The 57,671-nt window shown below is 28.8% G+C and carries 45 protein-coding genes (2 of these 45 cut by a window edge); 21 read left to right on the forward strand and 24 right to left on the reverse strand.

Going from position 1 to position 57,671, the window contains the following annotated elements:
• The 3 genes from ftsZ to BUA86_RS03010 form a co-directional block, all read left to right on the forward strand.
• A protein-coding gene (ftsZ, locus tag BUA86_RS03000; protein WP_083580283.1) for a cell division protein FtsZ crosses the window boundary here: on the forward strand, positions 1-882 show its final stretch. It extends 990 nt beyond the left edge of the window; the window shows 882 of its 1,872 coding nt (coding positions 991-1,872); its start codon lies off the left edge, out of view; the stop codon is at positions 880-882.
• A gap of 99 nt (positions 883-981) precedes the next feature.
• Positions 982-1,434 carry a GatB/YqeY domain-containing protein gene (locus BUA86_RS03005; protein ID WP_072929717.1) on the forward strand — a complete coding sequence of 151 codons (453 nt, stop codon included), beginning with the start codon at positions 982-984 and terminating at the stop codon, positions 1,432-1,434.
• Between the two features lie 321 nt (positions 1,435-1,755).
• Positions 1,756-2,289, forward strand: a complete 534-nt coding sequence (locus tag BUA86_RS03010; protein ID WP_072929719.1) for a septal ring lytic transglycosylase RlpA family protein — start codon at positions 1,756-1,758, stop codon at positions 2,287-2,289.
• A 58-nt stretch (positions 2,290-2,347) separates the two neighbouring features.
• On the opposite strand, the gene BUA86_RS03015 is transcribed toward BUA86_RS03010, so the two are convergent.
• The 3 genes from BUA86_RS03015 to BUA86_RS03025 form a co-directional block, all read right to left on the reverse strand.
• Entirely contained in the window at positions 2,348-3,397 is a 1,050-nt protein-coding gene (locus BUA86_RS03015) for a hypothetical protein (RefSeq protein ID WP_072929720.1), read from the reverse strand.
• Between the two features lie 175 nt (positions 3,398-3,572).
• Positions 3,573-4,700: a hypothetical protein gene (locus tag BUA86_RS03020; protein ID WP_072929722.1), complete on the reverse strand. Its 1,128-nt coding sequence runs from the start codon at positions 4,698-4,700 to the stop codon at positions 3,573-3,575.
• Positions 4,701-5,112: 412 nt separating this feature from the next.
• Positions 5,113-6,153: an asparaginase gene (locus BUA86_RS03025; protein ID WP_072929724.1), complete on the reverse strand. Its 1,041-nt coding sequence runs from the start codon at positions 6,151-6,153 to the stop codon at positions 5,113-5,115.
• A gap of 114 nt (positions 6,154-6,267) precedes the next feature.
• Here BUA86_RS03025 and BUA86_RS03030 point away from each other — a divergent pair, with 114 nt between their 5' ends.
• The 4 genes from BUA86_RS03030 to BUA86_RS03045 all read left to right on the forward strand — a co-directional run bounded on the left by BUA86_RS03030 (position 6,268) and on the right by BUA86_RS03045 (position 10,700).
• Positions 6,268-7,098: a hypothetical protein gene (locus tag BUA86_RS03030; protein WP_072929726.1), complete on the forward strand. Its 831-nt coding sequence runs from the start codon at positions 6,268-6,270 to the stop codon at positions 7,096-7,098.
• 148 nt (positions 7,099-7,246) lie between these two features.
• A complete protein-coding gene (locus tag BUA86_RS03035; RefSeq protein WP_072929728.1) occupies positions 7,247-8,089 on the forward strand; it encodes an OmpA/MotB family protein in 843 nt (280 codons plus the stop codon).
• 88 nt (positions 8,090-8,177) lie between these two features.
• Positions 8,178-9,476, forward strand: a complete 1,299-nt coding sequence (locus BUA86_RS03040; protein WP_072929730.1) for a cation:proton antiporter — start codon at positions 8,178-8,180, stop codon at positions 9,474-9,476.
• A gap of 171 nt (positions 9,477-9,647) precedes the next feature.
• Positions 9,648-10,700, forward strand: coding sequence for a T9SS type A sorting domain-containing protein (locus BUA86_RS03045; protein WP_072929732.1), 1,053 nt, complete (start codon positions 9,648-9,650; stop codon positions 10,698-10,700).
• 109 nt (positions 10,701-10,809) lie between these two features.
• Here BUA86_RS03045 and BUA86_RS03050 read toward each other — a convergent pair whose 3' ends face one another.
• Genes BUA86_RS03050 through dnaN form a run of 3 tightly spaced genes read right to left on the reverse strand, consistent with a single transcriptional unit; the run spans position 10,810 to position 14,836 of the window.
• Positions 10,810-11,241: an META domain-containing protein gene (locus BUA86_RS03050; protein WP_072929734.1), complete on the reverse strand. Its 432-nt coding sequence runs from the start codon at positions 11,239-11,241 to the stop codon at positions 10,810-10,812.
• Positions 11,242-11,254: 13 nt separating this feature from the next.
• A complete protein-coding gene (pheT, locus tag BUA86_RS03055; protein ID WP_072929736.1) occupies positions 11,255-13,681 on the reverse strand; it encodes a phenylalanine--tRNA ligase subunit beta in 2,427 nt (808 codons plus the stop codon).
• Positions 13,682-13,717: 36 nt separating this feature from the next.
• Entirely contained in the window at positions 13,718-14,836 is a 1,119-nt protein-coding gene (gene dnaN, locus BUA86_RS03060) for a DNA polymerase III subunit beta (protein WP_072929738.1), read from the reverse strand.
• 261 nt (positions 14,837-15,097) lie between these two features.
• Between dnaN and BUA86_RS03065 the strand changes: the two genes are divergently transcribed.
• The 4 genes from BUA86_RS03065 (at position 15,098) to BUA86_RS03080 (ending at position 19,767) form a co-directional block, all read left to right on the forward strand.
• Positions 15,098-15,376 (forward strand): GNAT family N-acetyltransferase, encoded by a 279-nt coding sequence (locus BUA86_RS03065; RefSeq protein ID WP_072929740.1) that lies wholly within the window; start codon positions 15,098-15,100, stop codon positions 15,374-15,376.
• Between the two features lie 6 nt (positions 15,377-15,382).
• Positions 15,383-16,009 (forward strand): carbonic anhydrase, encoded by a 627-nt coding sequence (locus BUA86_RS03070; RefSeq protein WP_072929742.1) that lies wholly within the window; start codon positions 15,383-15,385, stop codon positions 16,007-16,009.
• Between the two features lie 192 nt (positions 16,010-16,201).
• Entirely contained in the window at positions 16,202-19,012 is a 2,811-nt protein-coding gene (locus BUA86_RS03075) for a hypothetical protein (RefSeq protein ID WP_072929744.1), read from the forward strand.
• Positions 19,013-19,017: 5 nt separating this feature from the next.
• On the forward strand, positions 19,018-19,767 hold the full coding sequence (locus BUA86_RS03080) for an SDR family NAD(P)-dependent oxidoreductase (protein WP_072929746.1): 750 nt from the start codon (positions 19,018-19,020) through the stop codon (positions 19,765-19,767).
• Positions 19,768-19,832: 65 nt separating this feature from the next.
• On the opposite strand, the gene BUA86_RS03085 is transcribed toward BUA86_RS03080, so the two are convergent.
• Genes BUA86_RS03085 through BUA86_RS03100 form a run of 4 tightly spaced genes read right to left on the reverse strand, consistent with a single transcriptional unit; the run spans position 19,833 to position 26,450 of the window.
• Positions 19,833-23,150, reverse strand: coding sequence for a S8 family peptidase (locus BUA86_RS03085; protein ID WP_072929748.1), 3,318 nt, complete (start codon positions 23,148-23,150; stop codon positions 19,833-19,835).
• Positions 23,151-23,174: 24 nt separating this feature from the next.
• Entirely contained in the window at positions 23,175-23,546 is a 372-nt protein-coding gene (locus tag BUA86_RS03090) for a hypothetical protein (RefSeq protein ID WP_072929750.1), read from the reverse strand.
• A 25-nt stretch (positions 23,547-23,571) separates the two neighbouring features.
• The gene (locus BUA86_RS03095; protein WP_072929751.1) at positions 23,572-24,024 is read right to left on the reverse strand and encodes a GNAT family N-acetyltransferase; all 453 of its coding nucleotides are present in this window, start codon (positions 24,022-24,024) and stop codon (positions 23,572-23,574) included.
• A 50-nt stretch (positions 24,025-24,074) separates the two neighbouring features.
• The gene (locus BUA86_RS03100) at positions 24,075-26,450 is read right to left on the reverse strand and encodes an outer membrane beta-barrel family protein (RefSeq protein ID WP_072929753.1); all 2,376 of its coding nucleotides are present in this window, start codon (positions 26,448-26,450) and stop codon (positions 24,075-24,077) included.
• A 111-nt stretch (positions 26,451-26,561) separates the two neighbouring features.
• Here BUA86_RS03100 and BUA86_RS03105 point away from each other — a divergent pair, with 111 nt between their 5' ends.
• The 4 genes from BUA86_RS03105 to BUA86_RS03120 all read left to right on the forward strand — a co-directional run bounded on the left by BUA86_RS03105 (position 26,562) and on the right by BUA86_RS03120 (position 30,634).
• Positions 26,562-27,884, forward strand: coding sequence for a sensor histidine kinase (locus BUA86_RS03105; protein WP_072929755.1), 1,323 nt, complete (start codon positions 26,562-26,564; stop codon positions 27,882-27,884).
• Entirely contained in the window at positions 27,874-28,566 is a 693-nt protein-coding gene (locus tag BUA86_RS03110) for a response regulator transcription factor (protein ID WP_072929756.1), read from the forward strand. Before BUA86_RS03105 ends, BUA86_RS03110 begins: the two co-directional genes overlap by 11 nt.
• Positions 28,567-28,675: 109 nt before the next feature.
• Positions 28,676-29,683: an aldo/keto reductase gene (locus tag BUA86_RS03115; RefSeq protein WP_072929838.1), complete on the forward strand. Its 1,008-nt coding sequence runs from the start codon at positions 28,676-28,678 to the stop codon at positions 29,681-29,683.
• A gap of 54 nt (positions 29,684-29,737) precedes the next feature.
• Entirely contained in the window at positions 29,738-30,634 is an 897-nt protein-coding gene (locus tag BUA86_RS03120) for a helix-turn-helix domain-containing protein (RefSeq protein ID WP_072929759.1), read from the forward strand.
• 119 nt (positions 30,635-30,753) lie between these two features.
• On the opposite strand, the gene BUA86_RS03125 is transcribed toward BUA86_RS03120, so the two are convergent.
• From BUA86_RS03125 to BUA86_RS03155, 7 genes are all read right to left on the reverse strand, one after another.
• On the reverse strand, positions 30,754-31,326 hold the full coding sequence (locus BUA86_RS03125; RefSeq protein ID WP_072929760.1) for a putative periplasmic lipoprotein: 573 nt from the start codon (positions 31,324-31,326) through the stop codon (positions 30,754-30,756).
• A gap of 133 nt (positions 31,327-31,459) precedes the next feature.
• Positions 31,460-31,936: a hypothetical protein gene (locus tag BUA86_RS03130; protein WP_143147223.1), complete on the reverse strand. Its 477-nt coding sequence runs from the start codon at positions 31,934-31,936 to the stop codon at positions 31,460-31,462.
• Between the two features lie 193 nt (positions 31,937-32,129).
• Positions 32,130-32,615: a hypothetical protein gene (locus BUA86_RS03135; protein ID WP_143147224.1), complete on the reverse strand. Its 486-nt coding sequence runs from the start codon at positions 32,613-32,615 to the stop codon at positions 32,130-32,132.
• Positions 32,612-36,151, reverse strand: a complete 3,540-nt coding sequence (locus BUA86_RS03140) for a DUF6443 domain-containing protein (protein WP_083580279.1) — start codon at positions 36,149-36,151, stop codon at positions 32,612-32,614. The genes BUA86_RS03135 and BUA86_RS03140 overlap by 4 nt, the downstream gene beginning before the upstream one ends.
• An 11-nt stretch (positions 36,152-36,162) precedes the next feature.
• Positions 36,163-39,426 carry a hypothetical protein gene (locus BUA86_RS03145; protein ID WP_072929768.1) on the reverse strand — a complete coding sequence of 1,088 codons (3,264 nt, stop codon included), beginning with the start codon at positions 39,424-39,426 and terminating at the stop codon, positions 36,163-36,165.
• A gap of 2 nt (positions 39,427-39,428) precedes the next feature.
• Positions 39,429-40,934, reverse strand: a complete 1,506-nt coding sequence (locus BUA86_RS03150) for a T9SS type A sorting domain-containing protein (RefSeq protein ID WP_072929770.1) — start codon at positions 40,932-40,934, stop codon at positions 39,429-39,431.
• Between the two features lie 164 nt (positions 40,935-41,098).
• Entirely contained in the window at positions 41,099-41,680 is a 582-nt protein-coding gene (locus BUA86_RS03155) for a DUF937 domain-containing protein (protein ID WP_072929771.1), read from the reverse strand.
• 105 nt (positions 41,681-41,785) lie between these two features.
• Between BUA86_RS03155 and BUA86_RS03160 the strand changes: the two genes are divergently transcribed.
• Both BUA86_RS03160 and uvrA read left to right on the forward strand, forming a co-directional pair.
• Positions 41,786-42,811, forward strand: a complete 1,026-nt coding sequence (locus BUA86_RS03160) for a GyrI-like domain-containing protein (protein WP_072929773.1) — start codon at positions 41,786-41,788, stop codon at positions 42,809-42,811.
• Between the two features lie 90 nt (positions 42,812-42,901).
• Positions 42,902-45,724 carry an excinuclease ABC subunit UvrA gene (uvrA, locus tag BUA86_RS03165; RefSeq protein ID WP_072929775.1) on the forward strand — a complete coding sequence of 941 codons (2,823 nt, stop codon included), beginning with the start codon at positions 42,902-42,904 and terminating at the stop codon, positions 45,722-45,724.
• Here uvrA and BUA86_RS03170 read toward each other — a convergent pair.
• Positions 45,721-46,572, reverse strand: coding sequence for an AraC family transcriptional regulator (locus BUA86_RS03170; protein WP_072929777.1), 852 nt, complete (start codon positions 46,570-46,572; stop codon positions 45,721-45,723). The two genes, uvrA and BUA86_RS03170, sit on opposite strands and share 4 nt — an antisense overlap.
• Before the next feature lie 119 nt (positions 46,573-46,691).
• On the opposite strand from BUA86_RS03170, the gene BUA86_RS03175 reads away from it, so the two are divergent.
• From BUA86_RS03175 to BUA86_RS03185, 3 genes are read left to right on the forward strand one after another with little or no spacing between them, the layout of a single operon-like run.
• Positions 46,692-47,921, forward strand: coding sequence for an MFS transporter (locus tag BUA86_RS03175; RefSeq protein WP_072929779.1), 1,230 nt, complete (start codon positions 46,692-46,694; stop codon positions 47,919-47,921).
• Positions 47,921-49,414 (forward strand): trehalase family glycosidase, encoded by a 1,494-nt coding sequence (locus BUA86_RS03180; RefSeq protein ID WP_072929781.1) that lies wholly within the window; start codon positions 47,921-47,923, stop codon positions 49,412-49,414. Before BUA86_RS03175 ends, BUA86_RS03180 begins: the two co-directional genes overlap by 1 nt.
• 27 nt (positions 49,415-49,441) lie before the next feature.
• On the forward strand, positions 49,442-51,931 hold the full coding sequence (locus BUA86_RS03185; RefSeq protein ID WP_072929783.1) for a TonB-dependent receptor: 2,490 nt from the start codon (positions 49,442-49,444) through the stop codon (positions 51,929-51,931).
• A 58-nt stretch (positions 51,932-51,989) separates the two neighbouring features.
• Here BUA86_RS03185 and BUA86_RS03190 read toward each other — a convergent pair whose 3' ends face one another.
• The 5 genes from BUA86_RS03190 to BUA86_RS03210 form a co-directional block, all read right to left on the reverse strand.
• Entirely contained in the window at positions 51,990-52,337 is a 348-nt protein-coding gene (locus tag BUA86_RS03190; protein WP_072929784.1) for a hypothetical protein, read from the reverse strand.
• Positions 52,338-52,514: 177 nt separating this feature from the next.
• Complete coding sequence (locus BUA86_RS03195; RefSeq protein ID WP_072929786.1) at positions 52,515-53,369, reverse strand: sugar phosphate isomerase/epimerase family protein; 855 nt, start codon at positions 53,367-53,369, stop codon at positions 52,515-52,517.
• Between the two features lie 20 nt (positions 53,370-53,389).
• Positions 53,390-54,613, reverse strand: a complete 1,224-nt coding sequence (locus tag BUA86_RS03200; protein WP_072929788.1) for a sugar MFS transporter — start codon at positions 54,611-54,613, stop codon at positions 53,390-53,392.
• Positions 54,603-55,559: a carbohydrate kinase family protein gene (locus tag BUA86_RS03205; protein WP_072929790.1), complete on the reverse strand. Its 957-nt coding sequence runs from the start codon at positions 55,557-55,559 to the stop codon at positions 54,603-54,605. Before BUA86_RS03205 ends, BUA86_RS03200 begins: the two co-directional genes overlap by 11 nt.
• Before the next feature lie 43 nt (positions 55,560-55,602).
• The gene (locus tag BUA86_RS03210) at positions 55,603-56,607 is read right to left on the reverse strand and encodes a LacI family DNA-binding transcriptional regulator (protein WP_072929792.1); all 1,005 of its coding nucleotides are present in this window, start codon (positions 56,605-56,607) and stop codon (positions 55,603-55,605) included.
• 366 nt (positions 56,608-56,973) lie between these two features.
• Between BUA86_RS03210 and BUA86_RS03215 the strand changes: the two genes are divergently transcribed.
• Entirely contained in the window at positions 56,974-57,438 is a 465-nt protein-coding gene (locus BUA86_RS03215; RefSeq protein WP_072929793.1) for a Dps family protein, read from the forward strand.
• A 109-nt stretch (positions 57,439-57,547) separates the two neighbouring features.
• On the opposite strand, the gene BUA86_RS03220 is transcribed toward BUA86_RS03215, so the two are convergent.
• A protein-coding gene (locus BUA86_RS03220) for a YegP family protein (protein ID WP_072929795.1) crosses the window boundary here: on the reverse strand, positions 57,548-57,671 show its 3' portion. 203 nt of this gene lie beyond the right edge of the window; the window shows 124 of its 327 coding nt (coding positions 204-327); the start codon falls outside the window, past its right edge; the stop codon is at positions 57,548-57,550.

Consider the following 57,671-nt stretch of genomic DNA (forward strand, 5'->3'; position numbering starts at 1 on the left):
AGAGAAGAGCAAAAAATAGTTCATACATTAGAAGAAGATCAACCAATAAACAAAACATTGTCTATTGAGCAACCATTTGTAAATAGAGTAAAACCAATGACATTAGATTTTGGTCGTTCTAATACAAATACATCTAATAATGTTACACCAGAAGTTCCTCAACAACAAAATCAAAAACCTGAGGAGCCAAGAAACTCATATAACCAAGCGGATATTAATCAAAGTTTTAATCAGCAATCTTACAACAGTACGCCAGATCAAACTTTTGAAGAGAATAATACTCCAAAACGTTATGTTTTAGATGAATTAGATGATGAACCAGTTCAAGAAAGACGTTCTTATGATGATTTTGAGCCTCGATTAAAATCGGATTTCAATCAATCATTCCAAGAACCATCAAACAATGCTTCATCAAATAATAATCAAGGATTTAATTCATATTCAAATCCGGTAACATCAGAATCATCAAATTATCCTCAAAATAATTATAATGCTTATCAAGCACCGAAAAATGAAGGATATAACAATGTAGAGCCAGTTCAAACAAATCAAGTTGTTTCGAATGCTGTTGAACCAACAATTTCTCAAACAGAAGTTGCAGTTGACCCATTTAGTCAACCAATTCAACAATCTAATGATGCTGAATTAAATAGTGTTATAGAAGAAAGAAGAAATCGTTTAAAACAATTTAATTTTAAATTTAATAATACGATGACAAATTCTCAAGTTGATGAATACGAAGCTATCCCTGCTTACAAGCGTCAAGGATTAAACTTATCAGATAGAAATGATAATCAATCTTCGGATTTTTCGGTTGGAACAAATCGTAATAACGAAACACAAATTCGTCCAAATAATTTCCTACATGACAATGTAGATTAATAAAGGTCACTCGTAAAAAATATTCTTATTATAGAAAAGGTTCATTGCTTTTGCGATGAGCCTTTTTTTGTCTTAAATTTGTTATCTAAAATATAGAACATGAATTTAGAAACTCAAATAATGGGGCAATTAAAAGAAGCTATGAAAGCTAAAAATACAATTGCCTTAGAAGCTTTAAGAGCTGTTAAGTCTGAATTATTATTAGCAAAAACTTCTGGGGCTAATGGTGAATTATCAGAAGATCAAGAAATTGCGTTATTACAAAAGTTAGTAAAACAACGTAAAGAAGCTGCTGAGCAATTTACTGCAAATGCACGTCCAGAATTAGCAGAAAAAGAATTAGCACAAGCAGAGGTAATTCAACAATTCTTACCAGCTCAATTATCAGATGAGGAATTAACAACTGCAATTCAAGAAATAGTAGCAGAAGTTGGTGCAACATCACCTAAAGACATGGGAAAAGTTATGGGAGCTGCCTCTTCTAAGTTAGCTGGAAAAGCTGAAGGGAAAGCAATTTCTGCAAAAGTTAAAGATATTTTAGCTGGATTATAATCTGTTATATTCTATCTAATTTTAAAAAAAGGTAAAGTTTTATAAACTTTACCTTTTTTATTTTGAATAATCGTAATATTTATGTAATTTGATAAGAATGTTAAGTTGTTGATTATCAATAATAAACATTAAAAAAATATCTTTTTGTTAAAAAAATTAATAAATCAATGTTATTTTAACATTATTTTAACAAACTCTTGAAGAGTACTAAAACTGCTAAGTAGAGAAGATTATTTAATTGTAAATTACTCTATTAGAATAATTCTAAATAAGAAGTGATTATCTACCCTAAATTTGCAAAGTAATCAGAAAATCTAAAGGATGACGAAAAACATTATAGCTTTGATAGCGATGTTAATGATTTTTCCAATAGCAAATGCTGATGGTAAAATTTTTAAAGACTCTGGTAGTAGCGCCACAAACACTATGCCAGATTCAGCAAAAAGGTTTAGTAAAGATTTTGATAATGATACAATCTTAAAGAAAGATACATTATCAATTGAAGATGAAAAGTTAGTTGGAGAACTTATCGAGAATAGTGCTCGAAAAATCTCAACTGGAGTTGTCTCTTGGTATGGAGACAAATTCCACGGACGCAAGACAGCTAGTGGTGAAAAGTATGATAAACATGAACTAACAGCTGCCCATAAGTCTTTACCATTTGGTACTAAAGTAAAAGTTACGAATATCAGAAATGGTAAATCTGTGGTTGTAGAAATCAACGACAGAGGTCCATATGCTAAATCTAGAGTTTTAGACTTAAGTCAAGCAGCATTCAGCGAAATTGGACACACCAATACAGGTGTGATGCAAGTTGAATATGAAATTATCAAAAGCGAAGACGAAAAGAACTAAGATGTTCAGAAAAAACAAAAAAAGGCTGTTCCTATTGAGCAGCCTTTTTTAGATTTTATTAATTATTTAAACGAACTGGTTTTCTTATTAAGACCGTAATTCTGTTAACTTTATTTATACTAACTAAACCTTCCTCTGCCTTAGTATTTCTTGCAAAGTTTGGATAATTCGTAATGGGGATATTGTGAAATAAACTCCAGTTAACAGGAATTGCGAAGTTTGTTTGTACATTGCCTGTAAATGTTACAGGAACAGAATAATTGATTAAAGAGCTATTTTTAGTAGTTATAACAAGAATATCTCTTCTACTTCTTGGTGGAACAATTATCTTGTTTTCCATTTCAAATCTTTCTGTAGATTCTTTTGTATCAGTTAGTGATAACGAACCGCCTAATGTAAAATCTAAGTTAACACCACCTTTTATTCCTTCTATTGCTGGAATACTAAGGTTAATATTACCTCCTACTTTAACTGATGCAGTAACAGTAACAGTTTTAGATGTTTTACGTGTTTTTGATATAGTATAATTAAACTGATCAATTTTTTGGGCATTGTCAGGGTTTGTAAACCTAAAAACATTAGAATATTCACTAGGTAATAGGACACCATTCTCAAGAATTTTAATTACAGGCTTTCCTATCTTTATATTAACATTAGCCATTTGAGTAAAATTTAATTGATGACCTATACCAGTAGCAAAAGATTGATTAAATCTTACTCCAACTGGAGCCATACCATTAATAGTAAGATCATTCATTAATTTTAAACGACCACTAAAAGTACTTGTATCGTATCCTATATCTTTTAAATGTTCTCTTGTTAATGGAGTTGATTGTGCATTAATAGGTCTTTTTTCGTTTAAATTGTCTATTGAATCATCAAAATCAGAAAGATCATTATCTTGAAGAATTTCCCAACCATTTTCTAATAATTTTTCTATAGTTACAGGTCCTTCTATTTTTGTGTCTTCTATATATTCTACCTTCTTAGAACTCATATCATCATCAGCACATGAATTGGCTATTAATAGAGAAGATGCAAAAATGATTTTACTTAGGTTTTTTCTAATGTTTACTTTTGGTAAACTAAAATGTGTAAAGTTTTTCATAATAATAGGTTTTTGGGTTAATTATATTTGTTCTTTAACCAAGATAAAACCATTAGTTTTTGCATTCGGTAAATAAGTATTTATAGTCAGATGATAATGTTAAATTTTTAACTTAATAAAAAAATCTGCCTCATAATTGAGACAGATTAATATGTTTTAAATTTATTTAAGATGTTTATAATTTGCTTGAAGGAGACAACCAAACTCTAGTATTTACAGTATTAAATATTTCTATACTACCACTTTCTTCTTTTATATTAGCCACTTTATTCATAAATTCTGGAACTCTATCAATATTTGTTCGCCAAAAGTAGTGACCGTTTGCTGGTGAGGGAAAGTTTGTTTGAGTAGCACCTCTAAAGTAAACAGGGATTTTGTAAGTAGCTGTTATTTTTTCTTTTACTAAAAAAACTTTAATATTAACTTTACTTTGACTAGGCACTTCGAATGTGTGGCTACCTCCTACTGTTAATTCATTATACGTTTCACCTCCATCTTCGGTTTGACCACCTACAGTTACATCAACATTAAATGTTTTAGATGCAAAAAGAGGAATTCCAACTTTAAATTTACTTGCAACTTTAACTGATCCTGAAACAACTTTTTTCCATATTGATTTATGACCTTGTTTGTAATCATATCTTGAAGTATGTGTAGAATTTCTTCGTCCTGCATTTTCTATAGTTTCATCAAGGATAAGATCAGTATTATTTGTTTGTACTGATCTTTGATTATATACTATTGGTTCTCCTGTTAATATAGTGACATTAGCCCTAGCAGTTGTATTTCTGTCGTCACATTTTCCTATACAAAGATTATTATTAAATCTAACTCCATCCGGTCTAGTGCCGTTTATAGCAAAAATATTTTTAATTTCCGTTCTACCATACATGTATTGTGGTTTAAAACCAATATCTTTTAAATGGTCTATTGTTAAATCAACTGGTCTTTGTTGATTTCTTGCAATTTGTTGGCTTTTAGAGTTATTTTCAACTGTAGATAAGTCTATATCATTGTTTACGAAAGTCCATCCCTTTTTTAGTAATTCTTTTTCTTCGTCAGAAAAATTTTCACTAATCATTGGTTTAGTAGGAGTTTCTCTTTCTTCAGAGTGATTTTCAACTTTCGTACTATTATCATCATTTGCACATGAAACAGATAAGAGTAGAATAGATGTTAAAGCAACTTTACTTAATGTTTTTTTAGATAATAATAAATTAATAGAGGTAGATGTACCTTCATTATTTTTTAGTTTTTTGTGGATAGTTACATTTTGTAACATCAAGTTTTTAAATTTTCTCATAGTAGTAGAATTTTTATAAATATTTTTTTTGTTAATTATTTGTAGCTAATCTAAATAATAAATTTTAAAAACTAAAAGATTTAACTAGTTAATATTTAGTTAGTTATTTATTTTATTTGCTTTTAAGTAATGTTAATTATGCTATAATTTTAATTTTTAAAAAAACGGTAAAAGGGTTTATAAAAAATAAAGTAAATTATGATTATAACAAGGATTGAAGCTAAAATCCTTCTTTTAAAAAAATATAAAAATGTTAATATGCAATAAAGGAAGAATGTAATAAAAACGAGTCAGAAAAAACTTTTGAAAAACTTTGAGAAAAAAATAAGAATATGGGATAAAAAGGTAAAAAAATAACAATGAACCCTTTTATGTAAAAGTCCATTGTTATATAAATTTTTATGTGAATTTATTAATTAGAATAAAAATGGTGTCTTAATTCACCTTTTAAATTAGATTCGTATTGTTTTCTAAATTCGTCTCTATTTAAATTTTGCCCTAATAAATAAATCGCTTTTGTTATCGCAGCTTCCATTGTTAAATCAAAACTAGAGATAGCACCCATTTCCAATAATGCATCACTTGTCGCATATCTTCCTATTTCCACCATTCCACCAGCACATTGTGTATTGATAATTAGATGTATTCCTTTTTCAACTTTTTCTTTTAATAAATCTATAAACCACTGATCTGTAAAAATATTTCCTGTCCCAAATGCTTCAATAATAAATGCTTTCATTGTAGGAGCATTTAAAACGCTTTCAATAAATGAACGATTCATTCCAGGGAAAATTTTTAAAACTCCAACGTCAGCATTCAGATTTTTATTGATAGATAAAGTTTTAGAAGATTGTTTCTTTAGTAATAAATCTTCTTTTACTTCTAAATGAACACCCGATACACCTATTTTTGGATAATTTGGAGATTCGAAAGCATCAAAGTTTTCAGCATTAATTTTTGTAGCTCTATTAGCTCTAAATAATTTATACTCAAAGTAGATGCATACTTCGTTAATAATAGGACGATTATCTTTTTGTAAGGAAGCTAATTGTATAGAAGTGATAAGATTTTCTTTTGCATCTGTGCGTAAATCACCAATTGGTAATTGAGATCCTGTGAAAATAATAGGCTTGTCCAAATTATCAATCATAAAACTTAATGCCGAGGCAGTGTAAGCCATCGTATCTGTTCCATGTAAAACAACAAAACCATTATAATCGTTGTAATTTTTTTCGATTGTTTCTGCAATATTAATCCAATATTCAGGTTTCATGTCAGAAGAATCTATTGGTGTTTCAAAACTATAATAATCAAAAGAACAATCTAATAAATTTAATTCAGGAATTTGTTTTAGAAGATTATCAAAATTAAATGGTTTAAGAGATTGATCTCCATAATCCTTTGCCATTCCAATTGTTCCTCCTGTATAAATTAATAAGATTTTTGTTTGCATTGTTTTGATTAAATTTAGGATAAAAATAACCAATAAAAAAAATCTGTACAAGACCTTTTATAAACTCTTAGATTTTATTACATTGTTGTGGATTTAATAAGTGAATGTAGAGCGATGAAAAATATATTATTAGCCACTATAGTTTTATCTTCTTTTGTGAATGCACAAGTAGAGGAAGGTTTGTTTGAAGTAGAGTATGAGTTGAATGGTCAAGATCTTAAATCATTTGCATTTACTACAGAAAACTGTCAACCAGCTACAATTTATAAGTCTTGGGAGAATTGGGTATCTAATAAAGAAGGCTCTTCTAGTTTTCTAAAAAAGCACGAAGCAAGTAATATTCAATTTAAAAATTCGCAAGATGTTTATAAATCCATAATTAGCGTAGTTGAAGAAGAGAATGGAAAAACAACAATTATCAACACGTTGACAGATCAAAATGGAATGACATTTAATCAGAATTCACTAGAATTTGATAAAATTTATGCTAGTCTACATGATTTGTCTATACAAACAAAACAAGCTTGCGTTAGAAACGAATTAAAATTAGCAAACGAAGGTTTAATTCGTTTAACAAAAGATAATGCAGATGCACAAATGAAAAAGGGTGCATCTATAAAGTCTTATCTTAAAGATAGTAATTCGTTATTAAAATTAGAAAGTCAAAAACAAGAACTAACAGCTAAATTAGAATTAGTTACTAATCAATTAGAACGAACTGCTGATGATAAAACTGTAGATAAATTAATGAAGAAGAAATTGAAGATAGAGAATAGTTTAAATTCAATAGAAAGTAAAGTAAGCAATTTAAATACTAAGATCCAATCAGCAGAAGAAAATGATAAAATTTTGGATACTAAGATTTCTCAATTATCGTTACAAATTCAGCAACAAAGAAAGAATAATGATAGCCTAAAAAAGAAGTATAATTCTATTGTAGAATAGTTATAATAACTTCTTTATTTAATAATAAGAATAGTTATTTATCTCGCTAACTTTTAGTTTCTTGGTTTTGTAGCACGGTTTTTGAATATTTTTAGGTTCAATATAAAATAATAACATATATTCGTATAACTGAAATAAAAAAATAATTATGAAAGTTTCAATTTTACCAGTAGCGGTAATCGCTGCTTCGACATTATTTAGCTGTGTTAGTCAAAAGAAATATGATGAATTACAGACTAAATTTAATTCTACGTATTCTGAGAATCAAGGATGTCAAACAGAATTAGCTGTAACTAAAGCTAAGTTAGCAAATTTTGAAAACAACCAAGGTCAGTTCGAAAATACAGTTCAAAGCGAGAGAAATCAAATTAAAGCTTTACAAGAACAATTGAAAAACTGTATCAACGGTGGTTCTAAAAATGTTTCTGAGTTAGTAAAAGAAATCAACGAGTCTAATAAGTATATTAAACATTTGGTTAATGCAAAAAGCAAATCAGATAGTTTAAATATGGTTTTAACAAACAACTTAACTCGTTCTTTATCTAGTAGCGAAGCACAAGATGTAGATGTAAAAGTATTGAAAGGAGTAGTATACATTTCTTTAGCTGATAACATGTTATACAAATCTGGTAGCTACGAAATTTCACCAGCAGCAGGAGAAACGTTAAGTAAGATTGCAAAAATTATTAATGATTATAAAGATTACGATGTATTAATTGAAGGTAACACAGATAATGTGCCAATTTCTAAACCAAACATCCGTAATAACTGGGATTTATCTGCTTTAAGAGCTTCTTCAGTTGTACAATCTTTACAAAATCAATACGGAGTTAATCCTAAGCGTATGACAGCAGGTGGACGTGGAGAATACAATCCATTAACTACAAATGGTACTGCAGATGGAAAATCAGCAAACCGTCGTACACAAATTATTATCTTACCTAAATTAGATCAATTTATGGATTTAATTGGGCAAGCACCAAAAAACTAATTTAATAAAACATCAGTTTTATATAGAAAGGAGTACTGCTAAGTGCTCCTTTTTTCGTACCTTTTCGGGAAATTTTTAATCAACATAAATGGAACTATATTATTCTTTTTCTGCCTTAATTGTACTTGCGGCAATATTTTCATATGCAAACCTGCGGTTTTTAAAACTTCCTGGAACAATCGGAATCATGATTATTGCGATGCTTGTATCGGTAATTATCCGTGTAGTAGGTAGCGTTTTTTTTCCTAGCGTTAGTAGCGAGTTTTTACAACTTTTTAATAGTTTAGATTTTAATGAAATATTAATGGGTGCGATGTTAAATTTTCTGCTTTTTGCAGGAGCATTACATGTAAACATTTCCGATCTTAAAAATCTTCGTTGGACAATTGGTACTTATGCAACAATTTCTGTTGTTATATCTGCCTTTATAATTGCATCTATTTTACATTATATTGCGCCTTTCTTTGGTATTCAAATACCATATATTTATTGTTTACTGTTTGGTACATTAATATCCCCAACAGATCCTATCGTCGTTTTAGGAATCTTAAAACAAGCAAAAGTTCCGAAATTAATAGAAACTAAAATTACAGGTGAATCATTGTTTAATGATGGTGTTGCCGTTGTAATGTTTGCTGTTGTTTTACAAGTTGCTACCAATACCAATTTTGAAGTTTCTTGGCAATCTATTTCTTTATTATTTTTAGAAGAAGCTGGAGGTGGAGTTTTATTAGGATTAGTATTAGGTTTCTCTGCTTCTAAAGCATTAAAGAAAATAGACGATTATAAAGTATCTGCATTAATTACTTTATCTATTGTAATGGGAGGATTCTTAATAGCAAAAGAACTACATGTTTCTAGTCCTTTAGCAATGGTTATAGCAGGTTTAATAATAGGTAACTATGGACAAAAAGTTGCGATGTCTGAAACAACAAAAGATTATTTAAATAAATTTTGGGAGTTGATAGATGAGATTATGAACGCTGTTTTATTCTTATTTATTGGATTTGAATTGTTACTTATAGACGATATTTTTAGACAAATTTTATTAGGAGTTGTTACTATTTTTGTAGTTCTGCTTGCTCGTTGTTTATCGATTGTAATACCAGCCAGAACAATTTTACGTAGAAGTACATTCTCTAGAGGATCTCTTATTATGTTAGTTTGGGGAGGTATTAGAGGTGGAGTTTCAATTGCTCTAGTTTTATCTATGCCGAACTCGGAATGGAAAGAATTACTATTAGAAATTACTTATATCGTCGTTTTATTTTCTATTGTTGTACAAGGTTTAACAGTAGGTAAAGTTGCTAAACGTGTTCTAAAAGATGAAGCTGAAGAAGCAAAAGCCGAAGAAGTTGAAGAATACATGACTTCAACTAAATTATAAACAGAATTTAAAATTCTAAGATATAGAGCAGTTATCATTTTTGGTAACTGCTTTTTTTATTTAGAAAACGTATAGATGAATGAGATATCCAATTGTTAAAGTTTTATATTTTTTTAAATATATTATATTTAATTAGTCTAAATAAATATATTTGCAAAATAAAATTAACACATGTATAAAAAAACTTTACTTCTTGTCGCTTTATTTAGCGTAGTAATACTTAATGCTCAAGAAAAGCAAACAGCTGGAAATACAGTAGGAGATACTGGTCTAGTAACGTTTACATACCAAGGAAATAATGTAACATATAAAACTGTTAGAGCAGCCGATGGAAATGAATGGTTGCAACAAAACTTAGGAAGCTCTCAAGTAGCAACTAGTATTGGAGATGAGCTATCATTTGGAGATTATTTTCAATATGGACGTTGGGATGATGGACATCAATTAAAAGATTCTGAAACTACAGATGTTTACCCAACTCCTAATAACCCTTTGGGATTAGGTAATGGTAGTCCATTATTTTATGTTGGAGGAGGAACTCCTTGGTCTGCAAATTATGAAGGTTGGTTTGCTAATCCTATGCAAAATGATGATTGGTCTGCAAAGAGTCTTTCAGAAGTAACGGAGCACAATGGAATGGATCCTTGTAAAGCAATTGGTAATGATTGGGAAATGCCATCGGAAATGGATTGGGATAATGTTATGCAAAAGGAATTAATATTTCCTAAGCCAGATAATGTTACAAGAGGAATAGATAGAGGATTTAAAAGTAATCTAAAAATAGCTGGAGCAGGATCTAGAAAAGATTTAGGTTGGAGTTTTGTTGGAGCTAGAGCATACATTTGGACAAAAACGGCGAGTAAGAATCCTAATTTTTACCGTTATGTTTATTTAGGTGCCGCAACATCTAGTACAACTGGATTTGGAGGAGATGCTAAGAGCTTTGGTTATTCTGTAAGATGTGTTAATAAGACTGCTACATTAAATACAAACGATTTAATAAAAGATACTCAAAAGGTAGAAGCCGCACTTAACCAAAATGAACTAAAGATTGTTTCTTCTGTAAAGATTAAGCAAGTAAAAGTCTTTAATTTGAATGGTCAAATAGTTTTGACGTCGAATCAAAACCTAATTAATATTTCTCATTTAAAACCAGCAGTATACTTAGTGTCTGTTGAAACTGTAAATGGAAAAGAAACTAATATGAAAATTATGAAAAAATAAATTTCATATCGGAGATTTTATTTTTGTTTTAGCCGTTGCATTATGTAACGGCTCTTTTTATATAAAAAAAGCTCCAAAATTTGGAGCTTTTAAAGATTATTTTTGAAGACTATGTAGTCTTTAATTTCATTAATAAAATGTTTCCTTTATAAAGATATAACTCTTTACCTGCAATTTCATAGCGGTTAACATTCTTAAGAACTGATAAAAAATCTTGCTCAGCTTTTAAATTTGGACAAGCCATTTTTGTTTCAGAAAAATTTCCAAAAGTAATAGTTCCGTTTGTTTTCGCGATTGTTGCATTAAAATTATTACAACCAGAAAATCCACTAACTTTTGAGGCACTTTCATCTATAACCATAGATATATTTTTATCATATAATCCCTTTACAGTATTATTATCGCCAACCAAAAACCATTCTTGATTAGAAATAGATACTTCTGGTTTAGCTTTAAGTTTAGCTGTATTAGTATTTGTAGAACATGATGTTGCTACAAAAGTTGCTAAAAGTGTTGCGCAAAAAATAGTTGAAATCTTCATAATTAAAAATATTTTATCTTAATTCGGCACTAAATTTATCTTGATACAATTTAATTAATTTATTCATTAATTGATCAATTTCTTGATCACTTAATGTTTTATTTTCATCTTGTATAACAAAACTCAACGCGTATGATTTTTTACCCACTGGTAATTTATCTCCTTCGTAAACATCAAATAAATTTACACCTTTCAACAAATTAGATTTTACTTCTTTTGTTGCTTTGTATAAATCCTCATATTTTACAGTAGAATCTAGTAATAAAGCTAAATCACGGCGTGAACCTGGGAATTTAGAAATCTCTTTATATTTAAGATCGTTCTTATTTGCTAATTTAACGATAGTATCCCAATCTAATTGCGCAAAGAATGTATCTTGATTTACACCTAATGCCTTAGCTAACTTTTTAGAGATGATTCCTAGTTTTCCTAAAGATTTATTTCCAGAAATAAATTCTATTCCATCTAAGAAGTTATCATCTTTTGCAGCTAATTCATCTGTTACATGAATATTTAATCTAACAAAAATTTGTTTTACTAAACCTTTCAAATCACTAAAAGATGCTTTACGAATGTTTCCTGTCCAAGATTCGTTATTAAAGTTTCCTGAAAGAACAATTCCTAAACATTTTTTCTCTTCGTATACTTCGTTGAATTTACGGTAAATTTTACCAAATTCAAATAGTTTAACATCAGTGTTTCTTCTGTTTACGTTGAATGCAACATTTTCCAATAAACCATTTAACAATGTACGACGCATAACTGCTAAATCAGCAGAAAGTGGGTTTAACATTGCAACGCTTTCTCCTTCTGGATAAAAGAATATTTCTTGGTATTCTCTCTTAGTTAAAGAGTTGTTCATTGCTTCATTAAAACCAAAAGAAGTTAATTGACGAGCAATAAAATCTTCAATTTTATCTGGACTAACTTTTTGATTTGGAATATATGAGAAAGAGAATTTAGAAGGGATTTCGATATTATCGTATCCATAAATTCTTAAAATATCTTCTATTAAATCAACGTCACGTTGTACATCAACTCTATATGCCGGAACTTCTAAATCTAAAACACCATCATTTTCAGATAATATTTTAATTTCTAAGTTTTCTAAAATAGCTTTTATTTTATCTTCAGCGATTTCTACTCCTAATAATTCAATAACCTTTTTTAAACGTAATTTTACATTAAAATTCTGAATAGGATTAGGATAAACATCTTCGATATTTGAAGCAATTTCAGCACCAGCAATTTCTACTAACATTAAAACAGCTTTTTTCAAAGCATCTACTGTAGTATTAGGATCTATTCCTCTTTCAAAACGGAAAGAAGCATCTGTATTTAATGCATGCGTTTTTGCACCTTTACGAATTGTTACAGGTTCAAAATAAGCAGCTTCTAAGAAAATGTTTGTCGTAGCATCTGAAACACCAGAATACTGACCTCCGAAAACTCCTGCGATACACATCGGTTTATTTTCGTCACAAATCATTAACTCGTGCCCTTTCAACTCTCTTTCAACACCATCTAATGTTGTAAATTTTGTTCCTTCTGCTAATTTCTGAACGATAACTTTATTTCCTTCAATTTTATCAGCATCAAAAGCATGTAAAGGTTGTCCTAAATCGTGTAAAATATAATTTGTAATATCTACCACATTATTAATAGGAGATAAACCAATTACTTTTAAACGATTTTTTAACCAATCTGGAGATTCTTTAACTTTAATATTTTTTAAATAAACCCCAGCATATCTTGGTGCAGCTTCTGTATCTTTTACTTCTATAGAGATAGGATTTTTTCCGAAATCTGAAGTTGGATAATTTGAAACATCGTAATTTTTGAATGTAGCATCAATATTACGTGTTTTTAAGGCTGCATATAAATCTCTAGCAACACCAAAATGAGACATTGCATCTGCACGGTTTGGCGTTAAACCAATTTCTATTTCGTGATCTATTTCGTCGTTTCCGAAAAGTTGAGAAGTAGGAGTTCCTGGTTTTAAATCATCAGATAAAACTAAAATTCCAGAATGGTCAGTTCCAATTCCTAATTCAACTTCCGAGCAAATCATTCCGAAAGATTCCTCTCCACGAATTTTTGCTTTTTTTATTTTAAATTCTCCTTCTGTAGAAGGTAATATTGTACCAACAGTAGCAACAGGAACATTTTGTCCTTCTGCTACATTAGGAGCGCCACAAACAATTTGTGTTTCTTTTCCGTCTCCTAAATCTATTTTAGTAACTTTTAATTTATCAGCATTTGGATGTGGAACAGCTGATAATACTTTACCAACTACAACTGTGTCTAAATACTTTTTAGCTCCACCTATTTGTTCTACACCTTCAACTTCTAATCCTGTACTTGTTAAAGTTGCAGAAATTTCTTCAAGAGAAATATTTGTATCAATATAGGTTTTTAGCCAGTTATATGAAATTTTCATTTTATTTTATAATAAATAGATGTATTCTGTTATTAATTATGCATTTAGCATAACAGGCATTACTAACATTAAGATTTCTTCACCTTCTTCTAAACCGTCAACTGGTTTTATAATTCCAGCACGATTTGGTTCAGACATTTCTAATGTTATTTCTTCTGATTGTAAGTTGTTTAACATTTCAATTAAAAAACGAGAATTGAAACCGATTTGTAAATCTGTTCCATTGTAATCACAAGGAAGTCTTTCTTCTGCCTTATTTGCAAAATCGATATCTTCTGCTGAAATTGTTAATGAATTTCCAACTAATTTCAATCGAGCTTGATTAGTTGTTTTGTTAGAGAAAATAGCGACACGTTTTAATGAAGTTAAAAATAAATTTCTATTAATAGTTAAAACATTCGGATTTTCTTTAGGGATTACAGCCTCATAATTAGGATATTTTCCATCAATTAAACGACATGTTAAAACGATATTTTGAAAAGAAAAACGTGTATTTGTATTGTTATATTCAATTGTTACATCGTCATTATTTCCACCTAAAATATTCTTAAGTAAGTTAAGAGGTTTTTTAGGCATAATATATTCCGCCGTCTGTAGATCTTCTAATCCGTTGCGTGTATATTTTACTAAACGATGTGCATCTGTTGCAACAAATCTAAAAACATCTGCATTTGCTTGGAAGAATACTCCAGTCATTATTGGACGTAATTCGTCATTTCCTGTTGCAAAAATTGTTTTTACAATAGCTTCAGATAATACATTTGCACCAATTGTTGTAGAGCTAGCATCTTCAATATCTGGTGTTTGTGGATATTCGTTGGCATCTTCAAATGCTAATTGATAATTTCCTTGTTCCGAGACAATTTCCAATGTATTTCCTTCTTTTTGTATAAAAGTAAGTGGTTGTGCTGGAAAAGTTTTTAAGGTATCTGTTAAGATTTTAGATGGAATTGCAATTTTTCCATTATCGTTAGATTCAACTTCTAAAGTTGTTGAAATTGTAGTTTCTAAATCAGAACCTGTAATTGTTAATTGATTTCCATCCAATTCGAATAAAAAATTATCAAGAATTGGTAATGTGTTGTTAGAGTTAATTACTCCACCTATTAAGTTAACATTTTTTAATAACGTGTTGCTCGATACAATAAATTTCATATGAAGAATATTTCCTTAAAATATCTAACAAATGTATAAAATAATCAAGTAAAAACGCAGAAAGTTATACATTAAATATATTATGCTATGTTTTGTTATTGAAAATCAACTACAAACGATTTTTGCCTCTATTAGGTAATTTAATTATATTTTTATTTTATAAAGAATTTTACCTGACTTAAATTTGTATTGAATTAACAGTTTGTTGTAGACAAAATTTTGGTCAGATATTTGTCGTACTATATTTCTAAAATAACATTTATGAAAATTGAACTGAAATTAAACGGTAAGAATGGTGTTTTTGAACTGCTTAATGATGATGATAATGCTGTTGGAGAATTAACTTTTATGTTAAAAGAAGAACAAATGATTATTAATCATACTGGGGTTAATCCAGAATTAAGAGGGCAGGGCTTAGCAGAGAAATTAGTTTTAGAAGCTGTAAATTATGCCAGAAAAGAAAATTTAAAAATTATCCCATTTTGTAGTTATGTAAGTGTTTATATCGGTAAACATCCAGAGGTACAAGATGTAATATAGAAAATTATGAATTTAGAAAAAGTTTTTGAACACAATCAGGAGTGGATTAATATGCGTTTAAATCAAAACGAAGCATATTTTGATAATTTATCATCTGGTCAAACTCCAGAAGTATTGTACATTGGTTGTTCGGATAGTCGCGTTACAGCAGAAGAGTTATTAGGAGCAGAACCAGGAGAAGTATTTGTACACAGAAATATTGCAAATATGGTTGTTGGAATTGACCTTAATACAACATCAGTTTTAAATTATGCTGTAGATCATTTAAAAGTAAAGCATATTATTGTTTGTGGACATTATAATTGTGGTGGTATTAAAGCTGCAATGGTTCCGAAAGACTTAGGAATTATGAATCCTTGGTTAAGAAATATACGAGACGTTTACCGCTTACATTCTGATGAGTTAAATGCTATTGAAAATGAAGGAATGCGTTACAATCGTTTAGTAGAACTTAATGTGCAAGAACAATGTGTAAACGTTGTTAAAAATCCTTTTGTACAACGTGCAATGGAAAATGGATTGGAGGTTCATGGTTGGGTTTTCGATTTATTTACAGGAAAATTAATTGACCTAAAATTAGATTTCGATTCTATTTTAGAAAACATAAAAGAAATTTACGATATAAATGAATAGTTATTAGATTTTTAATAACCTCAAAATTTATATGTATTTATAATTTATATCACAATAAACATCAGTTTGTTGTGATATTTTTTTAAATTGTATTTATAAAAAAAAGTGTAAAAAATTGTATTGTTATAATTCAATAATTAACATTTTTTAAGGCACAATATTTGTCTTTTTAATTACATTATAATAACATCGATGATTAAGAACAAATTGGTAAAAAGAGCAAGTATTATATTGCTTAGTATTATTGGAATACTTTTTATTTTAAGTTTTTATATAACTTATTTTTTAAATAGTCGTTTACCTAAAATAATTGCGGAAAAAAATGACACAGCTTACAATTTAAGTTATGAAAATTTAAACTTCTCTATTTTCAATTCCTCTTTATCATTAAAAAATGTAGAAGTTTCTCCAAAAGATTCAACTTCAATTAATGATTCTATAAAGTTTACAGGAAAAGTAAATGAAATTAATATTGTTGGAATAAATTTTATAAAGCTAATTGTTCAAAAAGAAGTTTCAGCTTATTCAATTAATATTAATGATCCTCTTGTAAATTATTATCTTAAAGATACAAAAGACTCTATAAAAGAAAAGAAACGTGAGATTAAAGTAGGAGATCGTTTTAATGTATCCAATTTAAATATCAATAATGGAGAATTTAATTTGTATTCTCCTGCTGGTAAAAGGCATTTAGCCAATGTTTCTAATTTCGATATCAATTTTAAAGGAGTTCGCTTTAATGAAAGAACAGTCAATAAAAAAATCCCATTTGGTTATGCTGATTTTGAGATAAAGCTAGATTCTATGTTCTTTGTAATTAAGGATAAACAAATTTTAAGAGCTAAAAAGGTAAAACTAAACATGGATACTTTCGAGTTAGAAAAATTTACAATGAAACCTTTAAAGATTAACGGAAAACTATATGTTCCGAATGATTCCGAAGCAGATTTATTAGACATAGAGTCGCCTTATTTATCTCTAACAAAAATGGATTGGGGATTTACAAATGAAGATAAATTGTTTTTTGAAACAGATTTAATTCAGTTTAAAAAACCACGAATTACAATTATTACTGCAAAACCAGCCAATAAAACAGAAACAAAAAAAATACAGTTAAAAACTGATGATGCAGATTTAATAAACATTAAAAAGTTTAAGATAGATAATGGAAAAATTAAAGCATTATTCTCTAATGCGAGAACGGTAAAATATGCTGTTAATAATGTAGACTTATCTATAGAAGGAATTCGTATGAACGAGTTAACACGAACAAATGAAATTCCGATCGATTATAAAACTTTCCGATTAAAATTAGATTCGATGTACTACAGATTGAATGAGATGCATATTTTAACGGCTTCTGATTTCGATTTAACTGAAAAGAAAGTTGTATTGAAAAACTTTAAAATGAAACCTTTTATTTCAAAAAATCAATTTAATAATCGATACACAAAATCGAACACTTTACTAGATGTTGAAGCACCACTTTTAACTTTAAATAATAACAGTTGGGGGAAAAGAAATGGTGAATTTTATTTTCATACGAACTCTATTAAGCTAGATAAAGTTGATGTAAAAATTATCGATCAGAAGAATAAACAGTCAGTCATAGAAAAAGAAATTAAGAATAAATTTTTAATCAATTTCAATTTAGTAGTTGATACGATTCAAATAAAAAATTCTCACTTATTAGCAGATAAGAAATTTGATTTTAAAAATGTAGATTTAACAGTTTTAGGTTTAGTAAATGTTTATGGTAAGAAATTATATGCAAAAGATATGATTCTTAAAAATCCAGAATTTACAATACATGGAAATGCTGAATCGGAAAATAAACCAGTTAAAAAAGAAAAGAAAGGTTTTAATGATTTTATAGAAGTAAATAATATTCGATTAGTAAACGGGCAGTTGGCTATTATTCCATTTCAGGCAAACAAACCAAATTTGTATGTGAAAAATATTGACTTTAATCTTCAAAAATTAAAGATAAATCCTAATACATTAAATGAAAATGTTCCATTTCATTACGAATCTATTTACTTAAAATCATCTGGTTTAGATTATGATTTAGGAAAAGTATATCAATTAAATACATCGGATTTTTATTATAAAAATGGAAAATTTGTATTGAATAAATTAAAGTTCATTCCAAAAATTTCTCGAAAAGAATATACAGCATCATTAAAAAAACAAGCCGATTTATTTCATGTAACAGTTAATCAAATTGCTGTAGATGATATTAAATGGGGATTCTTACCGAATAAAAAACCATTCTTTAAATCTAACCTTGTAAAATTAAATGAAGCAGATGCCGTAATTTATAGAAGCCTTGTTCCACCGAATGATTTAAGTAAAAAGACATTGTTTTCAGAGAAATTAAGGAATCTAAAATTTGGTTTAGAAGTAAAACGTTTAATGCTTGTTAATTCTAAATTAGCTTATGCCGAAGAAACAGAAAAAAGTGTAGGCGCAGGAACTTTGTCGTTTACCAAAGTAAATACTACTGTTTACAATGTTAATTCGGGCTATCAGAAAAAAACATTACCTGATGTTGTTGTAGATTGGAATTCAGAATTTATGACAGGAGATTTAAAAACAAAATGGACTTTTAATCCGATGAATACTTCTGAGAAATTTAATATAAAAGGTTCCATAGAAAATCTTACAGCTAAGAATCTTGATCCTTTCTTAAAGCCCTATTTAAAGGTTTCTGCTGAAGGTGATTTAAATAAAATACTATTTAATTTTAATGGAAATGATATTGATGCTAGTGGAGATTTCGGAATTTATTACAATAACTTAAAAGTTAATGTTTTAAGAGAAGACGGAACCAAAAGAAAATTTTTATCTGCAATAGGAAATGCAGCGGTTAAAAAAGATTCTAGGGGAGATGTAAAAAATGAGAAAGTAGAAAATGTCGTACGAAAACAAGACAAATCATTTTTTAATTTCTTTTTAGCTTGTATCTTAGATGGGCTTAAAAAAGCATTACTAATTATTTAAAAGAAATGAAAAGAACAGTTTTTATCACTGGAGCTACATCTGGAATTGGAATGGCTACAGCAAAAAGTTTGGCCTCAAATTATCGTTTAATTTTATGTGGAAGACGTCAAGAACGTTTAGATGAACTTCAGCAAGAATTAAGTCAATTAACGGAAGTTAAAACGATTCAGTTTGATGTGAGGGATAAGCAAGCTGTTTTTAATGCAATTGATAATCTTGAGGAAGATTGGAAAACAATAGATATTTTGATTAATAATGCTGGAAATGCACATGGATTAGCGCCTTTTGATGTTGCAGATTTAGAAGATCTTGAATCGATGATTGATATTAATGTTAAAGGATTAATTTATGTTTCGAAAGCAATTATTCCATTGTTAAAAAAATCGACTAATGCACATATTGTAAATATTTCTTCTATTGCAGGAAAAGAAGTTTATGCAAATGGTACAACATATTGTGCTTCTAAAGCAGCAGTTGAATCTTTGAGTAAAGGTATGCGTTTTGATTTATTACCTTATGGAATAAAAGTTTCTAATGTTGCTCCAGGAGCAGTTGAAACAGAATTTTCTTTAGTACGTTTCAAAGGAGATGAAAGTCTTGCAGGAAATGTATATAATGGATTTCAGCCATTAGTAGCAGAAGATATTGCAAATGCTATACAATATTTATTAGATCAGCCGGAACATGTACAGATTGCAGATGTTACAGTTTTCCCGAAAGCACAAGCAAGCGGAACGACTATTTTTAGACAGTAAATCTAATTTTATTACATAAAAAAACTGAGCAATTGCTCAGTTTTTTTATGTGTATTAATCAAAAATTAATTTTTGATTATTTTCTTAGTAACTGTACCATTAGTTGTTTTTATTTCTACAATATAAACACCTTTTGCTAAATTACTTACATTGATCTTATCACTAGATTGTTTCACTTCTGTTTTAATTACAGATCTACCAGCTACATCAAAAATATTGATTTGAGCATTTTTAACATTCGATGGTAAATTAACTGATAATTCATTTACAACAGGGTTAGGATAAACAGCTAATTGAGAAAGTGTATTATCTAAATTAGATAAAGTAGTGTTTGTAGATAATAAGTATCCTCCAAATCCTACAGCATCTACTGTAACTTCCCAATATTTATATGTATCATTCCATACCACTTTATCAGCTGTAAGTTTAGTATTAACAGGAGAAGTTCCATAAGAAGCTGGGTTTCCAGTATTATCATTACTTGTTCCTGCAAAATAATGTACAACTACATTTGCTTTGTTTGCTTCGTCTGTTGAAGAAGTAGGTAATTTTACTGTAGCATTTGCGTTGTATGTATCAAAATCTGCTTGTGAGTAAAATAAAGTTACTTTTCCAGTAGAAATGTTATTATTGTTTGTTGCATTAACTTCTATTCTTCTTTGTACAAAGTTTACTAAATCTGAATCTATCCAAACTTTAGCAGTTGTATTTCCAGAAATAGGAGCTGCACCATTTGCTTCTACTCTTGTAATTAATTCGCATCCATTTACAAAATGATTATAACCTAAATCTACAACTTGTGTAGCAGTTTTAGAACTTGTAGCTAATTGTTTTACAGCTGGTAAGTCTTCATATACAGCTGCACGGATTTTAGCATTGTATTGAGGAAGATTATTAAATGAAGCACCATCATTAGTAGAAAAATACGTTTTTCCTGTTGCATTTATTGAATCAGAACCTAAAATTGTATTTTGACCTACAGCTTTAACTACTACAAAGAATTCTTGTCCAGTAATAAGGTGTATATTTTGATCTGCAAAACTTAAGTTATTCCAACCAGCTTGTTCTAATGTTTTGATGTTGTTAATTGTTTTTGTCGCAATTAAATCACTAGGAGTACCTGTTGCATTTACTTTTCTTATTTCAACAATCAATGGAATAGTAGTAGCTGTATTAGTATTATAGTTTCCTAAGAAATATGTTACATTTCCTAATTTACCAGTAGCATTTGCAGTAAGTTTTACAGCAACATTTGCTGAAGTACCATAATTAAGAGCATTAGTTCCGTTTGCAGTTCCCCAAATATATGATAAATTATCACTTGCTGCAGTATAGTTAAAACTAATAGGACAAGAAGTATTATTATTTGATTTGTTTACTTCTGCGCTAACGGCCTTATAAATGTTTAATTTTCCATAACCAAACTCATTTGTGTAAGCATTAGTTGTGAAATTATCTTTATTCACATTCTCTATTAAACGTTGTTTTACTTCTTTAGCAGTTAATTGTTTATTAGCTTGTAAAAGAAGTGCTACACTACCAGCAACAGCAGGAGAAGACATACTTGTTCCTGTCATTTGCGAATAGTACTTACCATCAATAATATATGGATCCGTAACATCTTTTGTTTTAGCAGAAATAACGAAAGTACCACCAGCAGCAATATCTGGTTTTCTTGCCTCATCTGCTCTTGGTCCTTTAGAACTAGAAGAGTTTAATGTTTCCATTCTTGTAGTACCAGCACTATAAGTACCATTAGCACTAGGAACACTACTATTTACAGCAAAGGCTACATTTCCAACATAGTTGGCAACTGTAATCGCTTCATCTGCCGTACCAGGAGATCCTATAGTATAATTATTATCTCCTTCTGGGAAAGTTGTATTAGCTACAGTAGTATTAATAGAGTATAACCATCCATCAAATGTCAGAGATCTATCCGAAGTGTTTTCAATAGCTAATTCATATAAACCTTGTGAGTTTGAAGTATTATTCACTCTTGCTGCGATCAATTCTATCACATTTTTATCTGAATCAGAATAATTATAGGTTGTTAATCTAGTAATATTATCACCAGAACTATTCTTAACATAATTAATACTTCCAGATATAGTATCATATTTTTGAATGAATGTATTTCCGTCTGGTCCTTTTATTGAAGCAGTTATATCTTCTAAGTCTTTGTTGTTTTCTTTTGAAAATGCAGCAAATCCAAATACAGGAAGAGCTGTTGTAACACTGTTTGCACCTACTTGAATTTTAAATATTTTTTTCTCACTTGGAGCTAATGCAATCCTTTGATGTATATTTCCTATTCCCTCATTTCCTGCAGAAATTACAGCAATACGTCCTGGACCAGAGTTTGCAAAATCGTTAACTTTTATTTCATGTTCAGTTTTTCCATCATGTGCACTACCATGTCCACCGATACTCATATTAACAACGATAGGTTTACCTTGTTCATCTGCTATTTTTTTAAAATAGTCTAATGCAGCTATTGTATTTGTAGCAGGGAAGCCTCCGTTTCCTCCTTTTACAATAACTAAAGTAGCTTCGGGAGCCATACCTTTGTGTGGCGCTCCATCTAAAGCAGAACCATTACCAGCAGCAGTTCCAGCAACGTGTGTACCATGTCCATTAATATCTTTCTCTCTGATATAATTTGCAGGTGTACCATCTATCTCATCATTGATATGAGTTTGTGTGTATTCTACTCCGAAATTAGCTGTGGGATCAGTATATATATTAGGAGAATTCTCACTAGCATTAGGTGTTAATGTTTGATCCCAAATACTAAAAATACGAGATAGTTTTGTTACAGGATCAATAAAATCTGGATGTGTAAAGTCAATACCAGTATCATAAACTCCAACTAAAATATCTTTTCCTGTATAATTTGTACCATTTAAAACTCCACTTTGTAATAGTGCAGCTCCAGATTCAATTACATTCGATTGATTGTTTAAATAATCAATTCGAGGAAGTTTAACTCTAGAAGCATTTTTATTACTACGTAAAAGATTAAGATCATTTTCAGAAAGTAAAGCAGTAACAAAATCTTTAGATTCAGATTGTATTATAAAACCATCTTTTTTTAATTGATCAGCATTTTTAGTGTAAATAATTGCTTGATAATATTCTTTTACAGTTCCATCTGGTGAAATTAAAGATGTAATAGGCAATACTTCGTCATTTATTAAAGTATTACTAGTTTTTTGAGATAGATTATTTTTTCTCTCTTTAATAAGGTTTTCAAATCTTGGATCTATTTTATATTGTGCAGATGCATATCCACCAGCTAATAATAAGAGAGAACCTAAAAGAGGTAACGATCTTGATTTTATTACTTTAAAATCAGTAAGTTTTTGTAAATTTTTAATCATATTGTGTGTGTATAAAATTAGTTGTTAGTTTAATTTGTCATCATGTAAGTAATCCATTTTTGGTAGAGAGATTGATTTAACAGATTTTAATTGGTATATTTTTTCTAAATCTTCTTTTTTAATAAGCGCAGTTACAAATCGTGTAGATTTAGATTGTACAGCAATTCCTTTTTCTTCTAATTCGGAAGGATTATCTGTATAAATAATAACAGAATATACATTCATATAACCTTTGTCTGTTTTTACAACAATAGGTTTTGAATTCTCTAAATCTTTTACTGTAATTCTATGTTGAAACATTTTCTGTTCAGATTTGTCTTCGTTCTTAATAGCTTGATTAGAATGACAAGAGGTATTTAAAACAACAATGGAAAGAATAAGTATAAGTTTTTTCATAATCTAAATAAGTTTTATTGAAAAATTAAACAATGTGTTTCTCGAAACAAACGCTACTTTCCACATGTTCATATTGACCATAGTTTCTAATTTTTTTGTAATTAGATTTCTCATAAAGAGCAATAGCTTCTGGTTGTTTTAAACCTGTTTCTAAAATACATTTGTCATAACCTAATTCCGATGCCCAAGTTTCTAATTCTTTTAGAACCCTAGTTGCGCCTCCTTTTCCCCTGTAACTTTCTTTTACGTACATTCTCTTTACTTCCATTATATTATCTGCATAATGTTTTATTGCTCCACAACCAATAGGTTGGTCATTAAAATAAGCAACAACAACATGTTGAATTAAATCGATTTTATTATACTGAGCAAAGAAATCATGTTCTTCTCCATCTCTTATTTTTAAATCTAAATCTAATTCCTTTACCAAGCTAGTAAAATGGATATTTGTAGAATCTGTACGTTTTAAAGTTATCATTATGTCATATTATTGTAAACTAATTATCTCAAATCTAATAAAAAAAACGTTTAAATTCTATTTTGTTCAGTTGTTTTTTTAATTTCTTTTACATCTTTTAATTTTTGATTCCCAAAATTGTATTTTAAGTTAATTAGAAAGTATTGTGTGTCGCGATAATCCTTGAAGTATTGATTTTGATTTGCATAGCGTGTAGAGATCGTATTACGGTCAGTTCTAAAAATATCATTAAAGGTTAATCCTATTTCAAATTTCTTGTTATTGAATTTTTTATTAATAATCGTGTAGAGATTTTGTGAAGAGCTAATATTAAAAGAACCTTGTATCGCTTTAGAATTATATCTGTATCCAACAAAAACATTAAATGTTTTGGCTTTATCAATGTCGAGTTGAGTATTAAGATTTAAATGATAAAAGAAAACATCATTTTTATAAAGCTGATTTTCCATTTCATCAGTTTTCCCAAAATAATAATTCTGGTTGTATTCTCCCATTGCAAATACATTCACTTTCCACCATGATTTTAAACTGATACTTTTAGATAAATTAGCTCCTAATGCTTCTCCATTTTTAATGTTAGTAAAATTATAAACTACAATATTATCAGCATTATTTTGATAAGAGATTTCCATTGCAGGATCTTTTTCGTAACGATAATAAGCTTCAAAATTCCAATCGTTAACAGTATAGGACAAACTTAAATTGTGAATAATTGTCGATTTTAAATTTGCATCTCCTTGGAAGTATGCATATAAATTATAATATGATTTAGATGGATTAAGAAAGCTATAATCAGGTCTATCAATTCGTTTTCCATAATTAAAACCTAACTGTTTCTTATCATTAAAAGAATAAGTAAGATAAGCAGTAGGAAATATATCCGTTCTTATTCTCTTGTTATTACTCAACGGATTATTAGATGAGGTATCAATCCATGTAGATTCTGTTCTTAAACCTGCTTTTGCTTCCCATTTATTCCATTTATAATTTCCAGAAACATAAAAAGCAAGAATTTGTTCTTTGTAATTAAAAAGATTACTTTTTTCAGGTTGATAAACAATATCATTATCTATTCTTTCATAAAATTGTAATGAATTATCATTTAATACATGACTATATTTTGTTCCAGTTTCTAATCCATAATTATCAGCATTAAATGAATAATCAATTTGAGTTGAATATAATTTTACATCTTGTATATTATTCGTTCTAAACTCATTTTCATTAGAAGGTTGATCTTTAAAATTTAGTTGCGTTAAAACACCTTGATTTTCTTTGTAATGACTTAAACTAAAATTGTTGGTCCATGTAAAATTGTGTTTACCAATCTTCTTATCATAAATTAAATAAGAATTAAAACGATTTGTGTATTCGTGGCGATTGTTTTGTGTAAGATAATTAGATTCAATTGTATTAGTATCGATGTTATAAATACTTGTAGGAACCTTATAATTTCCGATAGAGGCAGGATTGTTAGACCCATTAAGACCAAATTGAATATTCTGTAAACTATCTATAGAATATTGTGAAGCAAAATTGTAAATATGTTGTTCCTTAGCTACAGTTCTACGGATCATATCACTTTCCCATTTTGTTCTTTGTTGTTCATAGGTTACAACATCTAAATTTTTTCGGATGTATTTTCCATTTACAAAATAGTAGCTTCCTGTTAATTGCCACTTATTTTTATTATAGGTTTGCGATGTACCTAACATTCCTTTAGAATAAATAGATTGATGATAGCGTGCATACAACATTCCTTTGTATCCTGTAAGTGTATTATTCTTCATTTTTATATTAATAATAGCACTTCCAGAAGCTTCATATTTTGCAGGAGGATTTGTAATTACTTCTACAGCAGAAACGGCAGAGCCCTCTGTGTTTTCTAATAATTGTTTTAACTGATCTTGTGTCATTAATGTTCGTTTATCATTAATTGTAACTAAAATCTGTGTATTACCACGAACACTTAATTGGTCATCTTTTGCTAAAACATTCGGCGTGTTTTTTACGATATCCCATGCACTGAGATTCTGAAGAGGAGTATTTTCAACATTAAATTCTAGTCGATCAATCTTTCTTTTTAACATCGGTTTTTGACCAGAAATAGATACTTCTTTTAAATCTATGGTTTCATCTTTTAATAAACTAATTTCTATACTATTCTTATTTTGTTCAAAAAGTTGTTCAAATGGTATAAAACCATATTCTTTGATGTATACTGTATATGTATCTGCTTGATTAAGATCAAATATGAAATTTCCATTTTCATCAGATTCTAAATTAAAATTTTCTTTCTTACTTGTTTCAATTTCAATAGAAATAGATGAAAGAGGTTGCTGCTCATTATTTACAATTTTTCCTGTAATTGTTTGTGATAAAACAAAATTTGGAAGAAGAAATAGAAAATAAATAAAATTTTTCATGGGTTATATATTTTCAACAAATCTCATTTATATCTGTATCAGAATCGGTTAATGAACGGTTAACGATGAGTTAATGTGCTGTTTGTGTAGAAAAACATAGTATTTTTGAGTATGAAACTTCCAAAAAAATATTATTCATCTTTGTTTGCAATTGTTCTACTAATCTTAGTTGCATTGCAAGCCTATTATATCTATAATTCGTATAGATTAATTGAAAGAGATTTAATTCTCTCATCTAGAGAAATAGCGACAAAAGTTATGAATGATATGGATGAGAAAAATGATATTAACAACGATAAACTACTTGCTTATTTTAAGCGATTAAATCACGAGAAGGATAAACAAATTAGCGAATTACAAGTTATTCAAAACAAAGCAAATTTTACAAATTCACAATATAGAGAAATTGTAGATTCTTTAATTAATTTCTATAATGCTCAACATAGTTTTGAGATAGCCATTCGCTCCGAAGTTTATTCTGTTTATGATGAAATTAATAAGAAAGAATTAATCATTCCAAATCAATCGTTTATATTTTATGAATCTAAGCGAAAGATTATTCATCCTATGAATATTAACGAAAGTGTGTGGTCTACAGATGATTTGAATACTGAGAAAGATGATAAACTTGGAACAGAAAAATCAGAAAGACATAAATATAAGATAAAAGCTAAAATTGATTTCGAACTATTGAATCTTAAATTTTTAATCATTAAAAAAATTATACCACTTATTTTAATAAGTTTATTAATAATTGGTCTAATTGTCTATTTATACTGGAAAAGTTTAAAAAATCTTACAAAACAAGAAGATAAAAATAATCAGTTGCATTTAACCATAGATTCTATTGCACATGAATTAAATACACCAATTACAACATTAAAATTTGCATCTCAGAATATTCAAGATTTGGAGACGAAACAAGTTATTAAAAGACAGATTAATCGATTAGAAAATACGATAGAAACAATTCTAATAAAAGATAATAAGAACGATGTTTTGTTGGACAAATTATCCATGATAAAAGTAATTGATGATTTAAAAAATCAATATGCAACAATTACTATTTTATCAACAATTAATTTCGAATATAACCACTTACTGAGTCAGTATGATTTTGAGCAAATCGTAAAAAATATGATCGAAAATTCTGTGAAATATGGTGCTACGAATTGTAATTTAAATTTTGATTTTAATCGAAAAATAAAATTAACTTTTACAGATGATGGAATTGGGATTCCAGTAAAAGATATTCCACATGTATTTGATAAATATTATCGTGTAGATAGAACAATTAATCAACACATTAATGGACTTGGAGTTGGATTGTATATTATAAAAACTATTGTAGATAGTTACAACGGCAAAATAACATTGCAGAATAACGCAGAAAAAGGAGTTGAATTTAAAATTGTGTTGCCAAATGAAAACTAAACTTATTTTAGTAGAAGATGATTTAGACTTGGGAATGGTTTTAAAACAATATCTCGAATTTTCTGATTTTGAAGTTATTTGGTTTAATCATCCGCAAGAGTTTCTATCAAATTTGGATCATTTAAAAACGGCTGAATTAGTAATATTAGATGTTATGATGCCAGAGATAGATGGCTTTACTTTGGCTAAACAATTAAAAGAATTAACGCCTATTCCTTATTTATTTCTTACAGCAAAAGGTCAAAGTTTTGATAGAATATTAGGACTCAAAATAGGAGCTGATGATTATATTACAAAACCTTGCGATCCAGAAGAATTGTTGTTGAGAATAAAAAATATATTAAAGAGAAATCAATCTTTTTCAGATATAATAATTCAAATCGGAAATTATAGTTTTAATAGAAATCAATTAACTCTTCAATATAAAGATGAGGTTTTTCAATTAACAGAAAAAGAGACAGAACTGTTGTATTATTTTATTCAACATAATCATCAATTGGTTTCTAGGAAAGAAATATTAGAAACTATTTGGGGTGAAAATGATTATTTTATGGGACGTAGTTTAGATGTTTTTATGACACGTTTGCGAAAATATTTTATTCACGATCAACAAATAAAATTTGAATCTGTTCGTGGAGTAGGATACAAGGTTGTATTACCTTTAGAAGAGAAAAAAATATAATTTCTATAATATAAAAATGCCTATCTGTAATTTGCATACGATAATCCCCATTTTGCATACATTAGGATTTTAGCTTTAGATGAAATTTGTACTAATAAAATTTAATAGTATGAAATTGAATAAAGTAAAATTAGGAAATCAAGGATTAGTAATTCCAAATATTGGTTTGGGATGTATGGGAATGACAGGTTTTGGAGATGCAGACATGTATGGAAAATCTGACGAGAAAGAAGCAATAGCAACTATTCATCGTTCTTTGGAGTTGGGAGGTAATTTTCTAGACACCGCAGATTTATATGGTCCTTTTAAAAATGAACAACTTATAGCAAAAGCTATTGACGGAAATCGTGATAAATACATTATTGCAACGAAATTTGGTTGGGAGATTGATGATAACAAACAAGTAACGTGGAGAATTAATGGGAGTAAAGATTATGTAAAAAAATCTGTAGAACGTTCCCTTAAGAATCTAAAAACAGATTACATCGATCTTTACTATATGCACCGTCTTGATAAGAATATTCCAATAGAAGAAACAGTTGGAGCGATGAGTGATTTGGTAAAAGAAGGAAAAATAGGTTACATAGGTTTATCAGAAGTATCATCTGAAACGGTAAAAAGAGCAAATAAAGTTCATCCTATTTCGGCAGTTCAAAGTGAATATTCATTATTTGAAAGAACGGTGGAAGAAAGAGGTGTTATTCAAACTTTAAATGAATTGGAAATAGGTTTTGTAGCCTACTCGCCTTTGGGAAGAGGTTTTCTGTCTGGAAATATCAAAACGATTGACGATATACCAGAAAATGATTTTAGAAGAGGAATACCACGTTTTCAAGAAGCTCATTTTTACAAAAATATTGAATTAGTAAAAGCTATTGAAACTATGGCAAAAGAAAAAGAAATTACACCTTCTCAATTGGCTTTAGCTTGGATTATTAGCAAAGGAATTATTCCTATTCCAGGAACAAAACGTAGAAAATATTTAGAACAAAATATTGAAGCAAGTACGATTATATTGACTGATTCTGATATTCAGAAATTGGAAAATATTGTACCTTTAGGAACAGATACTGGCGCAACATATGACGAATTTGGTATGGGACTTTTGGATTACTAAACTGTCTATTTTTAAAGAATCTCAACATAATAATGTTTTAACACCATAAGTAGTATGAACATAATAAAATCTATTTCACAATTTCATAAACTATTATCGCTTCCAGAACCAAAGCATCCTTGGGTTAGTGTTATTAACCTTTCTGAAAGTGTTTTTATAGAAGACGATGTATGGAAAGGTTTTGTAAGTCAGTATTATTGTGTTGCACTGAAAAGAGAAGCGACAGGTAAAATAAAATACGGACAACAATATTATGATTATGATAAAGGAGTACTGAGTTTTACAGCTCCAAATCAGATTCAGTATCTAGATTTAGAAACTATTGATTGTGAGAATAAAGGTTATCTTTTAATTTTTCATGAAGATTTTTTATTAAAACATCGTTTAGCTACTAAAATCTCAAGTTTCGGATTTTTCTCTTATGCAGTAAATGAAGCTTTACATTTATCGGAAGATGAAGAAAATAATTTATTAGAAATTTTCAATAAAATTGATAGAGAATGTGAACATATAGATCAATATACACAAGAAATTATTCTGTCTCAAATTGAATTATTATTAAATTATTCAAAACGTTTTTATGAAAGACAATTCATTACAAGGAAAAGTGGTAATCATCAAATCTTAACAAAATTTGAAGCCTTTTTAAACAGTTATTTTGATGAAGATTTTTCAGATAAAGGATTATTAACTGTTCATCAAATTGCTGAAGCCATGAATCTTTCTCCAAATTATTTGAGTGACTTTTTGCGTATTCATACAGGACAAAATACACAGCAACATATTCACGAAAAACTTATTAATAAAGCGAAAGAAGAGCTTTCAACAACTCAATTTTCGGTAAGTGAAATTGCTTACAAATTAGGGTTTGAACATTCACAGTCTTTTAGTACACTCTTTAAAAAGAAAACGAGTTTATCTCCTTTAGAGTTTAGACAGTCATTTAATTAGGTGTTCATTTAATAAAATGTAGCTACATTATAAAATATCAAAAGCCAGTATTTAGCTGGCTTTTGTTGTTTTAAAAATTAATCTTTTTTGTAGTCACGAGGATAATCTTCGTAAATTAACTATTTACATATTTTAAGATTTTCTCTAGCTTTTTTTGAACTAATTCCTTTTCCTAAAGTTTCAATATATATTTTTTTACCAACTTTATTAGTAAGCTGTTTTTCAAGAATTTTTATTCTCTTTTTTTCAATATTCCCATTAAAATGAACAAACTCAAAATTATTAATCTTTAAAATGTTCTTATCTGTAAAGTATGCTGTATCAATATTTATTAAAAGAAAGTAAGAATTTTCAGTATACATATATTTTTTATTATCTAAACTACTTGTGTAAGAGTAAATTATCTTATTATGCATATTTGTTGAAACTGAGACCTTTGTAGTGTCTTTTAAAATAATTGAAGTATTCAATTTATTATTGTTTCTTTTATTAAGAAAACTCCAATTTCCTTTTTGTCCCATTTTATTGCATCCATACACATCTTTTAGGATAAATGTAGAATCTTTAAAAAACATAATTTCAATATCGTGTTCTTTACTTTCGTTTATATATACATATCTCTTATTTGTAAAATTAGAACTACATGAAACTAATAATAAGATACTTAAAAATAGAAAAGTATAATATTTCATAAAACAATTTTGCACTATTTAGTTAATTATTGATTTCTTTTTCTATTTGTTTTTTACCAATTTATAATTCTTTTGGCTCCGCTAGAATTTGACTGAGTGAAATAATTGTTTTTATAAAAAATGTATTTAATCGTTAATCTTTTATTTTCATCTTCAAATGATTTAAAAATATAGCATTCACATGTTTATCTAAAAAAGAATATTTATTCTTAAATTTTTCAAAACCTATTTTATCATACTCCTTAATTAAAGTATTATCAATTGAAAAAGAATTAATCATTGCAATTGTATGAAATTTTTCTTCATCAATTATTAGTTCTTTATCTATTATTTTCTGAATAAAATTTTTTAATGGATAGTTTTTATATTCATCTTTATCATGTAAGTAGAATAAACTATAAATTGGAGTTTGAATTACTGAATCATTTTTTGAATAAACATATATATCAGCAGATTCTATACCTAATGCTACATATACATCTCCATTTGTTTTAGTTTTTTCATACAACTCATAAGCCGAGATTATCTGGTCTATTAAATTATTTTTTGACTTAGTTAAAGAACATGAAAAAATAAAGGGTATTATAAAAATAACTAACAAATTCTTCATATTATGTTTTTCTTTTTTTGCACATTAATGTATCCTGTTGCTGTAGTTGTTATAATCTCTCTTATGACAAAATTTTCATTTAATTAAATGTAGCAACTTTATAAAATAACAAAAGGCAAACCAACGTTTGCCTTTTGTGGTATTGTGAACATTGGGTTGAAATAATACGGTTATAACATTCTCCGTTATACTACTAATGTGGATAAAAACATCCAGTATTAGGACTTAATTCAATAATTTCATACAATACATTATCAATATCTACATATTTTTCGTAATCTCCTTTGTACTCGTAATTAGTATTGTTTTTTATCTCTGTAAATTTTGAACAATCTGTTTTATCAGTAATAGTATTTGTTCTATAGTAACTATTAAATGCCTCAGGAATATCATTTATACATATCTTTTTCAACGTAATAGTGTATATAGTATTTTCTTTTAAATGACAATTATAGAAAATACCTCGATTTATAATTTGTGCATTACTTTGTTTAAAAGGAACTTTGACATTCATTCTCAAAGTGTCTTCACTCTTTATAAATACGAGTTCATTATTTACAAAACTTTTGTTTTTAGTTTCCTTGTATTGATGATCAACATAACGTAATGTCATTTTTTCTTGTGCTTTACAGTTGAAGAACAAAAAGAACATTATTCCATATAATATTAATAGTCTCATGGTAATTTTTTTACAGATTTTAATTCTCCAGTTGGGCTTGATGTAATTTCTGTAGAAGGTATGTTAACCCCTCCGATATTTACTGTGGTTTGTTTTGTTGTAGATGTAGCTCCTTGTTGTAATTCAAACTTATTAGTAGAATTATAATCATATATAACAGTTTGGAAACCATTTGAAGCAGCTCCTGTCGCAAAATCAGTTCTTGTAGTAATCGAGCTATCTCCAACCAATTCACCATAGATTTTACCTTCTACACCTAAACTTGCTGCATGAGCAGGAGTAAAACCTCCAGATTCCTGAATTTCATTTATAAAATGCCCTATTGCCGCTCCTTGTAAAGCTGTACTTGCATCACCTAATTTTTTCAAATCAGTAACATCTATCTTCATTTCATTATAACTATCTATAAATACTCCCTTATCATCTCCTTTCCCTCCAGTTAATCCAATATTATATGTTGTTGAAGAATTTATTCCATTATCTATTACCTTAGCTAATTCTGCGGATTTAGTTCCTGTAAAGTTCGCATCAGCTCCATTATTTTGTAATTTACCAGAAGAATTTATAGAATAATTGTTACCAGTTGAAGCTTTAAGCATTCCAAGATATGCATCTTGCTCTTTTTTAGTTCCGCTTAAAATAATATCACTTGGCGCCATCCCATCAGGATCTATGAAACGAATAGGATTATTAAACGCATAGTTGTAAGGTGAATGACGTCTCATTTTCTCTGCCATTGGATCAATATTAAACCAACGTCCTAAAGCAGGATCATAATTACGAGCACCGTAATCGTAAAGATTAATGTCTAAATCTGTTTGCAACTCTTTTCCGTTGTATTTATAGTTATAAGTTTTTCTACCATTCGAAGGATTATCTTGTATTCCTATAGATGCTATTGTTACAGGTTCTTCTGGGAAAGGAGTAAATCCTCCTCCTGGAGGATCAACAGGTAGAGTATCGTCCATATCATAATCAATAGGTCTACGATATCCATAACCTGTATGTTTTAATCCGAACGGATAATAATTATTATCTTCCAAAATAGTTAAATTTCCAGTAAGACCTCCTTCATAAGTTAAACGTACATTTCCTAAATGATCTGTATAATTGTAAACATAGTTAAACTTTGATCCGTTTTTAACATTTACATAACCTTCTGCTGTTGGAAAAAATTGAAGAACTCTTTTTTGATTTCCTAATTCAAATAATTCCTCTTCGTACTGAAAACCATTTGCATAATATGTAACAGTTACAATATTATTATTGGTAACAGTTTTCTTTAATTTTATTCCGCTCGCATCATAAAGATAATTAATTTTTTTTGAAGCATTCCAAAGTACTTCTGTAGGTAAATTTAAATCATTATAAGTTATTTTCGTAATACCTTTGTTTAAATCTTGAACTAAATTACCATTACTATCATAATTATAATCGTTTCCTGATGAGTTTCCATCTTTAAAACCTTTTTGTTCTGTAGTTGTATCAGTTACACTTAATAATTTATTAGAATTAGTTTGATAATCATAAACTAAATTATCAATCCAAACAGGATTACTTGATAAATCTTGGCTTCCAGAACGAATTATTCCAAGAATATTTCCATTTTTGTCATATCCTATTACTTCTTCATTATGAGCATTAAGAACTTCATTTTCACCTTTTATAGATTCTGCTTTCAATAATCTATTCAAGTTATCATAATTATATCCATAACTTCTTACTTTATTCTCTAAAGAATTTTTCCAAAGAATCTCAGTAATATTTCCATTGTGCAAAGTTCTAAATTTAGATTTTGTTTTTTTATCATAATTTAAACGTAAAGCAAATAAGTCTTTAAAAGTACCTGTTTCTTCAGCATCAATATTATTAATATCTGTTAACCAACCACGAATATTGTATTTATAATCTACGATTTGTAGATAATCTGAATAATTATTACTCCCTACTTTTTTACTTTCTAATTGATTGATTTCATTGTAATTATTAGATGAGATTCTCTGTGTAGGACCACCATTTATTTGGTGTGTTTGTGATTTTAATAACTCATTATCATAATAATCAAAAACTTCATTAATCGTTATTTCAGGAGTATTTATATCATCTAACTTATGTCTGGTAACTGTATTTAAAACTTTTCCTCTAAAATCTAAAGAAGAGGAAGTTGTTTGAAAACCATCTAAGTAATTTTCTAAATGAGTTGTTACAGGACGTACATATTCTGTATCGTAAAAAGTATAAGACTTATTCCATGTTGTTGTACCTAAAACATTAGTTAATGTCGCTACTGCTAATCCTTTTGTTCTTGTGTCATTTTCACCTATAAGCTCTTGACCTGCTATTAAAGAACCAGCAACCATCTCTAAACTTTCGTAATTATCGTAATAATTAACGGTTTGTACAGTTAAACTACCATTAGGAAATTGTTCATTTGTATAATAAATAGTTGTACCATTATTGCTATAAACAGTTGAAGTTCTTTCTTCATTATTAGGTGTTCTTTTATTATTTAATGCAGATTGCATGGCACTTCTAGTAGCAGTGTTTTTAAAGAAACCAGAATAAACAATGCGTCCAAATTTATCATACTTAAAGAATGTCCAACCTTTGTTAATTGCTGAACGTTGATTGGCATCTTGTTGTAGAGTTAAACGATCTTGCGTATCATAAACCATGAATTCTCTTCCTTTTCCTGGAAGTTGCTTTTCAACTAATCTGTTTTTATCATCGTATTGGTATTGGTAACCTAATTCAGCTAAGTTATCTATGTAATTTCCAACCTCTATTAATTTTGGAGGAAGTACATACGTTAAATTTCCATAAACATCATACACATAATACGTATCGTGTCTACCAGATGAATTACCTGTTACAACAGGAATATCAATTCGTTTTAAAACTACTCTTCCTTCTTGGTCTTTAAACTCCTCAATAGGTTGTTTATTTTCATCTGTGGTAACCGTTTTATAAAGCGTATTAGGTAGATAACTTCCATTTGGAACTAAACTTGGGACAAGAGTTAATGAAAGTGAAACATCAAAACGAAGAACCTCGTCTGTGATATTTGATTCATAAGAAAATCCTATTTCATGATTTGAACCTTTTTTCCATGATTCACCAGGTGCAGCTTGGAAAAGGACGCGATTAAGAGGAGAATTCTCAAATGTTTTTTGAGAATATGGTGTTGTATCTCCCGTTAAAGTATTGTAAAAAGAGGTTCCATTAGTTTGCGGACTAATTTGGTTGGAACCATCTGTAGCAGGAAAAGGTAAAAACTCCTTCTCTTGGCGTCCAAATCCATCATAATCAAAAGGAGTTATAATTGTTTTTCCAGTAGGAGAGCCAGCAACTTGTAAAGCCTGTTTTTCTCTACCTAGACCATCAAAATAAACAACAGTTTCTTTTTTCTTAGAGCAATCCTCTTTTAAACATTCAATTGTACGAACAAAGTTTTCTGTTGTTGTTTGAGCAGATATTGTACTTGTAAAACTTAAAGCCAAACTAGTACTATAAATAATTTTATAAAAGTGTTTCATTTAAATTTAGCTTAAGGTTTATAGTTGTATTGAAATGTTTTTAAAACTTCGTTTTTATCGTTTTTAATTTCTTCTAAACGATTTGCAGAATCATACGTATAATTTTCTGAAATTCCATTTGGTCCTGTAATCTGTGTAACACCTACTAATGGTTTGTAAACATAAGTTGTAATCATTGCATTTGGTAAAGCTGTACGTAAACCACTAAACGAATCTTTAGTTAGACTTCCATTGTTACTTAAATTTTGTAAATCAGTAACAAATTGTTCCACTGCAGAATAGTTAGTTCCTTCTATTTTAGCAATAGGATATTGAGTATTATATCCCCAAATAATAGCAACAGGAAGACCATTTTCTACTGTATATTGTGTTATATTTCCTTTAGCGTCGTAACTATTATACACTATTTTACGATCAGTAGTTCTATTTAATTCAATACCATTACCTTTTTTCTGAAAAACAGCAGATTTTTGTAAGATTCCATAAAATTCATTGTATTGATTATGAACTTCTGATACATACGTATTTCCAACTTTTTGTTTAACAATAATAGGCTCTGCAATACGATTTTCATTAACTAAACGATTCATTTTAGTACTTTCAACATAACCAGTTGTTAAATCAGGTGGATATTTGTATTCTGTTGTTAGTACTTCTCCTTTACTATTTTTTGTAGTCTGTTTTGTTAATTGTGTATGATTTTCACTATCGTGGATGTAGTTAATTTCAGTTACAATAGGCTCATTATTCTCAAAATATTCTGTTGTTGTGGTTTTAGATAAATTATAATTATGAGAAATTGATTTATATTGATATGCATTGTAAAATATCGACATGTTATCTTGTGTATGATATGGAAAATCATCACCAATTTTTGTACAAAGCTTATAACCATATGAGGAGTTATTAATATCATCAGCTGTACATTGATGTAAATGCATTCCTACAGGACCATCTGGTTTACTGTTTTCACGAGATATAATGTTATTTACTTCTATTTTTTTATTCTCATTATAAAAATATTCAAATCTAGTATCTTTCAGAGTTTTTAAATTTTTATTAAAAATTAAATTTTGTTTTTCTATACCATTATCCCAACCAGTATTTGAATATTGAGCTTCGTTGCTGTCAGTTCCAGCATAATGAGCTGCAACAGCATCTCTATTTATAATGAATTCTTTCTGTTCTCCACCATTTTCAAAATTATCTCCTCCAAAACTTTTTGATACAAATTTGTACTGAATATGACTTCCTTCATTTCCTGCTAATGGTATTAAACTACTTGATCCTATACTATATGTTTCATAAGGTGTGTACATTCCTGGCAGTGTAGGTCCAGAAGTACTTGGACTTGAGCAATAAGACAGTTTCGTTGATTTTTTTATAAAATATGGGTTATATCCTAGTTCTCCTGATGATTTTGTTAAATCGGATGTTTTTGCATAATGATATCTAACTGTATTAGTATGATTATCTGAAATGTTTTGGATACTTTTTACTCTATTTCCTCCAGTTAATATATTGGTGAAATTTTCAATTGGATTTTGTTTGTAATATTTTATATATGCAAATCCTCTTGAACATGATGGAGATAATCCTGAAACTTCTAAAATATAATTTTGTCCTTTTTGTAAATTAGCATAATAGGTTCCATTAAGATTTTTTGTTATTGTGATACTGTAAAATGGTATAGATATTGGATTAGTAGAATTATTAATACCAATTGGAGTTCCATTTTGACTAAGTAATCTAACATTCATTCTTTGACGATTTGTGTCATCTGCATCTCTACATTCCACAGAATTATCATCAAATTTCACTTCTAAATAAATTTCTACTTTTTGATCAACAGGAGAGCTAAAGGTTAAATTTTTATTTCCAATTCCTGAAATTCCGGAATAGACATTTAAATAATCTACTTCTTTTATAGGTAGAGTGGTTTGCTTTCCGTAATAACTATTATTTTCATATTCAATTTTAGAAGTTCCTTTAGTTGGATATTTTATTTCTGTAATTAAACCAATTTTTGATTTAATTTCACTTAACTGTCTATTAGATTTTGGATAATTTAAATACTCAAAATTTTCAACACTTGGGACAAGAGTTGTCCCATTTCCATCATTATAATATCCCCAATAATCTTGAGCTAAAGTTAATCTTTTAGGAAGTAAATTAGGATTATCGTATGTAAAAGAATATTTCTTAGTTTTATCTAAATAATTTAAATCTTTTAAAAATACACGATGATTAGCTGTAATAAGATAATCTAAATTAATGTCTTCTATTAAGTAATCACCAATTTGATACTTTATTCTTTTTAAATAATTTGTTCTATTTTCTGTATCAAAAAATAAGTTAGCATATTCAAAAGATATTACAGAATTGTCTTTATTATTAGTAATTTGTTTAATTCTATATGTACTTGTCTGCATTCTTGTCTGCATCATAGGAGATAATCCTTTTACACTTTTAGAAGAACATCCATTAGGCACATTATATGAATTAAGTAAGAATTCATAACTTTGAGATTGATCTGTTGTATATTCTAAGAATTCTGATTCATATGAAATTGAGACGATGTATCCATTTTTATCTTCAATTTTTGTTAAATAAAACGCAGAATTTCCATTATAATTTCGCATAGACCAACCTGCACCTATACTTCTTGTTGTTGTACTTTCTACTAAATCAAAAGTATATTTAGTTCCATTTAAATCTTTTACTGTAAAAGATTTATTTGCAAGGTTTATTAAATAATCACTTTGTTTAGCTTCAAGTATTTTGTTGTCATTTATAACAAATTGCGTAGAATAGATTCCGCTAATATTAAGTCTATACAAATCTCTTTCAGTATTTATAACATCTTCTCCAGCAGCATCTTGTATAAATCTATTTTTAAAAGAGGTTGGAGCATTATCTGCTAATACTGTAAAATCAAAATAGGAATCATTTAATCCTCTAGTAATAACAGAAACAACTCCTCCCGCATCTAATCCCCATCCTAATCCTACTGTAGAATTATAGTCATCAACTTTAATTCCACTAGAAGAATAATTTAAAGAAATAGGAAGTTTTATATTACCAATACTATACGATAAAAGATCAATCTTATTTTGAAAAGATCCTGTAAATTCACCTATTTCTATATTTCCATAATTTCCTAATTGATAAGCATTAGGAGAAGGTGGAAATATTTTAGGAATATTACTATTATTTTCTTGTGCACTCAGAAAGTTCACCATTCCTAAAAGAAATAGTAAGTATATTTTTTTCATGATTACTTTTTAATAATTTTAATAGATTCAGATTTGTTATCTGTTTTAATTTTTAAGATGTAAACACCACCAGGGTAACTTCCTAAAGAAATAGGAGTAGAACGGTATTTTACATCTTTAGTTTGTAGATGCTGTCCAGCAAGGTTATAAACTTCGATAGAAGAAGTCGTAAACTCTTTGTTGATAATTACATTCACAATATCTGAAGTAGGATTAGGATAAACTTCTAATGATATACGTTTTATATCGTCACCTTCTTTTCCTAATTTCACCAAATAAAAATCCGATTGTCCTTTGTTTCCTTTTGCTTGTTGAGTAGAATTTCCAAATAAAATAGTAGAACCATCACGTGTTGTGATTGCTTTCTCTAAATAATTAAAACCTTTTTCACCAAATTTCTTTTCCCAAACAGAAGTTCCATTCTTATCGAATGATTTAGTGATGTAGTAACTTTCAATTTCGCCTGAAGTAGCTTCTTGTAAACTTGAAATTTTATTAGCAGTTAAAAGGAAACTATCATTAACATTTCTAATTTCAGTAATCGATAAATTATTTTCAACTTTTAATTCAGTTGTTTTAATTGGTTGAAGACTAAAATCTGTTTCAATAACTTTAGAAGTTATTTTACTTCCATTTTTTTCGTTAACAGCAAACAGATAATGATCCTCTTTTTGCTCAGCAGAAATTAAATAATTTTCATTGTTTAAACCAAGACTATTTTCAGAACGAATGTTTCCTTCATTATCAATTTCAACAATCCATGTTTTATTTCCGTTCTGCTCAACCGTTTTATTTCCACTTGCAGGAGAATTAGAGTTTCCAACCAATATGAAACCATCTTTTGTTTGTAGAATAGATTTTACTTTATCATCATAAGTACCACCAAAGGTTTTCTCCCAAATAAGTTTACCTTTTTTATCGAGCTTAATCATGTAATAATCGTTTCCACCAAAGTTTTCGCTTTTCTTTAATTCAGATGGAGTAGAGTTAGAGTTGGCAGCAATAAGGTAGCCACCATCTTCTGTAACTAAAACATCTGTAGGAATATCATTTCCATTTCCACCAAAAGCTTGTTGCCATTGTAAGTTACCATTAGCATCAATTTTAATAATCCAAATATCTTCAGCACCTTGGTTTTCGCTAGTTTTATCACCAGATTTAGTAGAAGTAGAAGCACCAGCTAAGATATAACCACCATCTGGAGTAGGTTTAGCTGCATACAGAAAATCTGTTCCACTTCCACCAAAAGAATTTTGCCATTCTTGTTTTCCATTTTCGTCCATTTTCCATAGAAAATAGTCTAAACTTCCTTGGTTATTTTTTTTGATGTCACCCGTAGCATCAGAAGCCGAACTTCCAAGAATAAGGAAACCATAATCTGGAGTTGGAATGGCATTATATAAATATTCAGCATGTTCTCCACCAATAGATTTTTCCCACACGACTTCTTGCGCTGAAAGGAAAATCATTAAAAAGAGAGAACAAACAGAAAGTAAAGTTTTTCTCATATAATAGTGTTAATAATTGTCAATAAAACTAATGCAAAATATTTATTTAAAAAAAAAGGAAAGTATCACTTAATATAAAAATAATTCAAGTAGTAATAGTTACAAACAAAAAGAGCTGTTTTAGAATTCTAACACAGCTCTTTTATATGATATTTTTTTAAAAATTATTTCTTAAAGAAACCTCCTAACATTCCCATTACGTCAGAAGCTCCTAATTTTCCGTCACCATCTTGGTCGAGCATTTTTTCAAATCCTCCTAAGTTTATTCCTTCACCAGAAGTTGCACCTCCTAATAAATTACCTAATAAACCTTGTATTCCAGAAGAATCTGCACCTTGTGCTTGTTTTTCTTTACCCAAAAATCCCATTACAATTGGAGCAACCATTGCTAAAACTTGTGTAACCTGATTAGTACTTAAACCAGATTGTTGAGAAATAGCAGACTCAACATTTTGTTGTTTATCTCCTAAAATATGACCAAGAATACCTTGTCCATCTTGTTGATTACCTCCTTGACCTAGAAAACCAGAAAGGTTATCTAAAATACTTCCGTCGTGTTTTTCTAATGCATTCGCAATACCTTCCGCATTTCCGTTTTGTGCATTTTTGTTTAATGCAGATAATAACATAGGTACAGCAGAAGTTACAGCAGTTTTGGCTTGACTTTCATCAACACCAATTTTAGAAGCAACAGATCCTATGATTTGTTGTCCAATTGAACCTGATAATAAAGAATTTAAATCCATAAGTTTTAATATGTTTACTCAAATATACTATTTTTTGAGATTAATTTTTCATAAATCTGTCAAGTCCAATAAAGTATTTATATTTTTGTATATTCAATCTAGTAAATGAAACAAATAAATTTTTTCTTAGTTATAGTAATTGCGTTAATTGCATTAGTCCCAATTGTTTTACCAAGTCGTTTTGATGAAAAATTTGAACATGAATTTGATGCTCCAATAGGATTGGTTTATGATGAATTTTATAATCTTCGTCAATTTTCCAAATGGCAACAATTCACAGCTTCAGATTCTTTAACGGTTAAAAAGTTTTCTAATAAAAATGAAGACGAGGAGAATTATATGATTTGGGATTCTGAAAATGCATCTGTAGCTTCTGGAAAAATAACTGTTGATAACTTCTCAATTAATAACTTCGTTAACTACACCATTAAATACGATGGGTGGGAAAAATTAGACAGTTTAAATGTACAATTCGTACAAGAAGAAAACGGAAAAACAATTGCTAGATTAAATTACTTAAGTCAAGACATACCTTATTTCTACCGTTATTTTTCATTCTTTAAAAATCCAAAATCTAAGTTTGAGGAATCAATGGATCATTTAAATAATCAAGTTAAAGTACGATTAGATAAAGATAAGAAAGAAGGGAAATTAAATTATGGAGAATATAGAATTGTAGAGTTTTCAAAAGTTAATTTACTAGCAATAAAAAAACAATCTAAACTATCCGAAAAAGATATTATGAATGATATTGATAATGCCTTCGGTACAATTTATAAATCTTTAGCGAATAAAGAAGGAGGTGTTGATTTCGATTTAGGTTTTCCTTATATCTATTACACCGATTTTAATAAAGATAAAGTAACATTTTTTGCAGGAATACAATTAATAGAAGATTTACCATTACAAAGGGAAATGAAAAAAGTTGTTGTTCCAAAAGGGCAATATTTATTATCTCTACATTTAGGTCCTCGTTCTAAAAGACAACAAACTGTTGATAAAATGAAGAACTATGCGAAATCTAAAAAATTACAATTACTAGATAAACAGTTAGAAGTAATGCTAAATGATCCAAAAGAAACAGATAGTGTTAAACTAAAGTCTAGAATATATATTCCGATTAAGAAATAATTTTAAACAGACTCTTAACAAATTTTAAAGTATTATTAGCCATATTTCTGTGGCTATTTTTTGTATTTTTGCATCTTCTTACAACATAACATGGACAAAGATTTTATTGAAATTTACGGAGCGAGAGAACATAATCTAAAAAATATAGATGTGAAAATTCCTCGCAACGAACTTGTCGTAATTACAGGATTAAGTGGAAGTGGAAAATCTTCGTTGGCTTTTGATACAATATATGCAGAGGGACAACGTAGATACATTGAAACTTTTTCGGCCTATGCTCGTCAATTTTTGGGAGGTTTAGAACGCCCAGATGTTGATAAGATAGATGGCTTATCTCCAGTAATTGCAATAGAGCAAAAAACGACCAATAAAAATCCACGTTCAACGGTTGGAACAATTACAGAAATTTATGATTTTTTACGTTTATTGTATGCTCGTGCATCTACAGCTTATTCTGTAGAAACAAACGAGAAAATGGTTGCGTATACAGATGATCAAATTATAGAATTAATTCGTGCACAATACGAAGGTAAAAAAATAGCCATTCTTTCTCCAATTGTTCGATCTCGTAAAGGTCATTATCGCGAAATATTTGTAACCTATTCTAAAAAAGGATTTTTACAAATGCGAATAGATGGCGAGTTGCAAGAAATAGCGCCAGGAATGATGTTAGATCGTTATAAAACACATGACATAGAGTTGTTGGTTGATAAGATGTTATTGAATGATAAAGTTGTAGACCAACGTTTACGTTCAAGTATCGATCAAGCAATGAATCAAGGAAATGGAATTACAATGATTCTGGATTATGAAACAAACGAAACACGTTTTTTCTCACGTTCCTTAATGTGTGCTGCAACAGGTGTTTCTTATGCTTTACCAGAACCTAATACATTTTCATTTAATTCACCAAAAGGAGCTTGTCCTACTTGTACAGGTTTAGGAGAAATAAAAGAAATTAATCTTGATAAATTATTTCAAGAAAAGGATAAATCTTTGTTCGATAATTTAGAAGAATTATTCGAAACATTAAAAACATCTTCTCGTATAGAGAAACAATTAGAAGCCATTTTTGTAAAATATAACTTAGATCAAAAAACAGCTTTTAAGAAATTACCACAAGAATTAATTGATGATGTAATGAATGGATTAACAGAAACATTAAATGTTGATCTAAAATTTGCATCAGTTAAAAAAACATATAAAATAGATTTCGAAGGATTAAACGAATTTTTATCTGAAATTATGGAAGATAAAAATAATCCGTCGTCTAATGCGATTAGCAAAAAGTTCGGGCGAAAAATTGTTTGTCCATCTTGCGAAGGGAAACGTCTAAAAAAAGAATCTCTTTTCTTTAGAATTGATGATAAAAATATAGGAGAAGTTGCCGAAATGGATCTTCATTCATTACAAAAATGGATTGAGGATGCGCCAATTTCAATGACAGTTAATCAACAACAAATTGCATATGAAATCTTAAAAGAGATTTACACGCGATTATCTTTTCTATTGGATGTAGGTTTAGATTATTTAAGTTTAAATCGTTCTTCTAAAACACTTTCTGGAGGAGAAGCACAACGTATTCGTTTAGCAACACAAATTGGTTCTCAGTTGGTGAATGTTTTATATATTTTAGATGAGCCAAGTATTGGTTTACATCAAAGAGATAATGTTCGATTAATAGATTCTTTGAAAAAATTACGTGATATAGGAAATTCAATCTTAGTTGTAGAACACGACAAAGACATGATTTTAGAAGCGGATTATGTAATAGATGTTGGTCCGAAAGCAGGTAAAAACGGAGGACAAATTGTTTGGGAAGGAGAGCCTAAAAAGATGTTGAAATCTGATACATTGACATCAAACTATTTAAATAATAAATTAAAAATAGAGATTCCGAAAGAGAGAAGAAAAGGAAATGGAAACCTTTTAAAACTTTCGGGTGCATCTGGTAATAATTTAAAAAATGTAAATCTTACAATTCCTTTAGGAGAATTAGTGGTTGTTTCTGGAGTTTCTGGAAGTGGAAAATCAACATTGATTAACGAAACACTTTACAGAATTTTAAACCATCATTTTTTCCGTGCAGAAAAGGAACCAATGCCTTATAAGAAGATAGAAGGTTTAGAACATTTAGATAAAGTAATAGAAGTAGATCAATCTCCAATTGGACGTACACCAAGATCAAATCCTGCAACTTATACAGGAATTTTTTCAGATATTCGTTCGTTATTTACAAACTTACCAGAATCTAAAATACGAGGTTATAAACCAGGGCGTTTTTCATTTAATGTAAAAGGAGGACGTTGTGAAACTTGCCAAGGAGCTGGTTTACGTGTAATAGAAATGAATTTCTTACCAGACATTCACGTAGATTGTGAAACATGTAATGGAAAAAGATTTAATAGAGAAACATTAGAGGTTCGCTATAAAGGAAAATCTATTGCAGATGTTTTAGATATGACAGTAAATGAAGCGGTAGAATTTTTTGAAGCAATACCAAAGATTTTCCGTTATGTAAAAATGCTACAAGACGTAGGTTTAGGATATATTACACTTGGGCAACAATCGACAACATTAAGTGGAGGAGAAGCACAACGTGTAAAATTAGCAACTGAATTGGCTAAAAAACAAACCGGAAAAACAATATATATTTTAGATGAACCTACTACAGGTTTACATTTTGAGGATGTAAATGTATTAATGAAAGTAATTAATAAAATTGTAGAGTTCGGAAATACAGTTATCATTATCGAACATAATTTAGATGTAATTAAATTAGCAGATTATGTAATTGATATTGGTCCAGATGGTGGGAATAAAGGAGGTAAAATAGTTGCAGAAGGAACACCAGAAGAAATTGCTAAAAACTCTAAAAGTGTTACAGGTAAATTTCTGAAAGGAGAACTTTAATTAAATTTATTTTGCTGAATAAAATCTGAAGGTGTTTTATGAATAAATTTTTTGAACACGCGGTTGAAATAAGTTACATTATTAAAACCACACAGATAACTACATTCAGCAACCGATTTTTCTTGAATTAAAAGAAAACATGCTTTTTCTATTCGATAGCGATTAACAAATTCTGTAAAAGTAATTTGTGTCGCTTTCTTGAAAAAATTACAAAATGCAGGTAATGTAAGATTCACTAATTCAGAAATATGTTGAATTTCAATTTCATTTTGATAATTATTTTCAACGTATGTAAAAATTGTCTGCAATCTATTTTTATTCTTAGAAATTATTGTGTGTGGCATAATTTCTTTATTCAATAATTTGAAATCTTTACTTTGCGAAAGAATCAATAATATTTCTAATAATTTTAAATACCTCGGATAACCAGAACTTTCATATAAACGTATAAGATGAGGTACTATATCTTTTCTTGTCTTTTTCCCAAAAAGTATCCCATATTTAGAAAGTTCCATCATTTGCTGAATGTCTTTAAATTCTATTATTTCACTTGCTGATGGAATTACATTGGCATTAAATTGTACAACATACTCTTCGTGAGGGTTTGTAGAATTTAATCCAAAACCAGAATGTGGAACATTAGACCCTATTAAAACTAAATCACCATTTAAATAATTGCTCTTATGGTAACCTACGTGCCTTGTACCGTAGCCAGATTTTACACACACTAATTCTATTTCGGGATGATAGTGATATTCCCAAGATAATTCAGCAATAGGTTGATTAACATGTAAAACTCTAAAAGAAGAATCTAAGTCCTTTTTAACAATTTCGTAGCTAATATTCATTAAATTAATTTTAATATGAACTAATTTAATTAAAATATATTAATATAGTTCAAGTATTGGTTTATAATGTTAAATTATTGTAAATCGAATAATTATAACTTGCTTAAAGAAATTGACACATGAAAAACTACAAAATAAAATTCACGTTATATTTAAATTATTTAGTATTTGCAATACTTCTCAATTCTGTAGGAACAATTATTCTAAAAGTTCAACAGAATTTTGATATAACTAAAACACAAGCAAGCGTTTTAGAAGGTTTCAAAGATTTACCAATTGCAATTTGTTCATTTTTAGTAGCTTCTTTTTTACCAAAAATTGGAATTAAAAAATCCATGTTAATTGCATTAGGTTTCGTGTCAATTATGTGTTTTTTTATGACACAAGCCAATGAGTTTTGGTATTTCAAACTATTATTTGCTACCATAGGAGTTTCATTTGCACTAATTAAAATTTCGGTTTTTACATCAATTGGTTTAGTTACAAATACAGATAAGGAGCATTCGAGTATGATGGGTTTCTTAGAAGGATTTTTTATGATAGGTGTATTATTAGGGAATCTTTTATTTAGCTTTTTTATTGATGATAATAATCCAAAATCAACCTCTTGGTTACAAGTTTATTGGATATTAGGAGGATTAAGTCTTCTCTCATTTATTTTCTTATTGTCAACCAAATTAAACGAAAGTGAAGCTAAAATAGAAGGAAGTAACCTAATTTCTGACGTAAAAAATAGTTTGAGACTCTTTAAGTTTAATAAAGTTTTATTGTTTTTACTATGTACATTTTTATTTGTTTTAGTAGAGCAAAGTTTCCAAACATGGACACCAACTTTTTACAAAGAAGTGCTTAAAGTTCCTACGAGTATGAGTGTGCAAGCAGGCGCAATTTTAGCGGGTGCATTTGCTTTGGGAAGATTTTTATCCGGATTTTTTTCAAAATCATTTTCATGGATTTACATCGTTACTTTTTGTATTGTAGGTTTCGCAATAAGTATTTTATTGGTTTTACCACTTACACATGAAAACGAAAATGTGTTGAATGCCAGCTGGCTCAATGCGCCATTAGTAGTTTATCTATTTCCTCTAATGGGAATATTTTTAGCACCAATATATCCAAGTATAAATTCTATAATTCTTGCATCAATCCCGAAATATTTACACAGCTCAATGTCTGGGTTAATCGTAGTTTTTTCGGCTATTGGAGGTACGATTGGATCAATGCTTACAGGAAGTCTTTTTCAAGAATTTAGCGGACAACATGCGTTTTATTTATCCTTAATTCCGCTTGTATTATTGTTAGGATCAGTTTTAATGATGAATAAAATGAACAAAAAAAATATCAATTAATGAATAAGCAATTACATTTAGAAGCAATTGAAAGTCTATTTGATGAAGTTCAAAGACAGAAAATTTTTGAAGATCAAAAAATGATGACAGATGCAATTCCTCGTTATTTAGTACAAGAAATTATGTCTAAATATGAAGAAGAAAAGACGAAAGAGACTTTTAATTTAAAGGAATTTATTCTTCATTATTTTGATTTTCCTACAACTAATCAATCCTATCAAAAAAATGAGAATCTATCAATAGAAGATCATATTGAGAAATTGTGGGATCATTTAACAAAAACATCAAAAGAAGATATCGGTACATTACTTCAATTACCAAAACCTTACATCGTTCCAGGAGGTAGATTTAATGAGTTTTTTTATTGGGATAGTTTCTTTATTATGTTAGGATTAAAAGAATCTGGGCGAGTAGAAATGATGCGAAATATTGTAGATAACTGTGCTTATTTGATTCATAAATTTGGGTTTGTTCCCAACGCAAGTCGAACATACTTCTTAAGCAGATCTCAACCACCATATTTTTCTTTAATGTTACAACTATTAGCTGATACAGTTGATGATAAAACATTGTTAATAGAGTTTTTTCCTACGTTAGAAAAAGAATATAATTTTTGGATGAATGGAGAGCAAGAAATTGCGAATAATCAAGCTATAAATAGAGTAGTAAAATTAGAAGACGGAACGATATTAAATAGATATTATGATGCAAAAAATCAGCCTCGTCCCGAAAGTTATTGGATTGATGTAATGGATAATGAAAAATCAGATAAAAATGATTTTTACAGAAATATTCGTGCAGCTTGCGAATCTGGTTGGGATTTTTCTAGTAGATGGTTTGCAGATCCTTCAAAAATAGAAACGATAGAGAAACTGAATATTCTTCCAGTAGATTTAAACTGTTTATTATGGAATACAGAAAATTTGCTTTCAGAAATAATTCAAATTATAGATAGTAAATCTCCAAAAATTAAATACTACCAAGAAAGAGCAAATAAAAGAAAAACTGCAATTCAAAATTATTTTTGGAATGATGATAAAGGAATTTATGTCGATTATAATTTTTCTAAAAAATCACAAACATCATCAGAACATGTAGGAATGTTATATCCATTACTTTTTAAACTAGCTGAAAATTCTGAAGCGGATAAAGTAAGAAATTTTATAGAAAACAATATTCTACATAAAGGAGGATTAGTAACAACTACAAAAGAGTCTAAGCAACAATGGGACTTTCCGAATGCTTGGGCACCATTTCAATGGCTAGGTTATCAAGCATTTGAAGAATATAATTATAAGGATACATCATTACAAATAGCAGAAAATTGGTGCACTCTTGTAGAGAAAACGTACAATGAGACAGGTAAGTTAATGGAAAAATATAATGCTGTCGATTTAAATGTTTTAGCTGGAGGAGGAGAATATCCAAATCAAGATGGATTTGGTTGGACCAATGGTGTATACTTATTTCTGAAAAATAAACTAAATAGTTAAAATTAATAATTTATCAAAACCACACAAATGAATAAAAAACCATTTATTTTAGCTTTAGGAATATCTTTATTTTATTTTCAACAAGCAAAAGCTCAAGAAGTTATAAAAGACAGTATTCCTGTAAAAACGGAAGAAGAAATTTTTCCTATGGATACTTTAAGGGAAGTAATTGTCACAGGAAGTGCCAACCCTAAAAGAAAAATAGAAACCAGTACAGCAGTTTCTACATTTACAGAAAAAGACATTCAAAAACAAAATCCAATAAGTACAGCAAGCTTGTTACAAAAGGTACCTGGATTTGCAGTTGAAACATCTGGAGGTGAAGTTGGAAATAATTTATTTGCCAGAGGTATTCCTTCTGCAGGTGCTTACGAATATGTACAAGTACAAGAAGATGGAATGCCAGTTTTTGAAGACGGAGCTTTACAGTTTGCGAATGCAGATAACTTTTTTAGAATAGATGCAACTACATCAAAATTAGAAGCGTTAAGAGGAGGTTCGGGTTCAGTTTTTGCCTCGAATGCACCAGGTGGAATTATTAACTTTATTTCCAAAGAAGGTCAAAATAAATTTAATGGAATTACAAAGTTAGAAACGGGTAGTTATGGACTAATGCGATTTGATACTAATTTAGGAGGAGCTCTTGTTAAGGATAAACTATTCTATAATGTAGGAGGTTTTTACAGAGTAGATAATGGTATTAGAAATCCTGGTTATAAAGCAAACAATGGAGGTCAGATAAAAATGAACTTAAAGTATGTTTTTGATGAAGGTTTTGCTAAAGTTTATTACAAAAAATTGAACGATAGAAACTTATTTTTATTACCAATTCCTTTATTACAAGACGGAAACAAAATTTCTGGATTCCCAGGATTTAATCCAAATTACGGTACCTACGCATCTAGAAATCTATCTAAATTAAAAATTCCACAAGCAGGAGGAGGCTTTTTTGAAAGAGATTTAGAAAATGGTGTTAATCCAAAAGTAGATGTTATTGGAGGTGAGTTTAAATATAATTTAGGAGAAGGATTCACTGTTAATAATAAAATTAGATATACTAATATCAATTTAGGTTATACAGGTATTTTCCCGAGTGGTGTGCCAACTTCTGCAGCAGATTTTGCAAATAATTATACAACAGCTGGAGGAGAATCTTTACCAATAGAAAATTTTCGTTACACTTATGTAGACAATGGTCAAATAGCTAATCCTGAATATGTACAAAAAGTAGGGTATTGGGCGATAGATAAAAAGATGAATAATTTTGCAAACGATTTACGATTCGATTATAAAATTGATAAATTATCGATGTCATTAGGTTTCTATAAATCTGTTTGGAAATCTGCTCAAAAATGGAACTGGAGTAATCTGTTAGTAGAAGTTAAAGATGACGTAAGATTATTAAATCTTGTTGACGCTTCATTAAATCCAACAGATAACAACTACTCTAGAACATATAATGGTGTTACAGATATTTCTTGGTTAACAAGAGATTCAGAAATAAAAGGTAGTGTAAATGCATTATATTTTAACTTAGATTATCAAGTAACAGATAATTTAAATTTTAATGGAGGTATTCGTTACGATAACAATACTTACAATGGAATCGTAGATAAAGCGGGAGCAACTCTTTCAAATTTAGATGCATCTAATATGACAGTAGATGGAGGAGCTTACAATGGAACAAATGGATTCAACACAACTTCTGCAGACAATAGCATGTTAGTTTCTGGTGGACCTTACCATTATTGGTCTTATAAAGTAGAAAAGATTTCAGGAACTCTTGCAGCTAATTATAAGTTTTCTAATTCAGATGCCGTTTTTGCTAGATATTCTCATGGGTTTAGATCACCTATAGAGGAAGCGTTTTATGACAATTACCAAGATTTAAATTCTTTAAAACCAACCATAACTAATCAATACGAATTTGGTTACAAACATTACCAATCAAATTTTGATGTAACCGCTATTCTATTTAGTTCTAGTTTAGATGATATTCGTTTTTCTGATATTCTATCTAACGGACAATCAGAAAATGCTTACGGTAGTACAAAAAATTACGGATTAGAATTAGAAACGAATTTAAGATTATTTAATCGTGTTTTAGAATTAGGATTAAATGGAACAATTCAAGATCCTAAATTTAAAGAGATTCGACAAAATGGTGAAGATTTAAAAGATAATGTGGTGAGAAGAATTCCAAAATTATACTTTGTTTTTTCTCCTGCTGTTAATATTACTAGAGAATGGAGAACTTATGTTAGTATGAATTATTATGGAATGAGATATGCTGACAATACAAACAAACAAGAGTTACCTTCTTTTACTGAATTTGGTGCAGGAATGTCGTATCAATTAGGTAAAGTTAGATTCGGAGTTGATGGAACTAATATTTTTAATACAATTGGATTAACAGAAGGTGATCCTAGATCTGGTGTTACTTCTGGACAAGGAATTATTATGGCAAGACCAATTTTAGGTGCTGCTGTAAGATGTTCTATAGCGATCGAATTTTAAGAATATTTACAATAATAATTTAATAAAAAACGCTTCATTTAATGAAGCGTTTTTAAGTTTATAGTGTAACATGTTTTTCGATGTATTCTGCTAAAATATTTTTCTGTTGAGAATTTAAATTTTTTATTTTGATAGTTAAATCACTTCTTGATAATAAAGAAAGAGTATCATAAGGAACATATTCTATATTTAAATGATTAGATGAATCGAAGTAAATATCATTTATTATCTGTGTTTCTTTACCATTAAAATAAATGGCATTTGAAAGTATTTTAGAAGCAAATGGATTTATAGTAAAAAATGGAACAATATAAATATGCTCATCTTTAATATAAATATTAAAAAAATTAAAACTCGAACGACTATTTATTTGGGATATTGATCCCCAAAATATACTTAAACTCAATAGTAGAGAAAGTTCTCAATTTTTTTGAAGTAATAGTGCTCAATATAAAACTGTAAATAGAAAGACAAAGTCCTATAGAAACGAATATTAAATACCAATCAGATAAAAATGATGACATACATTTTTTTATAAACTCCACAAATGTATTACTTCTACAATATAAAGAAGTAATACTAATTAATTAAAATGTAATTCTACTTTCTCTTTCATAAATTGAAGACTTCTTACAGCTAAATCTTCGGCATTATATGTAGACTCTTGCCAAAGAGAAACTGCATTTGACATTCCTTTTACTTGTGAAGAGAAATTTTCTAAAACCAAATTACCCGAAAAGTTTATTTTATTTAGAGCGATAAATAACTCGTCCCAGTTTACAGTTCCCTCACCTAACATTCCTCTATTAGATTCTGTTATATGAAGATGTTTTAATTTATTATTGGCTAATAAAATAGGATCATTAAAATTATCTTCCTCAATATTCATATGGAAGGTATCTAAATGCAAAAATAAATTATCACAATTTGTTTTACCGATTAAATCCAACACATTTTTAGCAGTATTACAAACATAAGATTCGTATCTATTAATTGGTTCTATAGCAATGGAAATTCCATATTGAGAAGCATAACTTGCTGCTTCTTGCCAAACTTCAATTATCGTATTCTTTTCCTCGTTTGTTATTGTATTTCCAGAAAAGTAACCTAAACCACTATGTAAAACTCCTCCTAAGAAATCTGTTTCTAATTCGGCAGTGTAGTTTATTGCTTTTTTAATTAATACTAAACTTTCTTTTGGATAAGAAGAGATATGAGCATTTGCAGGTAAATTAAAAGAACAAACAACATCTAGGTGATACTTTTCAAGTTCTTTCTTAACTTCTTTTACTTCGAATTCCTGATAAGGAGGAAGTAAAATTTCTAATAAATCAAACTGATGTTTAGCAGTTTGTTCAATCGCATATTTTCCTGCACTTAATTCCCAATTGGGTAATATCCATGATAGTAATGAACAACCAAATTTTATATTTTCCATTTGTTTAATCGTTTAATCAATTATGAATTAGATTTTGGTTTATATAATTTTAAAGCAAAAAGCAATATAACAGCATAACAAACTATAGGTAGATAATAGGAATGTGCAATATTTTTTTCGGCAATTTTACCCATTAATTGAGGAAAGACTGCACCTCCAAACATTGCCATTACTAAGAAAGAGGAAGCTTGATGCACTTTATTTCCTAGATTTTTTAATCCCAAACTAAAAATAGTTGGATACATAACACTCAAGAAAAAATTTAATGAGATTAATGACACAAAAGAAATCATTCCTAAATCTTGCGCAATAATCACACAAAGAATAACATTACATAATGTAAAAGCAGCTAATAAAATATTTGGTTTAATGAATTTCATCAAGTAAGTTCCTACAAAGCGACCAATCATCATTAATCCTAAACTTAACGAAAAATAGTAAGAAGCTGTTGTTTCAGAATACTTCATTCTTTCTACTGTGTAATTAATGAAGTAAGCCCATGTTCCTGCTTGTGCTCCAATATTAAAAAATTGAGCAATTACAGCATAAATAAAATGTTTCTGTTTGTATAAAGGAGTATCGTTATTCGTATTTTGTACATCAGAATTCGTTTCTTCTGCATGAGGATCATTTAAATTTGGAACCTTTACAACAGAAAAAATAATGAAATAGAAAATAATAAAAGCAGCAATACAACTGTATAATATTTTTACAGAATCTAAACCATTTGATGATTCATTAAAAATAAAGAATCCTCCCAGTAATGGACCTAATATAGCACCCAGTCCGTTAAAGCCTTGTGCAAAGTTAACACGCTGATCACTTGTTTTTTCATTTCCCAATGCCGCAACAAAAGGATGAGCAACTGTTTCTAAAGTTGCCAAACCAGCAGATAATATAAAGAGTGCTACTCTAAATAAATTAAAAGATAAATAATTAGATGCTGGTATAAATAATAGTGCACCAAAAGCATATAAAGCTAATCCTAATTGTACACCATTTTTATACCCATATCTTTTTAAAAACATACCTGCTGGAATTCCCATTATAGCATAAGCACCAAACATTGAGAATTGTACCAAACCAGATTTTGCTTTCGAAATATGTAAAACATCTTGAAAATGTTTATTCAAAACATCTCCCATTGTAATTGCAATTGCCCAAAGTAAAAATAAGCTGCATACTAGGAAAAATAGTAGAGTATATTTCTTTTCTGTTAAACCAATTTTTTCTTTATTTTCCATGAGGCATATTTTTCATATTTGTTATTACATCATTATAATTTGTCGGATGTTTTTCTTTAAATAATTCAAATTCTTCTAAGGAATATTCAGGACAAGCACCTTTGTTAGAAGTTATAAACGCACCTAATGCTGTAGCATACTCCATTGTTTCGAAAGGATTTTTATTGTTGATTCTCTTTGTAAGAAAACCTGCTAAAAATGAATCTCCACTTCCAACCGTATCATTTATTGTAATTTCTACTGCTGGGAATTGATAATGCTCGTCTTTTTTATAATAGATAGCACCTTTACTTCCTTTAGATACAATAATCTCATCTAGTTTAAAATAATCTTGTACATATTTAATACTATCTGCTTCGTTCGTATATTCTTTGTCGATAAATTCTAAAACCATTCTTAATTCAGCTTTATTAAACTTTGCTAAATGAGTATGGTGTAAAATATCTTTTATAACTTTTTCATCTATAAAAGGAGGACGAAGATTAATATCGAAAACATTAAATGTTGCATTTTCCATTAAAGAAAATAAAGTTTCTCTCGATACTTTGTTTCTTGTTGCTAAACTTCCAAAAACGAATGCTTTTGCTTCTTTTACAAAATTTAAATCTTTTTCTGTTAATTGAATATTATCCCAAGCAACATTATTTACGATATCATAAATAGCATCGTTATCTTCATCAAAAGTCGCAATAACAGTTCCTGTTGCATTCTCATTATCCAACTGTAAACCAGTAGGGTTTATTTTTCTACTTGTAGTTACCTCTAATAATTCTCTCCCTAATTGATCATCTCCGATTCTACTTATCATATGAGAATCAATTCCCATTTTAGTTAAGTTATATGAAACATTGAATGGTGCTCCACCTATTCTTTTTCCATCAGGAAAAATATCCCAAAGAATTTCTCCAAAACATACAATTTCTGGTGTACTTGTTATTTCTCTCATATTTAAATTATGGTTAAACGTTTAATCATTTAATTAAATAAAATTAGTTTGTGCTTTCTCTTAAAATAAGTTCAGCGCAAAGCTCTTTATTTTGTATTACTTTATTTTTATTATTTATGTTATTAATAATCATTTCTAATGCATTTTGCGCAATCTCATCTAAAGGTTGTTTTACATACGAAATTTCAACAGGAAATAACTCATACGCTTCAGATTCGTCGAATGCAATAACTTGTAGCTCTTCAGGAATATTTATATTTCGTTTTAATAAATATTTTAAACCAGAAAATGCTAATTTATTACTTGTAAAGAAAATAGAATCAGGTTTATTATCTCCATTAAAATGTTTATCTAATCCTGCATAAACATCTTTCTGAATATCGTCTATCTTAACTTTTATACTTTCTAATTCTTTAATATTATTTTCTTTAATCGCTTTATAAAAACCAAAATCTCTCTCTAGTAAATTACCAAGAGTTGTTTCGTAAGAAACTAATAAAGGTTTTTTAGAGCCTTTTTTTATTAGTGTGTTAGTTACTTCAAAAGAAATTTCTTCATTGTTAATTTTTATTCCATTTGAATTTATTCCATCCAAATTTCTATCTAAAATTATATAAGGAAACTTTTCCTGATTTAACTTTAAAAAGCTTTTTTCACTGTTTTCAACAGGAGCTAAAATAAGACCATCAACTTGTTGATCAATAAAGAAATTGATTAATTTATCAAACTTCTCGTTATTTTCTCCAGAACTTCCAATGATAATTGTGTAACCAATTTTTAAAGCTTCTTCCTCTAATATTTTCGCAATTTTACCAAAAAACGGATTCGCAATGTCAGCTACAATCAGTCCTAAAATCTTCGACTGATTTGTTTTTAAGCTTTTTGCAATTTTATTCGGTCTATAATTTAATTTTTCAGCTGCTTCTTTAATACGATTTGCAGTACTTTCGCTAATACGATTATTCGGCATCTTATTTAAAACATAAGATACAGATGCAATGGATACATTCGCTAAGTTTGCAACATCTTTAATAGAAACCTTTTTCAAAACTATTTTATTGAACACAAAATTATAATTATTTTTGAGTTGTACAATATACACTTATCAATAATTTGATTTGTAAAAGCTTATAAAAACATATTCTTAAACTCATTAAGATGGAAAATAGGAAGATGATATGTATGTTAATTTTTTTTGGCTGTACTTTAAATAATTTTTAACGTTTAGAAATAGATTTATTGAATATTCTACTATAGTTTTGCCATGTGAAAGATAATAATTCTAATCTTTCAATAGTTTTTAATAATAATAGAATAGATTTTTGGTTTTGTAAATCTTTTGAAGATTATTTTTTTGGATTGAAATTTGTATCAACAATAACAATCGAAATTAGTAATATAAAAACAAAACAAAATGAGTTTATTATCGCCAGAAAGAAAGCAAAAAATTGCTGATATTTTAATTAAATTATTAGCAGATGAGCATATTTTATATTTAAAAACAAGAAATGCACATTGGAATGTTGAAGGACCAGATTTCCAAACAATTCATGTCTATTTCGAGTCAATATACAATGAATTACAAATTGTAATTGACGATGTAGCAGAGAAAATACGTCAGAAAGATGTATACGCACCTGCAACGATGAGTGAGTATTTGCAGTTAACTCATTTATCAGAAGCAAGAAAAACTGAAAACAAAGATAGTTTAAGTTTTATTGCTGATTTGCTTCACGATTATGAAGTTATTATTAACTTTTTAACGGGAGCTGTAGTAGAAATTGAAGAATATAAAGATATTGCAACTTCAGATTTCTTAGTTGGCTTGTTAGAGCAACATCAAAAAACTGCTTGGATGCTTAGATCGCATCTTAAATAAAGTTGAACATTATTTTACTTCATAAGTTTTTAGTGTTAATTCATATTAGTGTTAATTAGGTTGAAAGCCTTGGTTTATCCAAGGCTTCAGCTTTTTATAGAAGTTTCTTCTACTCTTCAATTTCTTTTACTGATGCGTCTGGCGCATTTGTTTTAACAGAAGCGATACCATTTTTAGCACCAGATTCTGATTCATAAGACTGACTTGTTCCTATAACTTGTCCATTAGTAGCC

Source organism: Chishuiella changwenlii (assembly GCF_900142565.1).
GTDB lineage: Bacteria > Bacteroidota > Bacteroidia > Flavobacteriales > Weeksellaceae > Empedobacter > Empedobacter changwenlii.

Excerpts from the sequence above, each read along its gene's own strand:
- BUA86_RS03005 (WP_072929717.1), top strand. The coding sequence starts at position 982 with ATGAATTTAGAAACTCAAATAATGGGGCAATTAAAAGAAGCTATGAAA.
- BUA86_RS03010 (WP_072929719.1), top strand. The coding sequence starts at position 1,756 with ATGACGAAAAACATTATAGCTTTGATAGCGATGTTAATGATTTTTCCA.
- BUA86_RS03015 (WP_072929720.1), bottom strand. The coding sequence starts at position 3,397 with ATGAAAAACTTTACACATTTTAGTTTACCAAAAGTAAACATTAGAAAA.
- BUA86_RS03020 (WP_072929722.1), bottom strand. The coding sequence starts at position 4,700 with ATGAGAAAATTTAAAAACTTGATGTTACAAAATGTAACTATCCACAAA.
- BUA86_RS03025 (WP_072929724.1), bottom strand. The coding sequence starts at position 6,153 with ATGCAAACAAAAATCTTATTAATTTATACAGGAGGAACAATTGGAATG.
- BUA86_RS03030 (WP_072929726.1), top strand. The coding sequence starts at position 6,268 with ATGAAAAATATATTATTAGCCACTATAGTTTTATCTTCTTTTGTGAAT.
- BUA86_RS03035 (WP_072929728.1), top strand. The coding sequence starts at position 7,247 with ATGAAAGTTTCAATTTTACCAGTAGCGGTAATCGCTGCTTCGACATTA.
- BUA86_RS03040 (WP_072929730.1), top strand. The coding sequence starts at position 8,178 with ATGGAACTATATTATTCTTTTTCTGCCTTAATTGTACTTGCGGCAATA.
- BUA86_RS03045 (WP_072929732.1), top strand. The coding sequence starts at position 9,648 with ATGTATAAAAAAACTTTACTTCTTGTCGCTTTATTTAGCGTAGTAATA.
- BUA86_RS03050 (WP_072929734.1), bottom strand. The coding sequence starts at position 11,241 with ATGAAGATTTCAACTATTTTTTGCGCAACACTTTTAGCAACTTTTGTA.
- pheT (WP_072929736.1), bottom strand. The coding sequence starts at position 13,681 with ATGAAAATTTCATATAACTGGCTAAAAACCTATATTGATACAAATATT.
- dnaN (WP_072929738.1), bottom strand. The coding sequence starts at position 14,836 with ATGAAATTTATTGTATCGAGCAACACGTTATTAAAAAATGTTAACTTA.
- BUA86_RS03065 (WP_072929740.1), top strand. The coding sequence starts at position 15,098 with ATGAAAATTGAACTGAAATTAAACGGTAAGAATGGTGTTTTTGAACTG.
- BUA86_RS03070 (WP_072929742.1), top strand. The coding sequence starts at position 15,383 with ATGAATTTAGAAAAAGTTTTTGAACACAATCAGGAGTGGATTAATATG.
- BUA86_RS03075 (WP_072929744.1), top strand. The coding sequence starts at position 16,202 with ATGATTAAGAACAAATTGGTAAAAAGAGCAAGTATTATATTGCTTAGT.
- BUA86_RS03080 (WP_072929746.1), top strand. The coding sequence starts at position 19,018 with ATGAAAAGAACAGTTTTTATCACTGGAGCTACATCTGGAATTGGAATG.
- BUA86_RS03085 (WP_072929748.1), bottom strand. The coding sequence starts at position 23,150 with ATGATTAAAAATTTACAAAAACTTACTGATTTTAAAGTAATAAAATCA.
- BUA86_RS03090 (WP_072929750.1), bottom strand. The coding sequence starts at position 23,546 with ATGAAAAAACTTATACTTATTCTTTCCATTGTTGTTTTAAATACCTCT.
- BUA86_RS03095 (WP_072929751.1), bottom strand. The coding sequence starts at position 24,024 with ATGATAACTTTAAAACGTACAGATTCTACAAATATCCATTTTACTAGC.
- BUA86_RS03100 (WP_072929753.1), bottom strand. The coding sequence starts at position 26,450 with ATGAAAAATTTTATTTATTTTCTATTTCTTCTTCCAAATTTTGTTTTA.
- BUA86_RS03105 (WP_072929755.1), top strand. The coding sequence starts at position 26,562 with ATGAAACTTCCAAAAAAATATTATTCATCTTTGTTTGCAATTGTTCTA.
- BUA86_RS03110 (WP_072929756.1), top strand. The coding sequence starts at position 27,874 with ATGAAAACTAAACTTATTTTAGTAGAAGATGATTTAGACTTGGGAATG.
- BUA86_RS03115 (WP_072929838.1), top strand. The coding sequence starts at position 28,676 with ATGAAATTGAATAAAGTAAAATTAGGAAATCAAGGATTAGTAATTCCA.
- BUA86_RS03120 (WP_072929759.1), top strand. The coding sequence starts at position 29,738 with ATGAACATAATAAAATCTATTTCACAATTTCATAAACTATTATCGCTT.
- BUA86_RS03125 (WP_072929760.1), bottom strand. The coding sequence starts at position 31,326 with ATGAAATATTATACTTTTCTATTTTTAAGTATCTTATTATTAGTTTCA.
- BUA86_RS03130 (WP_143147223.1), bottom strand. The coding sequence starts at position 31,936 with ATGAAGAATTTGTTAGTTATTTTTATAATACCCTTTATTTTTTCATGT.
- BUA86_RS03135 (WP_143147224.1), bottom strand. The coding sequence starts at position 32,615 with ATGAGACTATTAATATTATATGGAATAATGTTCTTTTTGTTCTTCAAC.
- BUA86_RS03140 (WP_083580279.1), bottom strand. The coding sequence starts at position 36,151 with ATGAAACACTTTTATAAAATTATTTATAGTACTAGTTTGGCTTTAAGT.
- BUA86_RS03145 (WP_072929768.1), bottom strand. The coding sequence starts at position 39,426 with ATGAAAAAAATATACTTACTATTTCTTTTAGGAATGGTGAACTTTCTG.
- BUA86_RS03150 (WP_072929770.1), bottom strand. The coding sequence starts at position 40,934 with ATGAGAAAAACTTTACTTTCTGTTTGTTCTCTCTTTTTAATGATTTTC.
- BUA86_RS03155 (WP_072929771.1), bottom strand. The coding sequence starts at position 41,680 with ATGGATTTAAATTCTTTATTATCAGGTTCAATTGGACAACAAATCATA.
- BUA86_RS03160 (WP_072929773.1), top strand. The coding sequence starts at position 41,786 with ATGAAACAAATAAATTTTTTCTTAGTTATAGTAATTGCGTTAATTGCA.
- uvrA (WP_072929775.1), top strand. The coding sequence starts at position 42,902 with ATGGACAAAGATTTTATTGAAATTTACGGAGCGAGAGAACATAATCTA.
- BUA86_RS03170 (WP_072929777.1), bottom strand. The coding sequence starts at position 46,572 with ATGAATATTAGCTACGAAATTGTTAAAAAGGACTTAGATTCTTCTTTT.
- BUA86_RS03175 (WP_072929779.1), top strand. The coding sequence starts at position 46,692 with ATGAAAAACTACAAAATAAAATTCACGTTATATTTAAATTATTTAGTA.
- BUA86_RS03180 (WP_072929781.1), top strand. The coding sequence starts at position 47,921 with ATGAATAAGCAATTACATTTAGAAGCAATTGAAAGTCTATTTGATGAA.
- BUA86_RS03185 (WP_072929783.1), top strand. The coding sequence starts at position 49,442 with ATGAATAAAAAACCATTTATTTTAGCTTTAGGAATATCTTTATTTTAT.
- BUA86_RS03195 (WP_072929786.1), bottom strand. The coding sequence starts at position 53,369 with ATGGAAAATATAAAATTTGGTTGTTCATTACTATCATGGATATTACCC.
- BUA86_RS03200 (WP_072929788.1), bottom strand. The coding sequence starts at position 54,613 with ATGGAAAATAAAGAAAAAATTGGTTTAACAGAAAAGAAATATACTCTA.
- BUA86_RS03205 (WP_072929790.1), bottom strand. The coding sequence starts at position 55,559 with ATGAGAGAAATAACAAGTACACCAGAAATTGTATGTTTTGGAGAAATT.
- BUA86_RS03215 (WP_072929793.1), top strand. The coding sequence starts at position 56,974 with ATGAGTTTATTATCGCCAGAAAGAAAGCAAAAAATTGCTGATATTTTA.